The organism is Mycobacterium attenuatum (assembly GCF_900566085.1).
GTDB classification, from domain to species: Bacteria; Actinomycetota; Actinomycetes; order Mycobacteriales; family Mycobacteriaceae; genus Mycobacterium; species Mycobacterium attenuatum.
The window spans coordinates 1-41671 of the sequence record NZ_UPHT01000020.1; the positions used below are offsets into that span (position 1 = coordinate 1).

36 protein-coding genes and 2 pseudogenes are annotated in these 41671 nt (G+C 68.3%); 15 read left to right on the forward strand and 23 right to left on the reverse strand.

Annotated elements, in window-relative coordinates; all coding sequences use genetic code 11:
- On the reverse strand, positions 1-718 hold a 718-nt coding region (locus tag EET13_RS03270; protein WP_136623096.1), incomplete at its 3' end, for a PE family protein.
- 162 nt (positions 719-880) lie between these two features.
- On the opposite strand from EET13_RS03270, the gene EET13_RS03275 reads away from it, so the two are divergent.
- The 3 genes from EET13_RS03275 (at position 881) to EET13_RS03285 (ending at position 5892) form a co-directional block, all read left to right on the forward strand.
- A complete protein-coding gene (locus EET13_RS03275; protein WP_244603740.1) occupies positions 881-1558 on the forward strand; it encodes a PAS and ANTAR domain-containing protein in 678 nt (225 codons plus the stop codon).
- A 93-nt stretch (positions 1559-1651) separates the two neighbouring features.
- Positions 1652-2032, forward strand: a complete 381-nt coding sequence (locus EET13_RS03280) for an STAS domain-containing protein (RefSeq protein ID WP_122440953.1) — start codon at positions 1652-1654, stop codon at positions 2030-2032.
- Positions 2029-5892, forward strand: a complete 3864-nt coding sequence (locus EET13_RS03285) for a SpoIIE family protein phosphatase (protein WP_122440954.1) — start codon at positions 2029-2031, stop codon at positions 5890-5892. Before EET13_RS03280 ends, EET13_RS03285 begins: the two co-directional genes overlap by 4 nt.
- A 36-nt stretch (positions 5893-5928) precedes the next feature.
- Here EET13_RS03285 and EET13_RS03290 read toward each other — a convergent pair whose 3' ends face one another.
- Positions 5929-6204: a hypothetical protein gene (locus EET13_RS03290; RefSeq protein WP_089025118.1), complete on the reverse strand. Its 276-nt coding sequence runs from the start codon at positions 6202-6204 to the stop codon at positions 5929-5931.
- Positions 6205-6267: 63 nt separating this feature from the next.
- Here EET13_RS03290 and EET13_RS31150 point away from each other — a divergent pair, with 63 nt between their 5' ends.
- Positions 6268-6543 carry an Rv1535 domain-containing protein gene (locus tag EET13_RS31150; protein WP_244603741.1) on the forward strand — a complete coding sequence of 92 codons (276 nt, stop codon included), beginning with the start codon at positions 6268-6270 and terminating at the stop codon, positions 6541-6543.
- Here EET13_RS31150 and EET13_RS32540 read toward each other — a convergent pair.
- From EET13_RS32540 to EET13_RS03315, 5 genes and pseudogenes are all read right to left on the reverse strand, one after another.
- Positions 6506-10951 (reverse strand): annotated as a pseudogene (locus EET13_RS32540) (HAD-IC family P-type ATPase); the annotation flags it as partial. The gene EET13_RS31150 and the pseudogene EET13_RS32540 sit on opposite strands and share 38 nt — an antisense overlap.
- The gene (locus EET13_RS03300; protein ID WP_122440955.1) at positions 10845-11291 is read right to left on the reverse strand and encodes a hypothetical protein; all 447 of its coding nucleotides are present in this window, start codon (positions 11289-11291) and stop codon (positions 10845-10847) included. The gene EET13_RS03300 and the pseudogene EET13_RS32540, both read right to left, overlap by 107 nt.
- 126 nt (positions 11292-11417) lie before the next feature.
- The gene (locus tag EET13_RS03305) at positions 11418-12233 is read right to left on the reverse strand and encodes an exodeoxyribonuclease III (RefSeq protein WP_211189019.1); all 816 of its coding nucleotides are present in this window, start codon (positions 12231-12233) and stop codon (positions 11418-11420) included.
- A gap of 17 nt (positions 12234-12250) precedes the next feature.
- Positions 12251-13132 (reverse strand): N-acetylglutamate synthase, CG3035 family, encoded by an 882-nt coding sequence (locus tag EET13_RS03310; protein WP_122440957.1) that lies wholly within the window; start codon positions 13130-13132, stop codon positions 12251-12253.
- Positions 13132-13725 (reverse strand): peptide deformylase, encoded by a 594-nt coding sequence (locus EET13_RS03315; protein WP_122440958.1) that lies wholly within the window; start codon positions 13723-13725, stop codon positions 13132-13134. Before EET13_RS03315 ends, EET13_RS03310 begins: the two co-directional genes overlap by 1 nt.
- Before the next feature lie 361 nt (positions 13726-14086).
- On the opposite strand from EET13_RS03315, the gene EET13_RS03320 reads away from it, so the two are divergent.
- The 5 genes from EET13_RS03320 to EET13_RS03340 all read left to right on the forward strand — a co-directional run bounded on the left by EET13_RS03320 (position 14087) and on the right by EET13_RS03340 (position 17607).
- A complete protein-coding gene (locus EET13_RS03320) occupies positions 14087-14395 on the forward strand; it encodes a nucleoid-associated protein NapA (RefSeq protein WP_122440959.1) in 309 nt (102 codons plus the stop codon).
- 64 nt (positions 14396-14459) lie between these two features.
- Entirely contained in the window at positions 14460-14930 is a 471-nt protein-coding gene (locus tag EET13_RS03325; RefSeq protein ID WP_122440960.1) for a LytR C-terminal domain-containing protein, read from the forward strand.
- 118 nt (positions 14931-15048) lie between these two features.
- Positions 15049-15765 (forward strand): superoxide dismutase[Cu-Zn], encoded by a 717-nt coding sequence (gene sodC / locus EET13_RS03330; protein ID WP_122440961.1) that lies wholly within the window; start codon positions 15049-15051, stop codon positions 15763-15765.
- Positions 15746-16909: a glutamate--cysteine ligase gene (locus EET13_RS03335; RefSeq protein WP_122440962.1), complete on the forward strand. Its 1164-nt coding sequence runs from the start codon at positions 15746-15748 to the stop codon at positions 16907-16909. Before sodC ends, EET13_RS03335 begins: the two co-directional genes overlap by 20 nt.
- A 74-nt stretch (positions 16910-16983) precedes the next feature.
- Complete coding sequence (locus EET13_RS03340) at positions 16984-17607, forward strand: LON peptidase substrate-binding domain-containing protein (RefSeq protein WP_244603742.1); 624 nt, start codon at positions 16984-16986, stop codon at positions 17605-17607.
- On the opposite strand, the gene EET13_RS03345 is transcribed toward EET13_RS03340, so the two are convergent.
- The 8 genes and pseudogenes from EET13_RS03345 to EET13_RS03380 all read right to left on the reverse strand — a co-directional run bounded on the left by EET13_RS03345 (position 17604) and on the right by EET13_RS03380 (position 26842).
- Positions 17604-18812, reverse strand: a complete 1209-nt coding sequence (locus tag EET13_RS03345) for an MFS transporter (RefSeq protein ID WP_168991050.1) — start codon at positions 18810-18812, stop codon at positions 17604-17606. The two genes, EET13_RS03340 and EET13_RS03345, sit on opposite strands and share 4 nt — an antisense overlap.
- Positions 18809-19300 (reverse strand): hypothetical protein, encoded by a 492-nt coding sequence (locus EET13_RS03350; protein ID WP_425294218.1) that lies wholly within the window; start codon positions 19298-19300, stop codon positions 18809-18811. Before EET13_RS03350 ends, EET13_RS03345 begins: the two co-directional genes overlap by 4 nt.
- Positions 19301-20620: a molybdopterin-dependent oxidoreductase gene (locus EET13_RS03355; protein ID WP_122440964.1), complete on the reverse strand. Its 1320-nt coding sequence runs from the start codon at positions 20618-20620 to the stop codon at positions 19301-19303.
- A complete protein-coding gene (locus tag EET13_RS03360) occupies positions 20617-21411 on the reverse strand; it encodes an alpha/beta fold hydrolase (RefSeq protein WP_244603739.1) in 795 nt (264 codons plus the stop codon). The genes EET13_RS03355 and EET13_RS03360 overlap by 4 nt, the downstream gene beginning before the upstream one ends.
- Before the next feature lie 108 nt (positions 21412-21519).
- A pseudogene (locus EET13_RS03365) lies at positions 21520-22575 on the reverse strand (hypothetical protein); the annotation flags it as partial.
- 474 nt (positions 22576-23049) lie between these two features.
- Positions 23050-25254 carry an AAA family ATPase gene (locus EET13_RS03370; protein ID WP_425293998.1) on the reverse strand — a complete coding sequence of 735 codons (2205 nt, stop codon included), beginning with the start codon at positions 25252-25254 and terminating at the stop codon, positions 23050-23052.
- Positions 25251-26111 carry a CDP-diacylglycerol--serine O-phosphatidyltransferase gene (gene pssA, locus EET13_RS03375; protein WP_122440966.1) on the reverse strand — a complete coding sequence of 287 codons (861 nt, stop codon included), beginning with the start codon at positions 26109-26111 and terminating at the stop codon, positions 25251-25253. The genes EET13_RS03370 and pssA overlap by 4 nt, the downstream gene beginning before the upstream one ends.
- Positions 26108-26842 (reverse strand): phosphatidylserine decarboxylase, encoded by a 735-nt coding sequence (locus EET13_RS03380; RefSeq protein WP_280177658.1) that lies wholly within the window; start codon positions 26840-26842, stop codon positions 26108-26110. The genes pssA and EET13_RS03380 overlap by 4 nt, the downstream gene beginning before the upstream one ends.
- 156 nt (positions 26843-26998) lie before the next feature.
- On the opposite strand from EET13_RS03380, the gene EET13_RS03385 reads away from it, so the two are divergent.
- Positions 26999-28237, forward strand: a complete 1239-nt coding sequence (locus tag EET13_RS03385) for an MFS transporter (RefSeq protein WP_122440968.1) — start codon at positions 26999-27001, stop codon at positions 28235-28237.
- Positions 28238-28239: 2 nt separating this feature from the next.
- Here the strand turns inward: EET13_RS03385 and moeA are convergent, their stop codons facing one another.
- Both moeA and EET13_RS03395 read right to left on the reverse strand, forming a co-directional pair.
- The gene (gene moeA, locus EET13_RS03390) at positions 28240-29445 is read right to left on the reverse strand and encodes a molybdopterin molybdotransferase MoeA (protein WP_122440969.1); all 1206 of its coding nucleotides are present in this window, start codon (positions 29443-29445) and stop codon (positions 28240-28242) included.
- A 17-nt stretch (positions 29446-29462) separates the two neighbouring features.
- Entirely contained in the window at positions 29463-30413 is a 951-nt protein-coding gene (locus tag EET13_RS03395) for an SDR family NAD(P)-dependent oxidoreductase (RefSeq protein ID WP_122440970.1), read from the reverse strand.
- A gap of 68 nt (positions 30414-30481) precedes the next feature.
- Here EET13_RS03395 and EET13_RS03400 point away from each other — a divergent pair, with 68 nt between their 5' ends.
- From EET13_RS03400 to groL, 3 genes are all read left to right on the forward strand, one after another.
- Positions 30482-30961: a VOC family protein gene (locus EET13_RS03400; RefSeq protein ID WP_122440971.1), complete on the forward strand. Its 480-nt coding sequence runs from the start codon at positions 30482-30484 to the stop codon at positions 30959-30961.
- The gene (locus EET13_RS03405) at positions 30952-32391 is read left to right on the forward strand and encodes a flavin-containing monooxygenase (protein WP_122440972.1); all 1440 of its coding nucleotides are present in this window, start codon (positions 30952-30954) and stop codon (positions 32389-32391) included. The genes EET13_RS03400 and EET13_RS03405 overlap by 10 nt, the downstream gene beginning before the upstream one ends.
- 314 nt (positions 32392-32705) lie before the next feature.
- Entirely contained in the window at positions 32706-34328 is a 1623-nt protein-coding gene (gene groL / locus EET13_RS03410; protein WP_122440973.1) for a chaperonin GroEL, read from the forward strand.
- Between the two features lie 105 nt (positions 34329-34433).
- Here the strand turns inward: groL and EET13_RS03415 are convergent, their stop codons facing one another.
- The 3 genes from EET13_RS03415 to EET13_RS03425 all read right to left on the reverse strand — a co-directional run bounded on the left by EET13_RS03415 (position 34434) and on the right by EET13_RS03425 (position 38164).
- Entirely contained in the window at positions 34434-34829 is a 396-nt protein-coding gene (locus EET13_RS03415) for a pyridoxamine 5'-phosphate oxidase family protein (RefSeq protein ID WP_122440974.1), read from the reverse strand.
- A gap of 60 nt (positions 34830-34889) precedes the next feature.
- Positions 34890-36341 (reverse strand): capsule stability/integrity protein PPE10, encoded by a 1452-nt coding sequence (locus EET13_RS03420; protein WP_122440975.1) that lies wholly within the window; start codon positions 36339-36341, stop codon positions 34890-34892.
- A gap of 95 nt (positions 36342-36436) precedes the next feature.
- The gene (locus EET13_RS03425; protein WP_122440976.1) at positions 36437-38164 is read right to left on the reverse strand and encodes an N-acyl-D-amino-acid deacylase family protein; all 1728 of its coding nucleotides are present in this window, start codon (positions 38162-38164) and stop codon (positions 36437-36439) included.
- Between the two features lie 65 nt (positions 38165-38229).
- On the opposite strand from EET13_RS03425, the gene EET13_RS03430 reads away from it, so the two are divergent.
- Together EET13_RS03430 and EET13_RS03435 are read left to right on the forward strand one after the other, a co-directional pair.
- The gene (locus EET13_RS03430) at positions 38230-38772 is read left to right on the forward strand and encodes a mycothiol transferase (RefSeq protein ID WP_122440977.1); all 543 of its coding nucleotides are present in this window, start codon (positions 38230-38232) and stop codon (positions 38770-38772) included.
- A gap of 10 nt (positions 38773-38782) precedes the next feature.
- On the forward strand, positions 38783-39631 hold the full coding sequence (locus EET13_RS03435; protein ID WP_122440978.1) for a hypothetical protein: 849 nt from the start codon (positions 38783-38785) through the stop codon (positions 39629-39631).
- Positions 39632-39692: 61 nt separating this feature from the next.
- On the opposite strand, the gene EET13_RS03440 is transcribed toward EET13_RS03435, so the two are convergent.
- From EET13_RS03440 to EET13_RS03450, 3 genes are all read right to left on the reverse strand, one after another.
- Positions 39693-40391, reverse strand: a complete 699-nt coding sequence (locus tag EET13_RS03440) for an anti-sigma factor (protein WP_122440979.1) — start codon at positions 40389-40391, stop codon at positions 39693-39695.
- Positions 40388-40951 (reverse strand): sigma-70 family RNA polymerase sigma factor, encoded by a 564-nt coding sequence (locus EET13_RS03445; protein ID WP_122440985.1) that lies wholly within the window; start codon positions 40949-40951, stop codon positions 40388-40390. The genes EET13_RS03440 and EET13_RS03445 overlap by 4 nt, the downstream gene beginning before the upstream one ends.
- 44 nt (positions 40952-40995) lie before the next feature.
- Positions 40996-41671 (reverse strand): DUF1295 domain-containing protein (locus tag EET13_RS03450; protein WP_122440980.1); only part of this gene is annotated, 676 nt, incomplete at its 5' end.

Consider the following 41671-nt stretch of genomic DNA (forward strand, 5'->3'; position numbering starts at 1 on the left):
CGTCTTCGGCGCCACCCATCCCACCGACTCCGCCGGTCCCGCCGCTCCCCCAGAGTCCGGCGGCGGCGCCGCCGCTGCCCCCGGCCCCGCCGGATCCGCCTATGTTGCCGGGTCCGGCGTTGGCCACTCCGGCCCCGCCGGTTCCGCCGGCTCCACCATTGCCGAACAGCCACCCGCCGGTGCCGCCGTTACCTCCCGGTGCGCCTAAGCCTCCGGTCGCGCCGGCGCCGCCGGTGCCGATCAGCCCGGCGGGTCCGCCGTTGCCGCCCGCCTGGCCCGACGCGCCCGGCGCGCCGTTGCCGCCGTTGCCGAACAGGATGCCGCCGGCTCCGCCGTTACCGCCGGGCATCGTCGCGTTGGCTCCGTCGCCGATCAGCGGGCGGCCCAACAGCGCCCGGGTCGGCGCATTGATCGCGTCTAGCAGCATCTGCTGGACGTTGGCGGCCTCGGCGCTGGCATAGGACGCGGCTCCGGCGTTCAGTGTCTTAACAAACTCGTCGTGAAACGCGGCCATCTGGGCGCTCAGCTTTTGATACTGCTGCCCGTATGTACCGAATAGCGTCGCGACCGCGGCCGACACCTGATCGGCGCCGGCGGCCAGCACTCTGGTGGTCGGGGCGGCCGCCATCGAGTTGGCGAGACCGATTGTCGAGCCGATTTTGCTCAGATCCGTTGCTGCCGAGGCTACTTCAGCCGCCGACATGATCACAAAGGACATGATGTGCTCCCGTCAGGCCTGAATAGCCTACCGCCGCTTGATCGCCGGATTTGGCGTTTCACAGATGACGCTGGCTGCCGCGCAGCTCGGCAGCGCGATGCAGGGGCGTCTGGATCGTGCTGGCCGGTCGGCGCGCGAAGTGGGATGATTTCAAACGTGCACCTGCCCGACTGCCGTGACCATCCGACCGGTGCCGCACTGCCCGCCGCGGCCAGTAAGTACTTGAACGTCGGCAGTTTTCGATTCTGGTTTGTCGGTCAACGCTGGGAGTGGTCCGATGAGGTAGCAAGAATGCATGGCTACGAACCCGGATCGGTTGCGCCGACGACGAAGCTGCTGCTGTCGCACAAACATCCCGACGACCGCGCTCATGTCCAGGACCTGCTCGACTACGCGCTGCGCTCGGGAGGGTCCTTTTCCAGCCGCCATCGTTTCGTCGACACCGGCGGCAGGGTGCACGACGCGATCGTGGTCGCCGACCGCATGCTCGATGATTCGGGTGCGGTGCTGGGCACCGCCGGCTACTACATCGACCTCACCGACACCTTCGACGAAGCGCGGCAAGAAGTGCTCGACGAGGCACTGCCCGACCTGTTCGAAAACCGCGCGGCGATCGAACAGGCCAAGGGTGTACTGATGGCCGTGTACCGGGTCAGCCCCGAGCAGGCGTTCCGCGTCCTGCAGTGGCGGTCGCAAGAGACCAATACCAAGGTGCGCGCACTGGCAAAGCAGTTGGTCGCCGAAGTCGCCACCTTGCCGGCCCCGTCGGCGACGGTTCAAAGCCAGTTCGACCATCTGTTGCTGACGGTGCATGAACGTATCCCCACCGGAGCGGGTTAGGCTGTAGCAATCTAGGACGGCGCAGGCGTGGGTCGGGCGCCCCGCCCAGTTAGTTACCGGGATTCGACATATTTGCGGGCGGAGTAGAAGGCCATGGACCTGCTGTCGGTCGAGTGTGAGGTTCGCCAGGACGCCGTTGTCGTGCGTGCCGAGGGCGATATCGACTCGACCACCGTCGACGAACTCACCGCACACCTGACCACGGCCCTGCGGGTGGCTGCCACCCACCCGGCCCGCCTGCTCGTCATCGATTTGCAGGCGGTGACCTTCTTCGGCAGTGCGGGATTGAACGCGGTGCTGGATTGCCACGAGCAGGGCACCGCCGCCGGGACTTCGGTCCGGCTGGTCGCCGGCCACGGCCAGGTCATCCAGCCGATCGAGGTCACCGAGCTGGACCGCATTCTCGAGATCTATCCGACCCTGTCGCAGGCACTGCAGGCGGCCCGACCCAAGGATTCCGAACAGGCGCGATGAGCGAGCCGACGCCGCCCAGCACATTCGGTACGCGGGAGCTACCCGATGACCTGGCGGCCGCGGTCGCGCTGGGCGCAGAGATGGGCCGGTGTTTCGCCGAATTCAATTGGGCAGCACACCCGCTCGGGCCGCCCGCCGACTGGTCGCCCGAGATTCGGACGGCGGTGGCGGTGGCGTTGACGTCGCGGTTCCCCATCGTGTTGTGGCTGGGACCGACGGATCTGTTCTTGATGTACAACGACGCCTATGCGCACATCCTCGGCGACAAGCATCCGGCGGCACTGGGTGCGCCCGGCAAGCAGGTATGGCCCGAGATCTGGACAGCGATCGGACCGATGCTCGGCGGCGTCGTGGACACCGGCGAAGCCACCTGGTCGGATGACTTGATGTTGCCGCTGGTGACCGCGGGCAAGCCGCGGGAGCGCTACTTCACGTTCACTTACAGCCCGATCATCGGCGGCCACGGCGCCGTCACGGCCGTCTTCTGCGCCGTCATGGAAACCACCCAGCGAGTGCTCAGTGAGCGCCGCCTGCACCTGCTCAATGCCGTGGCGTCGGCGACCATGGAGACCCGCACCATCGACGACGCGGTAAGCGCAGCCGTCACCGCCAGCGCCGGCCAGCCCGAAGATCTGCCGTTCATCGCGGTCTACGTGCGCGACGAGCTCAACCCCGACCGGGATGGCGCCACGCTGCGTGGTGCCACCCCGTCGATGCGGTCGGTGCTGCCGCGCAACCTGGCGCACCTCACGAATTGGGACGCGGCATTGCCATCGCGGGAGACGGCGCACGTGGTCGACCGCCTTGACGAGCTGATGCCCGGGATCGACCGAATTTTCACCCAGGACTGCCCGAGGCAGGCGCTGGTGTTGCCGCTCAGCGAGAACGCGACCCCCGGGGCGCTGGTGGTGGGGGCGAATCCGCTGCGTCCGCTGGACCCCCTGTACCGCAGCTTTTGCCAGCTGCTCGCTGACCAGCTATCGGCGGCGTTGGCGGCCGCGCGCTCCTACGAGCAGCAGCGGCGGCGCGCTGATGCGCTGGCCGAACTGGATCGGGCGAAGACCGCCTTTTTGACCAACGTCAGCCACGAGTTCCGAACGCCACTGACGCTGCTGCTCGGCCCGATCGACGACGCGCTGTCCGACGCCGCAACCGGCACCGTCCTGACCGAACGGCTGACCACCGCACGGCGTAATGCGCGGCGGCTGCTGCGGATGGTGGACTCATTGCTGGATTTCTCCCGCATCGAAGCAGGCCGCGCGAACGCGAAGCTGGCATGCACCGACGTGGGCGCGTTGACCTCCGATATCGCCTCCTCGTTCAGCGAGCTGTGCGGGCGCGCCGGCCTTGATCTGGTGCTGGACTGTCAGCCGGTGCTGGCCGACGTCGACCCGGACATGTGGGAGACGATCGTGCTGAACCTGCTGTCCAACGCGGTCAAATACACGTTGACCGGGTCGATCACCGTCGAGGTGCGCAGCGAAGATACACATTGCCGAATTGCGGTGCGCGACACCGGAGTCGGGATTGCCGAACACGAGCTAGGCCGGTTGTTCGAGCGCTTCTACCGGGCCGAAAACGCCAGCGGGCGCAGCGCGGAGGGCACCGGCATCGGCCTGTCCCTGGTGCGCGGCCTGGTCGAACTGCACCGCGGAACGGTGCACATCGACAGCGAGGCGGATCGCGGAACCACGGTGACCATCCGGCTTCCCAGGTCGCTGGGCGAGGCAGCGGTCGACCCGTCGCCCGCCCGGCTCAAGGACGGCAGCAATCCCTACGTGGAGGAGGCCAGCCAGTGGTTGGGATCTGGCACACCGCGTGCCGAACTCACCCGTGACCAGGCCCGCCAGTTGGTGTTGATCGTCGACGACAACGCCGACATGCGTGCCTACCTGGACCGGGTGTTGTCGCCGCACTGGGAGACGGTGCTGGTCGCCGACGGCCAGGCGGCACTGAATGCCAGCCGGCAGGTGCACCCGGATGTGATCGTGACCGATGTGATGATGCCGGCCATGGACGGTTTCGAGTTCGTCGCGGCCGTTCGCAATGATCCGGTTCTGGTGGCCACGCCGGTGATCATGTTGTCGGCCAGGGCCGGCGCCGAGGCCGTCAGCGAAGGCCTTGCCGGCGGCGCCGACGACTACCTGCCCAAGCCGTTCCGCTCCCAGGAACTCGTCGAACGGGTGAAGTCTCGGCTGGCCGCCGTCGCCCGCGAGCGCAGCCGGCAGGGGCTTGCGGTGGATCTGGCCGAGCTTGACGCTGCGCTGCAGGCCACGGACTCGGTGGGCGGAATACTGGCCGCCGTGCTGGACTCCCGATTCGGCTCGGGTGCCGCGGCGGTCGGGATCGGTGTCGTCGACGGCGAATATGCCCGCTTCGAATACGCCGGGGATCTTCCCGCCGAAATTCGCGACCGCTACCACGTTGTCGCGCTGAACAGCCCCCTGGTTGGACCCGACGTCATCCGCCGCGGGGCGCCGATGGTGGTCAGTGACACCCTGGCGCTCCCGGCGCGCTACCAACATGCCGTGCAGGACACCGCGGCCAAGGTTCGCGCTTGTGTCGCCCACCCGTTGCGCGGTCGCACCGGCCGCGTCGTCGGAGCGATGATTCTGCTCTGGCCCGCGCCGCGCCAGTTCGACGCCGCCGAGCTCGACATGTTCACCCGGATAGCCGAAATCACCCAATCCGCACTGGACCGGGTCCTGCTCAGAGCCCAGGAACACCGCATTGCCGTCTCATTCCAGGAGCACCTCCTCGACCTGAACCGGGGGTCGACGGCTGCCGTGGTGGCGGCGGTGTACCAGCCGGCGGGTGAAGCGATGCGGGTCGGCGGCGACTGGTATTCGGTGTCGCCGTTGGATGGTGGCGGCTTGATCGGGATATCGGTGGGGGATGTCGTCGGGCACGGTCTACCCGCCGCGATAGTGATGAGCCGGCTGCGCGCCGCCGTGTCGGCCTTCGCGCTGACGTCGGCCGAGCCCTCCGATGTGCTGGCCGCGCTGGACAAATATGCGGCGACCGTCGCCGGGGCCCGTTGTGCCACCGTTGCCTACGCCGTCATCGACGCCAGACCAGATGCCGGACCAGATGCCCGGGGCGCCATGAGATACATGTGTGCCGGGCATCCCTATCCGCTGCTGGTCTCGGCCGACGGTCGCCCGGTCTACCTCAAGTCGGGCCGGCGTCCCCCGGTGGCCAGTTGGCCAGAAAGCTGCGCCGCGGTCACCGCACACGCCGACCTGCCCGCGGGAAGCTTGATCCTGCTCTATACCGACGGATTGATCGAACGGGCCGGGGAGACGCTCGACCAGGGATTCGCCCGGCTGCAAACCGCCGCCGCAGCGTGCAGCGGGCTGCCTGTCGACGCGGTGTGCACCGAACTGTTGCAGCGCATGTGCCCGCCCGAGGGCTACCGCGACGACGTCGTGGTGCTGGCGCTGCGTCCCAGCCACACGGGTCCGCGCAGTTTCGCCACCGTGGTGCCCGCGGTGCCGGCGGAGATCCCGGCCGCTCGGGGGCGGCTGCGGGATTGGCTGGCGACCATCGACATCGCACCGGCGGGTCGTGACAAGATCCTGCTGGCCACCGGAGAAGCGGTGACCAACGCAATCGAACACGGCAGCGGCTGCGACGCCCGCAAAACCGTCTCCATCGAGGCATTCCTGCACCGGGACCGGGTTGCCGTCACGGTCAGCGACTCCGGCCGGTGGGCGGGCGATTCCTCGGCCAGCCTGCGCAGCCACCGGCGGGGACGCGGCCTCACCTTGATGAGCGGGCTCGCTGACCGGGTCGACACCGTGCGCACCGCCGGCGGAACTCGGGTCGCGCTGCAGTTCGACAGCGCCACCGGGGCCTGACTGGACTGGGCCTACTAGGGGCCTACTAGGGGCCTACTAGGCCTCTTCCATCGCCTCGCCGAGCTCTTCCAGGAGCCGGTTGTGATGATTGCTCGCCAGGACGTGGCCCGTGGCGATCACCAACGCGACCGGCCAGTCGATGAGTTCCAGGGCAGCCAGCGCGGCCAAGCCGCCGTAGTAGGCCAGCTGCTCGGGCCGGGGCACTTCTAGTTGTCCTACCAGCGGAAGATTAACCACGAAGGTCTCGCCCTCTCTGATCTTCTTGACGGCTTCGCGCTGCGAGGTTCCGCGACGAGCCTTCTTTTCTACCATCATTTGCCTTTCAGTAACGAAGGGTTTGCCGCCGGGCAGTGTCGTAGGGTCACCGTCGGGAGTATGTCGACGACCGACGCCCTGGCCGATCCGCTGGTTTCGTCGATCGCCGCGGTGCTGAGCGTGCCGTTGCGGGAGCTTTACGCGCTGCTGTGGCGTGTTGGGGTCGTGGAGATCGTGGATCGGAAGCCGGCAGCGCGCCCGCTGGATCCGGTTCGGCATCCGTACTGTCCAGAATGCGGTTCAGAACGGCCATCGCGGCGGTCGCGGCGGCGGCCGAACCCAGGCCCTGCGCCCACCCGACCGGGCCGAGCGGGGTGCAGCCGAGCAGTTGGCTGACAAGGGGAATGCTGATCAGGGTTCCCATCGCGGCCAATGAGCCCAGCGCGGTAACCACGACCAGCCAGTCGTGCGAGTCCAGCAGGGTTTGACCCAGCTGCGCCGCGACCAGTGCGACAAGTCCCACCGTCGATGCACGCCGCGGCAGGCCGGTGAACCTCGCCATGGTCCACGCCGCGGTGGCTGCCGCAGCGGTGGTGGCCCCGCGGACCCCTACCGCCTGCCACAGCGCCCGTTGATCGGGGCCGCGGGCGTCCAGGCTGGTCTGGCCACGTGGCTTGCTGACCGCCAGCGCCGCGGCGGGCAACGCATCTGTCAGCATGTTCACCAGCAGCAACTGCCTGGTATTCAACGGCGACGTTCCGCTGATCGCGCTGCCGATGATGGCGAACGCCACCTCTCCGGCGTTGCCGCCCAGCAGCACCGACACCGCCGCCTGCACCCGCTGCCACAGTTGACGACCCTCCAGGATGGCGGGCAGCAGCGATTCGATGCGGCCGTCGATCAGCACCATGTCGGCGGCGACCCGCGCGGGGTCACTACCGTGCGAGACGACACCGATGCCCACGGTGGCGGCCCGGATCGCGGCGGCGTCGTTGGAGCCGTCGCCGACCATCGCGCAGACCCGCCCGCTGCGCTCCAGCGTCTGCACGATCTGCACCTTGTTCTCCGGGGTCATCCGGGCGAAGATGGTCCGCTCGGCCACCGCCTTTTCTTGATCCTTGCGTGACAACGCATCCCACTGCGCACCGCTGATGATCTGGTCACTGGTCACCGACATACCGAGTTCTTGGGCGATCGCGGCGGCGGTGATCGGGTGATCGCCGGTGATCAGACGCACGTCGAGCCCGTGCTCGTGCAGGTCGGCGAGCAGTTGGGCGGCCGGGCCTCGGGGCGTGTCCGACAGCCCGAGGAAGCCCACCAGAGACAAGCCGTCGTGACAGAACTGGGCGATGTCGTCGGGGTCGTCCAGAACCGAGCGAGCCTGTTGCGGGTCGAGTTGGCGGCGCGCGACGGCGATCACCCGCAACCCGTCGGCGGCCAGCCCGGAGACCATCCGGTCCATCTCGGAGCCGTCCGCGCCGCAGGCCGCCAACACCACCTCGGGCGCACCTTTGACGGTCAGCTCGGTGCCCGACACCGAGGCCGAAAACGCCCGCCCGGAGCGGAACGGCAGGTGAGCATCCGGCGGGTCCCCATTGCCGGCCAGTTCGGACGGCGCCGCCGCCACGATGGCGACATCGGTGGCGTGCACTTGCGGGCCGCCGTTGGTGGCGGGAGCGGCGTGCACGGCGCAGCGCAGCACCTCGTCGGCGCTGCACCCCCGCGCCGGCCGCACCTTGGCCACCCGCAAGCGGTTTTCGCTCAGCGTCCCGGTCTTGTCGAAGCAGACCATGTCCACCCGGCCAAGCGCCTCCACCGACCGCGGGATGCGCACCAGCGCGCCGAACTGCGTCAGCCGTCGCGCCGAGGCTTGCTGCGCCAGCGTCGCGACCAATGGCATGCCTTCCGGAACCGCGGCGACGGTGACGGCGATGCCGCTGGCCACCGCCTGGCGCAGGCCCTGACGGCGCAGCAGCCCCAGCCCGGTGACCACCGCGCCGCCGGTCATGCTGACCGGCCAGGCCCGGTTGGTGAGCTGACTCAGCTGGTGCTGCAGGCCGACAGTGGACAGGTCGCCGGACACCAGCTCGGCAGCGCGCCGTTCCTGGGTGTCGGCCCCGACGGCGGTCACCACCGCAACCGCGGTGCCCGCGACGACGGTGGTGCCGGCGTACAACATGCAGCGGCGCTCGGCCAGGTCCGCCCCAGGGGTGGCTTCGACCTGTTTGGTTACCGACAGCGACTCGCCGGTAAGCGCGGATTCGTCGACCTCGACGTCGACCTCCTCGATCACCCGGGCGTCGGCGGGGACCACCTCGTGGGTGCGGACCTCGATGACATCGCCGGGCTGCAACTGCTCGGCGATGACGTCGCGATACCCGCGTTGCCCGCCCGGACCGGTCACCACCTTCCTGGCCGGCGGAATCTGCAGTGCCAATAGACGATTCAGTCGGCTCTCGGCACGCAACCGCTGGGTCGCTGCAAGTACGGAGTTGCCGGTCAGCACCGAGCCGACCATCACCGCGTCGACGGGCGACCCCAGCACCGCGCTGGCGGTGGCGCCCAGCGCCAGCATGGGGGTCAGCGGATCGGACAGTTCCGCCCGCACCGCACCCAGGAACTGACCGACCGCCTGCGCGGGCCCCACGGTCATCCGGGCACCGCGCTTTGCCGTGTGAATGCCACCGGCGATGGCGCGGGTGGCCAGCGTCGAGTGCTCCGTTGCCGGCTGCGCGGGGTCATCCGGCGACGGCAGTAGCTTACAGACCTGCTCGGCAGACATCGCGTGCCACTCGTGGAAGGCGGCCGGGCGCGGCGCTTGCGCGCCGATAATCTTGCGCGCCAACAGATATCCCGACAGCATTCCGGCCGCCGCGCCGGTGGTCACTGGCCCGGGGCCCAGGCCGCGAACACCGGGCAGCATCAGTAAGGCGCCCAAAGCCGATGCACCGCCGGAGATTTCGATGCCACGCCGGCGCGCTTCCCGGGCCGCGGGAATGGCGCTCATCATCCGCCAGGCCGCCGCAAGGTCGGGCAGCAACACGTGGGCATGCCATGCGGGGCCGGCCGCGGCGTGCGGCGGCAAGATGCCCAGCGCCACGTCCGCCGACGAAATCGCTTGTCCATCAAGCGAAGACAACACAGCCACGGTCCTGTCGGCCGCTTGCAGATCTGCCACCGCGCCGGCCAGAGCGTCATCGATCGATCCGTTGGGCGCGCCTTTTCGCAGCGGCCGGATGTCGTCGAAGGCGGGCCGCAGCTCGCCCAACGAGCCGTCGTCCACCGAGACCAATTCTGCTCCGGTGCGATGTGCCTCGGCAACCACGGCCGCGGCAAATGGGTCGTGGGCCGGCAGAAACAGCGCTCTGATGCCGCAGTCCGTTGTGCCGGAATCCATTCCGGGCACTGGGTGCCAGCCGGGACGCAGCCCGTTGTTTTCCAGGACACGCTGGGCGCGGCTCCAGGCCGCGGACAGCTCGTCCGGGCCGGCGCCGGCGATGCGGGCCACCCGCAGCTTTTCGGTGCACAACACCCGGGGGTCGACGACGATCGCGTCGACCTTGCTGAGTCGGCGCAGTCCCTCGGGGCGCAACGGCAACACCCGATGGCGATCGGCGAGCCCCTGCCCGAGCGCCGCGGCAAACGCCTCCGGGGCGGTTCGGCTGGCCTTCGGGGTGGCCACCAGCGCGGCGGTGGCGGCCATGTCCAGATTGCGGGTGCTGGCGCCGACCAGACCGGCGCTGATCGCCTGGATGAGCGCAAAGCGAGTGTCGGCCCGCTCGGCGGCGGGCTCGGGCCGGCGCACCGGCCCGATCGGGAGCTGGTCGGCATGCAGCGCCAACCGCGGTTCGTGGTGGTTCCAGGCATGCGCCGCCGCACGGGATTCGGCTGCTTTGAATGTCTGCATCACCAGGCCCACCGACAACGACGCCGGCGCCTGCGTGATTGTCTCCGCCGCGACGACAGCCAGGGTCATGAGGGTGTCGGTCGCCGCGGCGCCGATGCGGTCTTCGAGCAGGCCGCGTAATCGCGGCTGGTAGTCGACGGCCACCACGCCCGCGAGCACGCTGATCGGCACTCGGGGCCAGCGCAGGGCACGGCCGCTGACCGCCAGGCCCAGCCCGGCAGCGTTGGCGGCCAGGGTCACCGCTCGGGTGGCCAATACCACGCCATCGCCCGGCAGGCTGGGCACGGGCGTGCGGACATACGGGTCTTGCGTTGAACGGTAATGCTTTTCGGCGTCTGCGACGACCCGGCACAGCTCCCGCAGTGAGGCCGCCGCCTCCTCGAAGCCGACGACGACACGTGATAGCGGATAGTTCAGGCGGGCCGATGTCACGGCCGGGTGGGCCCGCATCGACTCGAGCACCAGGCGGCCGAGTTCGCCGTCGTCGCCGAGGCCGCGCACCTCGATCCAGGCGCGGCTGTCACCATGCCAGCAGTGCCGGCTCAGCGTCTCCCGGGACAGCTCATCGGAAATCGCCTTGACACCGTCGCGCAACGGCGCTGTGCCGGCCGCCACGCACACCTTGGTGACTGAACCCGCGGTCTTGCCCAACGTTTCGGCAACACCCGCGGCGACCGTGACCGAGGCGGCGGTAAGTGCGGTGGTCGCCTGAATTCCAGTCGCGAGCGCGCGCAGCGGCAGGGACCGTGTTATGGACTTGGCAATGCTCAATGGGTGCTCAACACCGCCGTCAGTTGGTGCTGCGCAGCTCGGTGCTACCTGCCCGCCGGCCGGTCGCCTTCTTGGCCGGTGCCTTGCCGGTTGTCTTTTGTGGCGGGGCCTTGTCCGGCTCGGCATCGCTGGGTACGGAGGTGAGTTTCGCCTTCACCGGCGGTCCGGAGTCCCCGGGTTTCTTGTTCATCCGGCGCAACAACAGCGCACCGCCCCCGACGGCCAACAGGATCGGCCACTCGACAATTCCGGTGACGCCGAGCGCGCCGATGGCCAGTGCGGCCGCCGGCGTCGACTTGGTGCCGGTGCTGAGGCCGCGCTGAACGCCCTCCGCGGCCCCTTTTACGCCGCCGACAACGCCGTTGACCGCCGCGCCGCCGACAGCGCCCGCGGCGGCCGTGGTCACCGTGGCGGCCTGGCTGACCGTTCGACCAACGCTGCGGACCGCTCCGCCGACGATTCCCATGATGACTCCCTGGCTTGTAATCGCTTATCTACTCTGGGCCGCACACTCACAGCACGCATGTCAACTAAAAGCCTGCCACGTTACCAACGCCAGGACAACGAACAGTGACCGGCGAGTGTCTTGCCGTTATGCGGACGAGCCGGCGCGCACGTCGACGAAGACCGGCGCATGGTCGCTGGGTGCCTTGCCCTTGCGCTCCTCGCGGACGATCTGCGCGTCGATGACGCGGTGCGCCAATGCCGGCGAGCCGAGGATGAAGTCGATGCGCATCCCCTGCCGCTTCGGAAAACGCAGCTGGGTGTAATCCCAGTAGGTGTAGACCCCCGGCCCGGGGGCGAAAGGCCTTACCAAGTCCGCGAATTGGGCGTCGACAATGGCGTTGAACGCGTTGCGCTCCGGCTGCGAGACGTGCGTGGCCCCGGCATAGAACTCGGTGCTCCACACGTCGTCATCGGTCGGGGCGATGTTCCAGTCGCCGGCCAGCGCAACGGCGGCGGCGGGATCGTCACGCAACCATCCTTCAGCCGTATCCTTCAGCGCCGCAAGCCAATCCAACTTGTAGGTGTAGTGCGGATCATTCAAGGCGCGGCCATTGGGCACGTACAGGCTCCACACCCGCACACCGCCACAGGTGGCCCCGAGGGCCCGCGCCTCCGCCGTGGCCGCCACCTCCGGCTTACGGCTCCAGGTGGGTTGGCCATCGAAGCCGATCTCGACATCGTCGATACCGACACGAGATGCGATTGCAACACCGTTCCATTGATCGAAGCCGACATGTGCCACCTCATAGCCGAGTTCGAACAGCGGCAGCGCGGGAAACTGGCCGTCGGCGCACTTGGTTTCCTGCATGGCCAATACGTCGACGTCGGCGCGGGCGAGCCAGTCGAGGACACGATCCAGGCGGGTGCGAATCGAATTGACGTTCCAGGTGGCCAGCCGCAGGGTGCCCTCGGGCATGGCTAGAGGCTATCGGGTGGCCTCAGATAGCGGCGGCGATGGTGCGGCCGGAAACCCGGCAGCTCTGTCGAGCCCGCGTCCGGCAGGGTCAGGTAGGCACGGGTTGCGCCGCGTTGCGCTCCCCACGCCAGCAGCGCCTCGCACAGTGCGGCGGTTCCAGACTGGTCGCAGGCGGGTATAGCAGACAACCCCACCCATCGAGTGCCGCCCGGTGCGTCGGTCACCGACGCGCGTGCGGCGGCACCGCCGGGGTGGATGCCGAATGCCAGATCCCCCTCGACAACGGCAGTAAGGACGTCGAGGGGTATCCGGCGGCTGTCGAAGCGCAGCCAGGAGTCGTCGGGACGGGCGGACACGCTTATCGAGCGGTCGACCGGGCGGGCGAGCGTGTCGCCCAGGTCGCGAACCAGGATGCGTTCGGCGTATTCGGCGACCAGGCCGGTGGGCCGCAGCAACCGGTCGGCGAGGGCCAGCCGGGGCGTGAGGCCGCGGTCCCGGTACCACTCGACGATGTCGGGGATACTACTGGCCTGCGCCGAGATATCAAGAGGCACTGCAGAATTGGCGGCCATCGTGGTTCCGTGGCCGGCTCGTAGCCACCAGCCGCCCAGCCAGGCTTGCTCCACACCAGGCCAGGCCTTGGCCGCCGCATGCTCGATGGCCCGGATCTCCGCGGTGCGCACCGGCGCATCGGTCAGTCCTCGCACCGCCACGACATCGGCGGGTGCGATCTCGACCGTCGCACCGGTCTTCGTTCGCACCCGCACCGTCGGGTCGACCGACAGCAACCGGCCCACCGCGTCGGTCAACGGCGGGACCGACCCGGTGGGCCGGCGGTAGCGAACCGTCACGCGCGTCCCGAGGTCCGGCCACCACACCGCCATCAGTGACCGAACGGGTCGGGTCCCTCGCCGGGCAGCCACGACAGGCCCGGCACGCCCCAGCCATGTGACTTGACCGCGCGTTTCGCGCTGCGGGCATGCCGGCCGATTAGGCAGTCCAGGTACAGGAAGCCATCGAGGTGGCCGGTTTCGTGTTGCAGCATCCGCGCGAACAGGCCCGTGCCCTCGATGTCGACCCGTTTGCCGTCGGCGTCGAGGCCGGTGACCCGCGCCCACTTGGCTCGACCGGTGGGAAACGACTCCCCGGGAACCGAGAGGCAGCCCTCCTCGTCGTTATCCGGGTCGGGCATGGTTTCGGGGATTTCGGAGGTCTCCAGCACCGGGTTGATGACCACGCCCCGGCGGCGCGCGGTCTTGCCGCGGTCCTCGGCGCAGTCGTAGACGAACACCCGCAGTCCGTAGCCGATCTGGTTGGCGGCCAGGCCGACGCCGTACGCGGCGTCCATAGTGTCGTACATGTCGGCGACCAGTTGCGGCAGATCGGCCGGCAGCGATCCGTCGGCGCCCACTGGTATCGGCTTGGTTGGAGTGTGCAAGACCGGATCGCCCACGATGCGGATAGGTACGACTGCCATGGTCGGCTAGCTTAAGCGGGCCGGCCATGCGCGCCGCGCGGCGGCGGGCGCAGAACGAGGGCGGTCGCGTCGCCCAGCGCGGCCGACCGTGTATTGGTGGCTTTGAGTGTGTACCGACGGCCGGCCTGACGCCCGTGGGCCGCGCCGTATTCGCACTCTCGACGTCTCCAACGCACACTCGCATGGACTTGACGGCCGTGGGGCGATCGCCGCGCCGCGTGCAGTCAATCGGCCGACTCGCGGGTCGGGGTCACGGGGCAACAGTTCCCGGCGTGGTTCAATATTCGCCGGAACATGCCCCTTTGTAGGTCAAGTCATTCGAGCTAATTGAGCATTCGCCGGAAGGGTCCAGGGAAGCGATATGGACGGCGCCATGGCGCGGGCAAGTCGAGCGGGGGACGACTCTGACATTGCCGAAGGTCTAACCCGTCGCGAGCACGACATTTTGGCTTTCGAACGTCAATGGTGGAAGTTCGCCGGCGCCAAGGAAGAAGCGATCAAAGAGTTGTTCTCCATGTCGGCGACGCGTTACTACCAAGTGCTCAACGCGCTGGTTGACCGACCTGAGGCACTGGCCGCGGATCCCATGCTCGTGAAACGGCTGCGACGGCTGCGTGCCAGCCGCCAGAAGGCGCGGGCGGCGCGCCGCCTTGGCTTCGAAGTGACTTGACGCCCGTCCACCTTTTTGACGTGCCGTTACAGGTTTCGGGCTTCTCCTGGCTACAGTGGGCTCGATGAACGAGCGCGTCCCCGACTCCACGGGGCTTCCCCTACGAGCCATGGTGATGGTGCTGTTGTTCTTGGGCATCATCTTCCTGCTGCTGGGCTGGCAAGCCCTGGGCTCGTCCGGGAAATCCGATGAGGACTCCTCGCCGGTGACCTCCATGACGACCACCACCGCGCCTACCTCGACCGGTGCGAAAACCCCGGCAAACCAGGCCGAGGTGCGGGTGTACAACATCTCCGGCAAAGAAGGAGTCGCCGGACGCACCGCCGATCAACTCAAAGCGGCCGGCTTCAAAGTGACCGAGGTCACGAACCTTTCCGTGACGGATGTTTCCGCCACGACGGTGTATTACGGCGACGCCGAAGGGGAACGGGCCACCGCGGACGCGGTCGGCCAGAAACTCGGAGCACCCGTCGAGCGGCGCATCGCCGAACTCGCCGACCAGCCGCCCGGCGTCATCGTCCTCGTCACGGGCTGAGGCCGCAGATCACTCGGGCGGGTCGTGTCGACCCGCCCGGGCGCCAGGCCGGGTCTATTTGCCGGGCTTCCGAGCGGGTCGTGTCGACCCGCCCGGGCGCCAGGCTAGGCTCTCCGCTATGTCTATGCCCGCCGGTCACCGCCACGTCGTAGCTACCACCTTGTCCGCCTTGTCCGCAGCCGCTTGCGTCGCCCTGGTAAGCGCGTGCTCGTCGCCGCAACACGCCTCCACGACACCTGGTACCACGCCGTCTGTCTGGACCGGATCACCCGCGCCGGCAGAAGGCCGGGGCCACCAGGAGGGGGCGCCCACTGGGCAGGGCCTGACCACCCAGCTGCGGGCACCCGACGGCACCGAGGTTGCGACCGCGAAATTCGAGTTCGCCAATGGATTCGCGACCATCACCATCGTCACCACGGGCACCGGGCACCTCACCCCCGGCTTCCACGGCGTGCACATCCACCAGGCGGGCAAGTGTGAGCCCAATTCGGTCGCCCCGAGCGGCGGGGCTCCGGGCGACTTCCTGTCCGCCGGTGGACACTTCCAGGTGCCGGGGCGTGCCAAGACCGGACAGTCCAACGGTGACTTGTCGTCACTGCAGGTGCGCGGCGACGGTAGCGGCACGCTGGTTACCACCACGGACGCCTTCACCATGGACGACTTGGTGAGTGGCGAAAAAACGGCCATCATCATTCACGCCGGTGCCGACAATTTCGCCAACATCCCGGCGGACCGTTACACCCAGGCCAACGGGACACCGGGGCCAGATCAGACCACGATGAGCACCGGTGACGCCGGCAAGCGGGTGGCGTGCGGTGTCATCGGTTCCGGCTAGCTCGCCGGTCCACAGGGCGCCCCAAAAAGGTGATGTCCGTATCGATTTCGCCCCATCGCCACGGCCGACCGTCGGTGTGGAATGGGAGTTCGCGCTCGTCGACGCGCAGACCCGTGACCTGAGCAACGAAGCCACCGCCGTCATCGCCGAGATCGGCGAAAACCCGCGCGTACACAAAGAATTGCTGCGCAACACCGTCGAGGTGGTCAGCGGTATCTGTGAATCTGCCGCGGAGGCAATGGACGATCTGCGTGACACCCTGGGCTCGGCGCGCCGGATCGTCCGGGACCGCGGCATGGAGTTGTTCTGCGCCGGCACCCACCCGTTCGCGCGGTGGTCCACCCAGAAGCTCACCGACGCGCCGCGCTACGCCGAGCTGATCAAGCGCACCCAATGGTGGGGGCGCCAGATGCTGATCTGGGGCGTGCACGTCCACGTCGGGATCTCGTCGGCGAACAAGGTGATGCCGATAATCTCGTCGCTGCTCAACTACTACCCCCATCTGCTGGCGCTGTCGGCGTCCTCACCCTGGTGGGGCGGCGAAGACACCGGCTATGCCAGCAACCGGGCGATGATGTTTCAGCAGTTGCCCACCGCCGGGTTGCCGTTCCAGTTCCAAACCTGGTCCGAGTTCGAAGGCTTCGTCTACGACCAGAAGAAAACCGGCATCATCGACCACATGGACGAAATCCGCTGGGACATAAGACCTTCGCCGCATCTGGGCACGATCGAGATACGGGTGTGCGACGGCATCTCCAACTTGCGTGAGCTCGGCGCGCTGGTCGCCTTCACCCATTGCCTGGTGGTCGATCTGGACCGCCGGCTCGACGCAGGGGAGACGCTGCCGACCATGCCCCCCTGGCATGTCCAGGAAAACAAGTGGCGTGCCGCTCGCTACGGCCTGGACGCGGTGATCATCTTGGACGCTGACAGTAACGAGCGGCTGGTGACCGAGGACCTCGACGACCTGCTGACCCGGCTGCAGCCGGTCGCCAAGTCGCTGCATTGCGCCGACGAGCTGGCTGCGGTGGCAGATATCCCCCGGGTGGGTGCTTCCTACCAGCGGCAGCGACGGGTGGCCGAAGACCACGATGGTGACCTGCGCGCCGTCGTCGACGCGCTGGTTGCCGAGCTCGACATCTAGATTCACACGTGACGCGCAGAGTTGGATATCCAGTTATGGTGCCTGCCGAACAAACCGATTCCGTCGAGCTGGCGATGTTTCCCCTCGAATCGGCGTTGCTGCCCGGCGAAGACCTGCCGTTGCGCATATTCGAGCCTCGCTACAGCGCCTTGGTGCGCGATTGCCTGGACAGTGCAGAACCCCGGTTCGGTGTCGTGCTGATCTCACGCGGCCGCGAGGTCGGCGGCGGTGACATCCGCTGTGATGTCGGCACACTGGCCAGGATCAGCGAATGCCTGGATGTCGGATCGGGCCGGTATGTACTGCGCTGCCGAATCGGCGGACGGATCAAAGTCTGCGCCTGGTTGCCCGACGACCCCTACCCACGCGCCAACGTACAGGCCTGGCCCGACAAACCGGGCCCAGCGGTCACCGCGGACCAGCTGCATGACGTCGAAGACCGGGTGGTAGCCCTGTTCGAACGGATCGCCATTGCCCGTGGCACGCGGTTGCCGAGTCGCGAAGCATTGCTGGGATACCAGCGGAACATTACCGATGACGCCGAAAAAATGTTGTATACGTTAGCGTCTCGTGCTCCGATGGGCCCCGCTGATCGCTACGCCGTATTGTCTGCACCCTCAGCGGCCGACAGGTTGGCCACGCTGGTAGAGGCTGTCAACTCCGTTGCCGAGATGCTCGAGTTCCAGCTGTCCGATTAGCTGACCTGCCCACGCGTGCCGTGTTCAGGCGGGGTGTGTACCGGCACGAGCGGCAGCGCGACCAACGGGAACAAGCCACACAGGGCGAACGCCAACGGGTAGCCGGCCGTCATGATCACCACCGCGAAGACCGGCGGTGCGACCGCCACCACCAGCCGCTCGAAGGTGTTCTGTTTGCCCAGCGCCCAGCCGCTCCAGAAGGGACCGGCAATCTCGGGAATCACCGTGAACGGCAGCCCGCTATCGCCGGTGATCGCCGCCGCGACGACCATGACCGCCAACGCGATCGCCCAGTCCAGCTGGTCGGTGATCGCCAGCGCTACCATCACCCCAGTCGTGACGACGGCGATCGTCCGGACCGGCCGCATTCGCGAACCGACGCGATCCGACCAGCGTCCGGCCGCGATGCGGGCGAGCGCCCCGAGTAGTTGCGATGTGGCTACCAACGCACCCGCGCCCGCCACCGACAGGCGGCGCTCTTGGATGAACCAGACGAGCATGAACGTCAAGACGACCGGTTGCGGCACCATCAGCAGGGCCGAAGCGAAGTGGATGCGCCACAGCGCCGTCTTGCGGTACAGGTCGGCCACTTCGCGAAAGTCGACACCCGGTCGGTCGTCACGCGGGGGGTCGTGCACACCCAGTGCGCTGGCCATCGCCGCTAACGCACACAGTGCGGCGGGGAACAGCAGCGCCACCGAGAAGTTGCGCTTGGCGAGCTCGGGAATCACCAACGCCGCCACCGCGATGCCCAGCGGTTGGGCGGTTTGCCGTATCCCCATGGCAACCGCGCGCCGATGCTGCGGGAACCAGCCGGTGACCAGCCGCCCGCTGGCGCTGATACAGCTGGCGGCGGCCATGCCGCCGAGGACAAGGAGTATGCCCACGACGACCATTGAGTGCACGGCCGCGGCGGCAACCCCTGCCGCCGCGGTCAGGGCCAAACCGAAAGTGAGCACGATCCGCTCGCCGACGCGGTCCAGCAGGTGGCCCCAGGCGATCAGCGTCAACATCATCCCGAAGCTCGGCATCGACGCCAGCAGCGCGGCTTGGGCCAGGTTGGCGCCGCGGTTGGCCAGGGCGGGGATAAGGAACGCCACACCGTTGATGAAGACGTTGGCGGTCAGCGTCGCGGTTTGCGAGATTGCCAGCATCGACCAGCGTCGGGCCGTGCTGACGGCGCGGGTTGCCTCGTCCGTCGTCATCGCGTTCTGTGTTCCCCGGTGGCGAACCGGATGCTGTAGACCAGGGCGCTCACGGCGAACATCGCGGAGGTGAGCATGAGCCAGCGGCCCAGGAAGGGTTCCTGCGTCAGCCCGGTGTCTTCGAAGTACTTCTGGGCCCCTTGTTCGATGATGTTCGGCAAGAAGATGAGCAGGATCAATCCGGAGCCCAGCGCGGGCACCCGCAGGTAGTTGCGGGCGGGCACCCGAGCGGGCCGGGGTCTGGCCGCTATGCCCAGCAGCCGGTCGGCCAGGGCGTAGATCGGGAACAGCACCAGGTCGTGAAAGACGATTGCCCCGGCGAACCACACCGCCATCGACTTCCACCAGCTGCCCTCGGGTTTGAGCAGTGTGGACGGTTCGGCAGTGACAACCAGGTAGCCCAGCAGCGCGAATCCGGCCAGCATGGTCAGCAGATGGACCGGGCCCGACCCGTACAACTCGCGCAACCTTCTTGCCAGCCTGGTCACTCAGCCTGCCTCGAAGTCGATGGCGGTCACCCATTTGGTGTTGTGCACTCCGGGCAGCGCCGAGACGATGACCCGGGCGGGGTACCCGTGATCGAGCGACAGGTCCGCGCCGTTGACGCGCAGCGCCAGCATCGCGTCCGGGTGACCGATTGCGTTGGCCTGCAAGGTCGCTCGGTTGAAGTAGCCTTTGCGTCCCAGCGAGGACACCAGCGCCGAGCGCGGGCGTGAAACTCCGGCCAGCGTCGCGAGTTCGGCCAGCCGAACTCCGCTCCAGCTCTGCACGGTCGACCAGCCCTGCACGCATGCGATCGGCAGCCGCGCACGGTGCTGAGCCAGCGCCATCAGATCCTCGCGCCGCAGCACCACCGGCGTGGGGCCGCCGCGCAGGGTGAGCCGCCAGCTGTCACCGGTGGCCGCGGGCTCCACGCCAACTCCCTGCGCGGTCTTGTTGATCCGGAAGTCGTTCGGACCTGGGCCGGTCTTATCCCCGGGCGGAAGCATCAGCGGCAGATGGCGGGCCAAGCCGCCGATCGTCTGGCCCACGGTGACCAAGGCGGTCAGCAGCACCCCGCCACCGACCAGCCCGAGCGCGCCACGGCGGCTCATCGTCGGGGGTGCCGGGTCGGCGGCGACCAGCCCGTCGGCATCGGGCTCCTCTGGACGGGTGTCGGACCGGTTGGTGCGCAACACTTTTCGCAGCGACATCGACCGCAGGCCGGTCAGCATCCGCGGGAGTTTGACGGTGATGTGCATCAGGAAGCCGGCGATGAACACCCACGCGCCGTAGTAGTGGGCGGGAAAGAAGCTGAACCCGTAGACGTAGTCGTACTGGATGTAGAGCACCCCGGTGACGATCTCGAACAGGATCCCGCCAACCAGCATCGCTATCGAAAGCCGTTCCACCACTTGGGCTATCGACCGGCTGGGCGGCCAGACGAACAGCCGCGGGATCACCGACCACAGCTTGGCCAACACCACCGGGATCAGCACCAGCCCCAGCCCGACGTGCAAGCCTTGGCTGAGTCGATACAGCCACACCGGCCGGGTGGGCCAGTCGAACGTCGGCAGCTTGAGCCATCCCACATCGACGGGCAACGCCTGCCCGAACTGTGGCCCGTAGGCAATGTAGGACAACAGCCCCGTCAGGATCACGATCGGCAAGCCCACCAACAACACCAACGCGAACACCGACGTCAGCCATGGCCCACGCAGCGGGCTCCGCCACAGTCGGGCCGGGAAACCATGGTCAACGGGTGGCGTGTGTTCATTACGAGCGCGCCGGGACCGCTGGTGCAGGCTACTGGCGGCGCGAAATCTCATCGCGCGTTGCCCGCCGGGGCGGCTGTGGCGTCGAGGATCAGCCGGATCGTTTCCTCGGGCTGGTCCCAATGCGGGAAGTGTCCGCACTTGTCGAACCAGTGCATCGATGCATCCGGAAACAGCCGCTGCGCCCGGGCCGCCTGGCTGGGCGCGGTGACACGATCGTGGCGGCCCCAACCGATAACGACGGAGCCGGCCAGCGAACCAGCCGGGGCGCCTTGCTGTTTCGGGCCGTGCACCAGGGCATCGAGCGCCGCGTCCAAGTCCGGGGCGTGGCTGAAGCCGCGCAGTTCCTGCAACACCAGCTGCGGATCAAGCCGCCATGGCCGCGCCGAGAACTGCATGAGCAGTGCGGTGCGGCCCAGCTTGGTCCGGGTCAGCGCCGGCAGCAACGGCTGGATCCGACGCACCAGCGCGATCGAGGCGCCGACGGTGATACCGAAGACCCTGACCTGTGCATCGCTCCAGAAGCCGCCGGGGTTGAGCGCCACGATGTTGCCGGCGTGGCCGCGGCGGGCCAGCTCCAGCGACATGCGCGCGCCCATGGAGCTGCCGACGACGTCGACATCGCCCAAATTCTGTTCGGCGATGAACGTTTCGACGGCGTCAGTAAGCGTGGCGATGCTCACCTCGCCTACCATCGGTTGGCTGTCGCCGAAGCCGGGCAAATCCACGGCGATGACGTCGCGCTCGCGGGCCAACCCGGGGATGATCGGGTCCCAGTTGTGCAGATTCGAGATCCCGTGCACCAGCAGCAACGGCCGACCCGATCCTGCCCGCACGAACTTCACCCCAATTACCCCTCACTTGTTGGGTTGACACGCTCTGGCGTCAAGATGGTGTGTGCCGGGTACCCACTTCCGGCGCAAACTACCTCGGGCGCTCGGCCGGGCCTGCGCCTACCAGTTGGTGTAGATGACGTGGTTGAGTGCCACCGCGCCGACGATGTTCGCCGCCAGCCACCATCGGTGCGACGGAGGCGGCAGCAGCGCGGGGGCGGCGGTTAGCCAAACGGTGAACGGTAACCAGATGCGTTCCACCTCGGCCTTGCTCAACATGCTCAGGTCGGCAATGAGGATCGCCAGCACGACGGCAACGAGCAACAGATGAATACCCGGGCGTCGTCGAATGGCTCGGCGATCGAAGGCCATGCTGAGACCGACCACGCTGCCCAGCCCGATGGCGCATGCCGCCGCGGCCAGATTGGCCCAACTCCAATACTGGAACGGCCGGTCGTTGGCAATCCCTTGCCAATAGCGTTGCAGCACAAGCATATAGCCGTCGAGCCAGCAAAAGCCAAAGGATGCGAACGCGGCTGTGACCGCCGCCGCGCCGACCAGAGCCAGCGCCAGCGCGCGCAGCGCCGCGGTCCGCCCGGGCGCGGCGAGCAGCACCGCCAACGCCGGCAACGCCAGCAACGCCAGGCCATAGTTGAGAAAGATCGCCCAGCCCAGCAGCAGCCCGGCTGCCAGCGCCGGCAACGCCGGCAGCCGAACCGATCGGGTGACCGCCAGCGCCAGCAGCGCGATGCCCCAGGCCGCGGCACCCGTGAAGTAGCCGTCGGCGGACACGGCGACCCAGATTGCGGTGGGCGCCACCGCGACGAACGGTGCCGCCAAGCGTGCCGTGGACTCGCCGGACATCACCCGCACGGCGACGATGATGGCTGTGCTCGCGCTGGACCCTGCGAGCAAGCACAGCGCGCCCGCCCAGGCGCCACCACCCAAGCCGATGCGGTCCAGCCAGACGAACGTCAGCAGCGCGCCGGGCGGGTGCCCGGACACATGCGTGATCCACGAATCGGGCTGGAAATCAAGAATGCGCCGCGAGAAGCTGTGCAGCGCGTGCGGGATGTCGGTGACGGTGGGCACTTGACGCAGGTATTCGTGACGCGCCGTGAGCCGGCCGGCGAAGCCACGCTGCCATCCGTCGACCATCGCCAGCGCGAAGGCCCACGTTGGGCATCGCCCACCGAAAGCAGTTGCCAGCTAACCGGAATCACGTACCACATGCGTCGGATCGGGCAAATCAAAGCGGTGGTCCGTGTCGCGCACGCCGTTCGTCTTCGATTTCGACAAGCCGTCTGCGTGACCGGGGGCGGTTGTTGCCAGGGTTCTCCCGACCGCTAGGGGTAAATCACGGGAGACCGTGGCGACTACCGCTGCCGCGGTCACCACAATCCGGGTCAGAAGACAGACGACGCGGCGTAACGGTTGCCAGCATGGCTCAAGTTCGATCCGGCGACCTCGCCGGCCTGGTTGTGCGCAATGTGCAAGCGGCATCGGCGGTCTTTCCTCGGCTGCATGTGCGGGTTCACTGGACAAGACGTTGCAGCCGACGGCCTTTGTGTAACCCGCAGATGTGTTTCCAAACAGTGGGCAGGGTCGTCGTCGAGCAAGGCGTCAGGGCGAGCGGCCGCCAACGCGCCGCTACCGGCCCTCGGTAAAGCTGCGCAATGCCGCTACCTGCTGCGGATCCAGTGAGGGGCGCACGGTTTCGCGGGCCGCCGCCAGGTCGGCGGCGGTGACGTCGGCGGCATCGATGCAACGCCGCATCGCGGTCAGCGCGGCTTCCCGCAGCAGGGCCACGCAATCGGCGGCGCTGTACCCGTCGAGCCCGGCGGCCACCTCGTCCAGGTCGACGTCGGCGGCCAGTGGGACCGACTTGCCGGCGGTGCGCAGAATTTCGCGGCGCGCCGCCGCATCGGGGGGTTCCACGAACACCAGACGTTCCAGCCGGCCCGGGCGCAGCAGGGCCGGGTCGATGAGGTCGGGCCGGTTGGTGGCACCCAGCACGACGACGTCGCGCAGCGGGTTGATGCCGTCGAGCTCGGTCAGCAGCGCCGCCACCACCCGGTCGCTCACCCCCGAATCGAGGCTTTGGCCGCGCCGCGGTGCCAGCGCGTCGACCTCGTCGAGAAACACCAGGGACGGCGCCGAGTCGCGCGCGCGCCGAAACAACTCGCGCACCGCCTTTTCCGACGAGCCCACCCACTTGTCCATCAGCTCGGAGCCCTTGACCGCATGCACGCTCAGCTGCCCGGTACTGGCCAGCGCACGCACCACGAACGTCTTGCCGCAGCCGGGCGGGCCGTAGAGCAATACCCCGCGGGGCGGGTCGACGCCCAGCCGGGCAAAGGTGTCGGGGTGCTGCAACGGCCACAACACCGACTCGGTCAGCGCTTGCTTGGCCTCGGCCATATCGCCGACGTCGTCGAGTGTGACGCTGCCGACGGCCACCTCTTCGCTGGCCGAGCGTGACAGCGGCCGGATGACGCTCAGCGCGCCGACGAGGTCGTCCTGGTTCAGTTTCGGTGACCGACCGTCCGCGCTGGCCCGCGAGGCCGCCCGCAATGCCGCCTCACGCAGCAGCGCCGCCAGATCGGCAACCACGAAACCCGGTGTGCGGCTGGCGATTTCATCGAGGTCAAGATCCCCGGAGGGGACGTGTTTGAGCAGCGCTTCCAGCAACGCCCTTCGGGTGCCGGCGTCGGGCAGCGGCAGGCCGAGTTCTCGGTCCAGCAGCTCGGGCGCGCGCAACCGGGCATCGATCTGGTCGGGCCGGGCGGTGGTGGCGATCACGGCCACGCCGTCGGTGGCCACCGCGGTACGCAATTCGGCCAGGATCAGTGAGGCCACCGGCTCGGGGGTTGCCGGCAGTAGGGCATCGACGTCGATGATCAGCAGCACCCCGCCGCCGTCACGCACCGCCGTGACTGCCTGCACGGCAGCGGTGACAGCCTCGAGCCGGGCTTCGGCAGCCAGCGCGCCGATCTCCGGGCCGTCCAGCTCCACCACCCTGCGCCCGGCGCACACCGCGCGCACCAGCGTCACCTTGCCGACGCCGGCCGGACCCGACACCAGCACACCCAGGTTGGCGCCAGCCCCCAAAGTCTTGAGCAGGTGGGGTTCGTCGAGGGCAAGTTTGAGCCATTCGGTGAGCTTGGCCGCCTGCGGCTGGGTGCCCTTGAGCTCCTCGACCTGGATCTCCGGGGTGGCGACACTGGCCTTCTCCGCGGCCGTCGACGCCCGGTAGGGTACGCCGGCACCCCAGGTGACCAGGGAATTCGGCTGTACGCTGACCGGTCCTTCGGGATCGACGCCGGTCACCGTCAACAGCTCCGAGGTCCAGCTGATCCCGACCGACGCTGCCAACGCCCGGGTTGCCGCCGACGTCGAGGTGCCGGGACCCAGGTCGCGGGGCAGCAGCGACACCGCGTCGCCGACGGTGAGCACCTTGCCGAGCAGCGCCTGGCGCAGGGTGAGCGGCGAGATCGACTGAGAGGCCAGCGTCGAGCCGCTCAGCGTCACGGTCCGTGCGCCGTAGACGGTGACCCCGTTGACGAGCACCGCGGTGCCCTCCCGTACGCCCGCGTTGGACAGGGTGACGTCGTCCAGCAAGATGGTGCCGACCGGGACCTGCGGACCGGCCATGCCCGCCACCGCCGCGGTCGTGCGGGACCCGGTCAGTGACACCGCATCCCACTCCCGGATGCCCAGGGCGGCGATGGCGCTGGGGTGCAACCGCACCACACCGCGGCGCGAGTCGACGGCCGAGGTGTTCAGCCGGGCGGTCAGCGTCAGTTGCGGGGCACCCAGGGGGCGAGTCCGGACCGGATCACCGGGACGAGTCACAACCGCCCGCCCGGCTTGCGCAGCCCCAGCCGAGCCATCGACCGCCGGTGCGGCTGCGCTCGGCGGATCGCGCGCCGGGCGGCACGTCGTTGCTTGGGTTTTTCGCCCCACACCTCAGGATGTTCGGCAAGCCAGCGTTTGCTGCGCACCGCGAACGGGATATGGCACACGTAGGAGATGATGATGACCCAGATCAGGATGTAGGGCGCCAGGATCGCGGCGGCCGCCACAATCGCCAGCACCGCCAGCAGCGGGGCGGCCAAGTTGGGTGGCACCGCGACGGTGTGAATCTTCTTCATCGGAATCGTGCTGACCATCAGCAACGATGTGCCTGTGATCCAGAACGCCAGGAAATAAACCGACGTCCACCAGCCCTCGCCGAACTGCAGTTTGAGGCCGATCAGACCGATCATGGACACCGCCCCCGCCGGAGCCGGCATTCCGACGAAGAACTCGTGCGCGTAGGGGGGCAGGGTCCCGTCGTCCAGCTGGGCGTTGTATCTGGCCAGCCGCAACACCACACATACCGCGTACAGCAGCACCACCATCCAGCCGACCGGCCACTTGGACAGCAGCGACACGTAGACCACCAGGGCCGGTGTCACGCCGAAGTTCACGGCATCGGCCAGGGAGTCGATTTCGGCGCCCATCCGCGACTGCGCGTCCAGGATGCGGGCCACCCGGCCGTCGAGGGCGTCGAGGATGGCGGCCACGGCGATCAGCGCCATCGCCGGTATCGGCTTGTGGTCGAGGGCAAACTTGATCGAAGTCAATCCCGCGCAGATGGACAGTACCGTCATCGCGCTGGGCAACAAATGCAGGTTCACCCCTCGCCGGATCCGAGGCTTGGTCGTCATGGCAGGTCAGCCAGTACCGTCTCGCCGGCAATCGCGCGCTGGCCCACTCTGACCGCGGGTTCCGCGCCCGGCGGCAAGTAGGTGTCCAGCCGCGAGCCGAACCGGATCAGGCCGTAGGTGTCACCGATCGACAGCGTGTCCCCGACATGTGCGTCGCACACGATGCGGCGGGCCACCAATCCGGCGATCTGCACGGCCACCACCTCGGCGCCGCCGGGCGTACGGATCCGCACACTGGTGCGCTCGTTGTCGTCGCTGGCCGACGCCAGGTCGGCGGATCCGAAACGGCCGGGCCGGTGTTGCACGGCAACCACGTCGCCGCTCACCGGTGACCGCTGCACGTGGGCGTCGAAAATCGACAAGAAGATGCTGACCCGGGGCCGCGGTTCGGAGCCCATGCTGAGTTCGGCGGGCGGGGCCGCGGAGTCGATCACGCAGATGACGCCGTCGGCCGGCGCGACGATGGCTCCGGCGCGGGTGGGCGGCACCCGGGAGGGGTGCCGGAAAAACCCGGCACACGCGCCAGCGGTCAGCAGGCCGGCCCGGCGCAGCCACCTGGACCGGTAACCGGCAGCCGCAACAGCGAGGCCGGAAGCGACGAATGGCCGCCCCGCCGGGTGGATCGGCGGAACGGTCGTCCGCACCAACGCCAGCAGGTGCTGCGGGCTCAGCGTCGGTTCCGGATAGGACGGGCCTTCCTGCGCGGAAGGGCTGCGGGGGCGTCGTGCCACGGCGGTCATCTTACGGAAGGTGGGCGTGGGTTGCGCCCGAGTCGATCCGGTGCCGATCCGTACGATCCGTGGCCACGCCGGACTGGCTGCAGACAATGGTGTAATCGGGGCGTGCCGACGACCCGCCGCCGTCGGCCTGGGGGGCGAAGGTCGCTAATGTCCACGAGGGTTGCCAGACCTGTTTTGCCATCCGATCCGTTGCTGCGTCGCGCCAAGCTCGGTGTCACGGCGGCCTTCGTCGCCCACGCCGTGCTGTTCTCCTCTTGGGTGGCACATATCCCCCAGGTAAAGGCTGAGCTGGAGCTATCCAACGGCCAGTTGGGCGCCGCGCTGTTCGGGGCGCCGCTGGGGTCGGTGATTTCCATGGTGCTGAGCCACTGGGCGCTGCCCCGGTGGGGCAGCCACCGGTTGGTTCCGATCAACCTCGCCGGCTATGCCGCGTCGGGATTGACGGTCGGGCTGGCTGGATCGGGGCGCTGGCTGTTCGCCGCGCTCGCGTTGTGGGGGATGTTCCAGGGCGGCCTGGACGTGGCGATGAATACCCAGGCCGGCACGGTCGAGCGGCTCGCCGCAACTCCCCTCATGGCGCGGTTCCACGGAATGTGGAGCGTCGGCGCTTTCCTGGGCGCCCTGATTGGCACGGTATGCGTCACCGCGGGCGTTCGACTGACCACTCAGTTGGCCGTCCTGGGGGCGATCGTCTTGATCGTGGCCGCAGCGCTCAACCTCGGTGTGATTGCGGATCGGCACGCCGGTGCCGCCGCCGAGGCCACCGGCCGGCCCGGCAAGCGCGCCTGGATGACGACCACCGTGGCAATCCTCGGGGCGGTGGCGTTCATCTCCCTGCTGTGTGAGGGCGCCGCCGCCGACTGGTCGGCCAATTACCTGCAGGATGTCCTCGGCGACGGCCCGCAGGACGGCGACGGTATCGCCGGGCTTGGCTTTGCCGGGTTCACCCTGGCCATGGTCGTCACCCGGCTCGGTGGGCCGCGACTGCAGTCCCGCATCGCCAGCCGGCGGTTGCTTCCGGTGCTGGCGATGCTGGCCGCGACTGGTATGACGGTGGCACTCATCAGCGCCAATCCCGTGCTGAGCGTGCTGGGCTTCGCGACGCTGGGCGCCGGCGTGGCGTTGCTGGTTCCGACGGCCTTCAGCGCGGCCTATTCGGCCACCACGGCCGGATCAGCGATCGCCCTCGTGGCCGCGATCGGCTGGTTGGGCTACCTGATGGGACCGCCGCTGATCGGCTTCCTCGCCGATCTGATCGGTTTGCCGGGGGCACTGGTCACCATTCCGTTGATGATCTCGATCGCCGCGGTAGCGATCCACTACACCGACGCATTCGAAGCGGCCGACCAATTCCACCGCGACGCGGTGACATCACCGGCGGACTGAGGTCAGGACAGGTCCCAGACCTCGACCTCGGTTCCGGCGAACACCTCCACGACGTCCTCCGGTATGTCCAGTAGCGCGTTGGCCGAGGCCAGCCAGCGCAAATGGTGCGATGCCGGCGGCCCGTAACTGGTGACCTGCCCGCTGCCGGCATCCAGCACCGCCCGCCGGAACTGCCGTTTGCCGCGCGGCGAGCTCACCGATTCGGTGAGCATCGCGGTCCGTCGCGGCCGGAACGGCTCGGGCAGGCCCATGGCGTTGCGCAACGCCGGGCGGATGAACACCTCGAAAGACACCAGCGCGCTGACCGGGTTGCCGGGCAGCGTGACGATCGGCGTGCCCGCCACCCGCCCGACGCCCTGGGGCATTCCAGGCTGCATCGCCACCTTGACGAACTCCACGCCCTGGTCGCCGTCACGGCCGAAGGCGTCCTTGACCACCTCGTAAGCTCCAGCGCTCACACCGCCGCTGGTGATGATCAGATCGGCGTCACCGGCGCAGCGCTCGATGATCTCGGCGAACTGCGCGACGTCGTCGCCGGCGGTTTCGGTGGCCGCCACGACGGCTCCCGCGTCGCGGACCGCGGCGGCCAGCATGATCGAGTTCGACTCATAGATCTGCCCCGGTTGCAGCGGGCTGCCCGGCGGCACCAGCTCCGAGCCGGTGGAAACCACCAGCACCCGCTGGCGCGGGATCACGGTCAGCTCGGCCAGGCCCAGCGCCGCGGCCAAACCCAATGCGGCCGGCGTCACCGGTTGGCCGGCGTGCAGCACGGTGGTGCCGGCGGCGACGTCTTCGCCGGCGCGCCGGATGTGCTTACCCGGCTCGGCGGGTTGCCGGATCCCTACCGTCGGCACGCCGCCGTCGGTGGCTTCGACCGGAACGACGGCCGTGGCGCCGAACGGCATCGGCGCGCCGGTCATGATGCGGTGCGCGGTGCCGCGTGCCAGCCGCAATTCGTCGGTGCGACCGGCGGGGATGTCCTCGGCCACCGGCAGCAGCACCGGATGCTGGTCCGTCGCGCTCGCGGTGTCCTCGGCGCGAACGGCGTACCCGTCCATCGCGGAGTTGTCGAACACCGGCAGCGACAACCGCGCGACCACGTCGCCGGCCAGGACCAGGCCCTGGGCGTCGCTCAGCGCGACCGTGGCCGCCGCTCGCGGCTGGACCATCCCGGTAACGACCCGCTGGTGTTCTTCGACTGAGCGCACTCGGCCATTATGGTCCGCTACACCGGAAAGTGGACGCCGGTGAGCTCCTCGGAGACCGCCCACAGCCGGCGTTGCAGCTCCTCGTCATGCGACGCGAGGCTGGACTGCACCAGCTTCGGGTGGCCACGTTGCTCGAGGAAACCGTCGGGGCCGTAGTACTGCCCACCCGCCACCGACGGGTCGGTGGCGGCCCGCAACGTCGGCAACGCACCCATCTCCGCGCTTTGGAACAGCACCGGGGCAAGCAGGTTCGACAGCGGCCGCACCATCCGTGGCAGGTGGCGGGCCAATTCGGTGTTGGAGCCGCCGGGGTGGGCGGCCACGGCGATGGTGGCGGCGTCCGGATCTGCCGCCAGGCGGCGCTGCAGCTCGTAGGTGAACAGCAGATTGGCCAGTTTGGACTGGCCGTAGGCGGCGACCCGGTCGTACCCGCGTTCCCACTGCAGGTCGTCGAAGTGGATGGCGGCGCGAATCCGGTGGCCCAGGCTGCTGACCGTCACCACCCGCGAACCGCGCACCGGGATCAGCCGGTCGAGCAGCAGGCCGGTCAGCGCGAAGTGACCGAGGTGGTTGGTGCCGAACTGCATCTCGAAGCCGTCTTTGGTGGTCTGCCTCGGTGTCCACATCACCCCGGCGTTGTTGATCAGCAGATCGATGCGGGGGTAAGTCGAGCGCAGCGCTTCGGCGGCGGCGCGCACCGAATCCAGCGAGCTCAGGTCGAGTTCCTGCAGCGTGATGTCGGCTTGTGGTTTGGCTGCGACGATGCGCGCCAGGGCGGCGTTGCCCTTCTCGGGGCTGCGCACCGCCAGCACGACGTGCGCGCCGCGGAAGGCCAGCACCGCGGCGGTGTGGTAGCCGAGGCCGGTGTTGGCGCCGGTGACGACGACCACGCGGCCGCTCTGGTCGGGAATGTCGGCCCGCGACCACTTGCGGTTCTCAGTGGCGTTCTTCGAGACGTCAGAGGTCATGGGGCCCAAAGATACTCAAGCCGACGGCGCCCATCGCGACGCGTCGCCACCTGGGTAGAGTTGAGAACGTGATTACCGGTTTGGCTCACACCGGAGTGTGCGTACCGGACTGCGCGGCCGCAGTCGCGTTCTATCGGGACGTATTAGGCCTGGAAGTGCTCTCGCCGCCGTTCGTCATGGCCGGTAACGCCATTCGCGACGACATGGGCGAGCTGGTGTCCGACCCCGCAATGAAGGCGGCCATCGTGGGCGTCGGCGGTGACGGTGACCGAGTCATCGAGGTCATCGAATACCTCAACGTCGACGGTTGCGGTCAACGGACCGCAGCGGCGCTGAGCGATCACGGCCTGACGCACGTCGGGTTGATCTGCGACGACCTCGACGCCACCCGCGCCGAGCTGGAAAGCAAAGGGGTGCGTTTCCTGGTCGACGGCATCGCGGAGGTGGCGCGGGTGCGCACCACCTGGTTCGCCGACCCGTGGGGCGTGGTGTTCATCCTCGTGGAGAAAAGCCGGCCGGAACGACCCTATTTTGCGCAATGGGACTGAAGCCGCGGGTCGCGGTGATCGGAGCCGGAGCCGGCGGTATCGCGATGGGCATCCAGCTCGCCGACGGCGGTTACGACTTCACCATCTTCGACCGCGCCGACGGCTTCGGTGGCACCTGGCGGCACAACACGTTCCCCGGAGCCGCCTGCGATGTGCCCTCACACCTGTACTCCTATTCGTTCGCGCCCAACCCGCGCTGGAGCAAGACGTATGCCAACCAGCCGGAGATCCTGGCGTATCTGGAGAAGGTCGCCGCCGAGCACCGGCTCACCGGCCACCTGCAGCCCGGCACCGCGGTCACCACGGCCCGGTGGTCGGATAGCCGGCGGCGCTGGACGCTGCACACCGACGGCGGCCGCCAGCATGAATTCGACGTCGTGGTCAGTGCCGTCGGGATGCTCGACGTGCCCAACATTCCCGACATCCCGGGCGCCCGGCGGTTTCGCGGTCGGCAATTCCATTCGGCACGCTGGGACCACGGTAAGTCGACGGCGGGGGAGCGGGTGGCATCCATCGGCACCGGCGCCAGCGCGATCCAATACGTTCCGGCGATCGCCCCGCAGACCGCGCATTTGACGGTGTTCCAGCGGACCCCGATCTGGATTTCGCCGCGATTCGACATCCCGTTCACCGCCGAGCAGCAGGACCTCTTCGAGCGCGACCCGGCCGCCGCCCGGCAGCTGCGCGACGAGGCCTTCGATTCCTACGAGTCGTCCAGCTTCGACGTCGACGCGGCGCAGACCCGGGAGGCGACCGAACTGGCCCGCAGCTACCTGCGGCGCAAGGTGGCCGACCTCGAGCTGCGCGCCAAGCTGACACCGGATTACCCGGTCGGCTGTAAGCGGCCACTGATGTCGCGCGACTGGTACCCGACGTTTTCGCTGCCGAACGTCAGCCTGGAAACGACCGCCATCGCCGAGCTGACCGACTACGGCGTGCGCACCGTGGATGGCGTCGAGCATCGCGTCGACACCGTCATCTACGGCACTGGGTTCAGGGCCGCCGACTACCTGGCCAGCATCGACGTGTACGGCACCGGCGGCCGCCGGCTCCGCCAGGACTGGCGCGACGGCGCGGAGGCGTACCTGGGTACGCTGGTCACCGGGTATCCGAATTTCTTCACGCTGTATGGCCCCAACACCAACGGGGTCAACTCGATCATCTACATCCACGAGGCGCAGACGACCTTGGTCCGCCGCGTCCTCGACGTCATGGTTGGTCGTGGGGCGCGCACCGTCGAGGTGACGCCCGACGCGCAGCGCCGCTACAACGACGAGATCCAGGCCGCCATGGCAGGCAAGGTGTGGCTCGCGTGCGCCAACTACTTCCGCCATCCCAGCGGCAAGGTCGTCACCCAGCTGCCCTACAGCGGGCGGACGTTCTTCGAGCGCACCCGGGTCATGGTGGCCGGCGACTACTGGATCCACTAGCCGTCTTGACCGATGCAGAACGCGGCATTTTTCCACGTCGGCGAACAGCATCAGGATCGACGCCGGTTCGTGAGACTCGTCGCGGAGCTGGGACGCGGCGCGAATCGATCACCGACCCGTTCCTTGCACTCGGCAGGGGCGAGTGCTAAGAATGACGTTGGCACTCTCCACCGGCGAGTGCTAGGTCGGGACGGTGAGGTCCAGCACGCGCTGTGATCGTCCGTCGCGGGCACTGCGCCCGGCCAGCGTAAGTAACGGGGTCGTCGTCACCCGGTGACCCCAGTTCATTCCCTATCCGGAGGAATCACTTCGCAATGGCCAAGACAATTGCGTACGACGAAGAGGCCCGTCGCGGCCTCGAGCGGGGCCTGAACGCCCTCGCCGACGCGGTAAAGGTGACGTTGGGACCCAAGGGCCGCAACGTCGTCCTGGAGAAAAAGTGGGGCGCTCCCACGATCACCAACGATGGGGTGTCCATCGCCAAGGAGATCGAGCTGGAGGACCCGTACGAGAAGATCGGCGCCGAGCTGGTCAAGGAGGTCGCCAAGAAGACCGACGACGTCGCCGGCGACGGCACCACCACGGCCACCGTGCTGGCGCAGGCGCTGGTCAAAGAGGGCCTGCGCAACGTCGCAGCCGGCGCCAACCCGCTCGGCCTCAAGCGCGGCATCGAGAAGGCCGTCGAAAAGGTCACCGAGACGTTGCTCAAGGGTGCCAAGGAGGTCGAGACCAAGGAGCAGATCGCGGCCACCGCGGCCATCTCCGCCGGTGACCAGTCGATCGGCGACCTGATCGCCGAGGCGATGGACAAGGTGGGCAACGAGGGGGTCATCACCGTCGAGGAGTCCAACACCTTCGGCCTGCAGCTCGAGCTCACCGAGGGTATGCGCTTCGACAAGGGCTACATCTCCGGCTACTTCGTCACCGACGCCGAGCGTCAGGAAGCAGTGCTGGAAGACCCCTACATCCTGCTGGTCAGCTCGAAGGTGTCGACGGTCAAGGACCTGTTGCCGCTGCTGGAGAAGGTCATTCAGGCTGGCAAGCCGCTGCTGATCATCGCCGAGGACGTCGAGGGCGAGGCGCTGTCCACCCTGGTCGTCAACAAGATCCGCGGCACCTTCAAGTCGGTGGCGGTCAAGGCCCCCGGCTTCGGTGACCGCCGCAAGGCGATGCTGCAGGACATGGCCATCCTCACCGGTGGTCAGGTCATCAGCGAAGAGGTCGGCCTGACGCTGGAAAACGCCGACCTGAGCCTGCTGGGCAAGGCCCGCAAGGTGGTCATCACCAAGGACGAGACCACCATCGTCGAAGGCGCGGGCGACACCGACGCCATCGCCGGGCGGGTGAGCCAGATCCGCGCCGAGATCGAGAACAGCGACTCCGACTACGACCGCGAGAAGCTGCAGGAGCGCTTGGCCAAGCTGGCCGGCGGTGTTGCGGTGATCAAGGCCGGAGCTGCCACCGAGGTGGAGCTCAAGGAGCGCAAGCACCGCATCGAGGACGCGGTGCGCAACGCCAAGGCCGCGGTCGAGGAGGGCATCGTCGCCGGTGGCGGCGTGACCCTGCTGCAGGCTGCCCCCACGCTGGACGAGCTTAAGCTCTCCGGCGATGAGGCCACCGGTGCCAACATCGTCAAGGTGGCGCTGGAGGCTCCGCTGAAGCAGATCGCGTTCAACTCCGGTCTCGAGCCCGGCGTGGTGGCCGAGAAGGTTCGCAACCTGCCTGCGGGTCACGGCCTCAACGCCGCGACCGGCGAGTACGAGGACCTGCTCAAGGCCGGCGTTGCCGACCCGGTCAAGGTGACCCGTTCGGCGCTGCAGAACGCGGCGTCCATCGCGGGTCTGTTCCTGACCACCGAGGCCGTCGTTGCCGACAAGCCGGAGAAGGAAAAGGCTGCCATGCCCGGTGGCGGCGACATGGGAGGTATGGACTTCTAGAAGTCCACGAAAAGGCCCGGCCCGCTTTGGCGGGCCGGGCTTTTTCACGCGCCAAGACTGCATACAGCGTTTGGGTGGCCGGACACGCGCGCGGCGGGGCTAGAGCTACGGCGTCGAGAACACCACGCAGTCGTGGCGGCAGCCCTTGGCCGCCGCGGGGGAGTCGGGCTCGGCTTCGCGGTGCAGCAGCGCGCGGCTGGGCACCACCGACAGCCGGACGGTCTCCTCGTCGGCAGCTGTTACTTCGGCGCTGCCGTCGACGATCAGCGAATAGCCGCCGGACTCACGCGGGGGCCACAGCAGCGTCACGTGGCCGCGACGGGCCAGGTTCTTGCGGGTTCCACCGCCGACCAACCCCACGTCGACGACCACCCCACGCAACACCGGCTCGACGGTGACGGTGTGCGCGCGGTAGTCGTCATCGACGGTGATCAGGTAGGCGAATGGATAGTCGGCCAAGGCGGCCGCCAGCCGCAGAAGGTCTACCTTTTTGGCGCCCATGCAGTCGAGGATAGGCGCCGGCAGGGGCCGAGTGGACGTGCGCCGCCCAGCCGGTCGGGGCTACTCCGAGCGAACCGGCAGCTTGATGCCGGTGCCGGGTTCGCCAGGCTCGCGGCTGGGATAGAAGGTCGACCGCGGGATGCCCGACCCGGGAAGGACCGGAGCGCCGCTGACCGGCTCCCGAACGGTGGTGTTGCGCAAACCGGGATCGTTGTTGCCCGAGTTGTAGAAACCGGTATAGCCGCTGCCCGCGCTGCGCGGTCCGGCAGTGGCCGGGGAGCCGGTGCCGGCATTGCCAGTGTTCGCGCTGGAGTCGACTCCGGCAGGAGGGGTGATCGGCGTAGCGGCCGGGGGTGTGGCCGGGGCCGGGCTGAGCGCGTTTGCCAGACCCGGGTGCAGGCCGCCCGCCTGACCGAGGGCGGAGCTGAGGACGCCCGAGCTCAAGGTTGCCGTGCCGCCGGTTGCGTAGCTCGCGGAATTGGCCAACCCCGCGTCCAAGCCGGCCGAGCCGGGCAGATTGCTTTGCATCACCGACTGCCACAGACCCGCGCTCACGCCGCCGAAGTTGCCGAAGCCGGTGTTGATGCTCCCCGAGTTCCCCAGACCGCTATTGAGCAGGCCTGAGTTGCCGATGCCCATGTTGTTGTTGCCGGAGTTGAAGAAGCCGACGTTTCCGGTCCCGGAATTGCCGAAGCCGATGTTGCCAGTGCCGGAATTGAGGCCGCCGAAACCGAATTGGTTATTGCCCGTGAGCCCAAACCCGACGTCATGGTTGCCGGTGCTGCCGATGCCGAGATTGCTGTTGCCCAGGTTGCCCATGCCGACGTTGTTGTTGCCGGTGTTGCCGCCGCCGATGTTGCTGCTGCCGGTGTTGCCGATGCCCAGGTTGCCGCTGCCCGTGTTGCCGATACCGATGTTGCCGCTGCCGGTGTTGCCGAAGCCGAGGTTGATCGCGCCGTTCTTGCCGATGTCGATGCCGAGGTTGCGCAGCACCTGTTGCCAGGGCGCCAACAGCGAGGCGGCCGCGGAAGCGTCGGCGTGGTATGTCGCCATCGCAACGACATCCACCGCCCACATCTGCTCATAGGCGGCCTCGATGTCCATGATTGCCGGGGTATTGAACCCCAACCAGTTTGTGGCCGCCAGTACCTGCATCAGCCCGCGGTTGGCCGCGACGACCGCCGGCTGCACCGTCGCCGCGAGCGCCGACTCGAACGCGGTGGCCGTGGCGGCAGCTTGGGCGGCCACCTGTTCCGCCTGGGCCGCGGCGGCGCTCAGCCACGCCATGTATTGGGTGGCGACGGTCATCATCGCCGCCGCCGACGGACCCAGCCAGGAACCACTGGTGAGGTCGTCGAGCACCGAACTGAATGAAGACATTGACGACGCCAGTTCCTCGGCCAGGCCACCCCAGGCTCCGGCCGCGGCAAGGAGCGGTCCCGCGCCGGGACCGGCGAACATCAGTGCCGAATTGATCTCTGGCGGCAACCACGCGAAATGCGGGTTTGTCACTAGCCCAAACTACCCGCCCGAGGCCCTCGACGTGGCCATATCGACGCGGGAAAACTGCGTATCCATACGGGGCGCACAGGAACCCCCAAGACTGCTCAGGCGGGCGCCGCAGCGAACTGGCGTCCGCGGATCAGCTTTCCGGGCCGGGCTGCGGTGGGCACACCGTTTTCGGCGATCACTTCGCCCGAGACGACGGTTGCGACGTAGCCCTCGGCGGTCTGGTCCAGGCGCCGTCCACCGGCGGGCAGGTCGTATCGGATGACCGGCTTGTGCAGCCGCAGGGCGTCGTGGTCGATGACGTTGAGGTCGGCTTTGTAGCCGACGGCGATGCGCCCGCGGTCGGCCAGCCCGGCCACCCGAGCCGGAACGGAGGTGAGTTCGCGCACGGCCTCGGCCACGGTGAACCGCCCGGAGGCGCGGTCCCGGGCCCAATGCGCCAAAAAATACGTCGAGTAGCTGGCGTCGCAGATCATGCCGTAATGGGCGCCGCCGTCGCCTAGGCCCAGCACCACGTCGTTGCGATGCAACAGTTTGCCGACGGTGTCCAGCGAGTTGTTCTCCAGGTTGCTGGTCGCCACCAGCAGCATGGCGTGGCCGTCGTCGTCGAGGAGCCGATCGTAGGCCTCCTCCATCGGATGCACCCCGCGGGCACGGGCGCGGGCGCCGATGCTGTCCGACGGGTCCGGCTCGTAGTTGGGGTTGTCGCACAGCGGGAAGATCCAGTCCCAGGCCTGGGCCACATACAGGATCGGATGCCCCACGCCGGGCTTGTCGGCCAGGATGCGGGCGCGGACTTCGGGCTTGCGCAGCTCGGCTACCCGCTCGGCCAGCGGCAGGTGCATGATCTCGCGGTAGCTCGGGTACAGCACGAACGGGTTGGCCGACAGTTGCAGCCCGATGATCAGTCCGATCGGGCGGGGCAGTAGTTGCGCGGTGATATCGCCACCGTTCTTGTTGGCGTTTTCGACCATGGTGATCGCGTCCGGCCACGTCGGGTCGCCGGCGTTGGCGACCACCAGCGTGAAGGTGACTGGCAGCCCGACATCCTCGGCGACGTCGAACACCGTCTGCAATACCGGCTGATAGCCGCCGGCCGGAATGTCGGGCACGAACTGCAGCAGCCCGCCGCCGCCGTCCACCACACCCCTGGCGATCTCCTCGATCTCCTGCCGCGCGGCGTCATAGCTGGGGATCGGTGAACCGCTCTGCGTCTTGTGGATGGTCAGTCGCGACGACGCGAACCCCAGCGCGCCGGCCTCGATCGCCTCCTTGGCCAGGGCCCGCATCGCGGCCAGGTCTTGCGGGGTGGCCGGTTCGCGGTCGGCACCGCGCTGGCCCATCACGTAAACACGAAGCGGCGAATGCGGCAGGTAGACGGCCACATCGATGTCCCGCCGGCGCGCCTGTAAAGCATCCAGGTACTCGGGGAAGGTTTGCCAGGTCCACGGCAGGCCGTCGGTCATGACGACGCCGGGAATGTCCTCCACGCCGGCCATCACGTCGACGAGCACGTCGTGGTCCTCCCGGCGGCACGGCGCGAAGCCCACCCCGCAGTTGCCCATCACGACCGTGGTGACTCCGTGTGCCGACGACGGCGTCAACCGGTCGGACCAGATGGCCTGGCCATCGTAGTGGGTATGCAGGTCGACGAAACCGGGGGTGACCAGCAGGCCGGTCGCGTCGATCTCTCTGGTGGCGGTGCCACCGTTGACAACACCAACGCTTGTGATGACGCCGTCTCGCACCGCAACGTCCCCGACATACGGCTCGCCGCCCAACCCGTCGACGATGGTGCCGTTGCAGATGAGCAGGTCGTAGGTCATCTAATTAATCTACGGCCGTGACGGCCGGTGGTGCCATGGCCGTCCCCGCCCGTAAAGTCGCCGCTATGGCCAGCCCCCATGCCAACACTGCCAACCATGCCCCGGCCCGGGAGCTGCTGCGCGACGCGTTCACCCGGTTGATCGAACACGCCGACGACCTCACCGACGGCCTCGCCGACGAAGTCGCCAACTACCGGCCTACCCCCGAGGCCAACAGCATTGCGTGGCTGCTCTGGCACAGCGCCCGCGTCCAGGACGTTCAGGTGGCGCACATCGCCGGCGTGGAGCAGGTGTGGACCCGCGACGGCTGGGTCGACCGGTTCGGTCTGCCCCTGTCCCGCGACGACACCGGCTACGGGCACAGCGCCGCCGAGGTGGGCAAGGTACGCGCGCCGGGCGACCTGCTGTCCGGTTACTACCACGCGGTCCACCAGCTCACCCTGGAGTACGTGGCCGCAGTGACCGCAGCCGAGCTGTCGCGCGTGGTCGACACCAACTGGAACCCGCCGGTGACCGCCAGCATGCGCTTGGTCAGCATCATCGACGACTGCGCGCAACATCTGGGTCAGGCCGCCTACCTACGCGGCATCGTGCCGCCGGCCCAGTAGCTTGTGAGGCGTGCGATTTGCTGCGACGGCGGTGTTGTGGCTGGCCGCCACGGTCGCGCTGGCGGTAGCGGTCCCGGCGGCGTGGGCGCAGACCACGATCATCGATGAGGACGGCTACGCCGCCCTGGCCCAACGGGCCGCCGGCGATCCCGTCCTGCAGTCCGCCATGGCGGCCGAACTCAGCAGCCGGGCGACGGCCCTCATCGCCCAGCATCGGCGGTCGAGCTATCCGATCGACAGCTCGACGGTGCACGATGCGGCGGCCGCATTCACCGCCGGCCCGGCGTTTCCGCCCCTCTTCGCGCGGGCGAACCGGATCGCGCACGGCTGGCTGTTCGGGCAGCCGCGAGCCGGCCGCGCCGGTGACCAGTGGGTGGTCGATCTGGCCCCCATGCTCCAAGACAGCTCGATGCAGGAGGTGCTGAGTAGCTATCACGTCGAGGCGCCGGCCACGCTGCAGGTTCCGCTGACGGTGTCGGCGCCCCGGCCGGTGCACCCGGGACAGCTGCGGCGGCTGGCTGTGTGGGGTCCGTGGATCAGTATCGGCGCCGCAGCCTCGAGCGTCGCCTGCGCGTTGCTGATGCTGCTCACCGCGCGTCGCCGGGGCAAGGCGCTGGCCAGCCTTGGGGTGTCGGCGCTGCTCGTCGGCGGCGCCGGCTGGGCCGGAATCGAAATCGGCAGCCACTATGTCGACGACGCGCTCGACCGGACCGCCGGCGATATCCGGCGGATGGCCGACGTCATGGTTGGTACCGCGGAGAGCAGCCTGCACCTCTGGTTGAACCTGACGCTGGTCGCCGGTGTGGCACTGGTGGTGCTCGGCGTGCTGGCCGCGGTGCTGGGCAGCCTGTGGAAGTGACCGGGACTTCGTGTTTGACGCCGACATCGCCGCCGTGACGGCAAACTCGGCGAGCGCTGGTTCACCGCAGCGGCAGCTCGGCCAAAATCGCACCGGTCGGCTGCGCAGAACCGGTGCCAGGCTCGACGGTGAAGGCCAGCGCGGTTGAGTTCCCGAGGTCGGGCAGCGTGGCCTTGGTCGACGGCGCCACCGCCGCGGGCCCCATGGTCCCCGCCGAGGTGGGACCATTGGCGCCCAGCAGCCACATCTGATAAACGGTGCCCGGGGACGGCGGCGGCACGTCGTTCATCACCAGCACGCCGGCATTGCGGTCATGGGAGAACATCACTGTGGCGGTCCCGCCGCCCAGCGGGCGCGAGACGGTCTGCACGTCCGGTGCGCCCAGTACCTGGTCGGCGACCGTGGTCGGCGGCGATGGCCGCAGCACGGTGCCCAGGCCGAACGCGCCCAATCCCACCACCACGGCGGCGGCTGACGCGAAAACAGCTGTGCGCCAGCGTGGTTGGCGTCGGTCGGGGGTTGGTTTCACGGTGTCCAGCACGGCCGCGCGCAATCGTTCCGGCGGTTCGGTGGCCGTCGTCGCCGACACGATCGCCATCGTCTCGCGGACCGCGCGGACTTCTTCGTTGAAGGCCGCCGTGATCGCCGAGGGTGCCGCGGCGACCATGCGCTCGATGTCGATTCGCTCCTCGTCGGACACCGCATGCAGCGCATACGGGATTGCCAGCTCCAGCAGTCCGAAATCGGTCGGCTCACTCATGACATACCCAGGCAGTTCCGCAGACCGCGCAGCGCGTCCCGCATCCGCGATTTGATCGTCGACAAATTCGTGGCCAGCCGGTGCGACACCTCGGCGTACGTCAGGCCGCCGTAGTAGGCCAGCTCGACGCATTCCCGTTGTACATCGGTCAGCCCGCCGAGGCATTCGGCGACCCGGCGGCGTTCGTCACCGGCGATCGCGGAGTCGGCGACGACGTCGCTGGCCGGGTCGATATTGGCCACGCCGTAGCGCGATTCCCGCTGGCTGCCGGCTTGCTCGGCGCGTACCCGGTCGACGGCGCGCCGGTGTGCCATGGTCAGTAACCAGGCCAGTGGCGAGCCCTTCACGGCGTCGTACTCCGATGCCGTCCGCCACACCTCGAGATAGATCTCCTGGGTGGTTTCTTCGCTGTAGCCCGGGTCCCGCAGCACCCGTGCCACCAGCCCGTACACCCGGGTGTTGGTGTGGTCGTAGAACGTGGCGAACGCGTCACGGTCGCCCCGCGCGATCTGGTGCAACAGGGCGTTGAGGTCGCTGCTCAGCCGTGGCGGTCCCGTCATCGACGGTAGCCTATCGTCAGGTCGCACCGAAATCGCCAAACCGGTCATAACTGACGCGCCGATCGCGGTGGCCGCGGCACGAAATAAGCTGTCCGGCGCTGGTATTCGGCGAAGCCCGGACGGCCCTTCATGTACTTCTCGGTCAGCCGGGCCCCGCTCACGTCGACCAGGAAGTAGGTCATCAGCAAAGGTGAAACCACCGTGAGCAGCGGCGCCCAGCCGGTGATGGTGATCAGCCACAACCCCCACCAGACGCAGGCGTCACCGAAGTAATTGGGGTGGCGGGTCCAGGCCCACAGGCCGCGGTCCATGATGACCCCGCGGTTGGCCGGGTCGGACTTGAAGGCCCGCAACTGGCGGTCACCGAGCGCTTCGAAGACGAGCCCGACCAGCCACACCGCCACGCCCGCCGCGGTGACCACCAGCAATGGCCTCGGTGTGGGCCCGGCGACCGCGGACAGCTGCAGCGGGAAAGAGATGAACAGCGTCAGGAAGGCCTGCAGTCCGAAGACCTTGCGCACCACCTGAGCCGTCGTGGCGCCGCGCAGCAGATCGGCATAACGGGGATCCTCGCCCTTGCCGGCGGTCTTGCGGTGCATGTGCCAGCTCAGCCGCAGGCCCCACACCGTCACCAGCGCCAGCAGCAGCCACCGGCGGGCCGGGTCGCCGGTGGCTGCTGCTGGCGCTGGTGACGGTGTGGGGCCTGCGGCTGAGCTGGCA

Excerpts from the sequence above, each read along its gene's own strand:
- groL (WP_122440973.1), top strand. The coding sequence starts at position 32,706 with ATGGCCAAGACAATTGCGTACGACGAAGAGGCCCGTCGCGGCCTCGAG.
- EET13_RS03340 (WP_244603742.1), top strand. The coding sequence starts at position 16,984 with ATGTTTCCCCTCGAATCGGCGTTGCTGCCCGGCGAAGACCTGCCGTTG.
- EET13_RS03425 (WP_122440976.1), bottom strand. The coding sequence starts at position 38,164 with ATGACCTACGACCTGCTCATCTGCAACGGCACCATCGTCGACGGGTTG.
- EET13_RS03345 (WP_168991050.1), bottom strand. The coding sequence starts at position 18,812 with ATGACGACGGACGAGGCAACCCGCGCCGTCAGCACGGCCCGACGCTGG.
- EET13_RS03430 (WP_122440977.1), top strand. The coding sequence starts at position 38,230 with ATGGCCAGCCCCCATGCCAACACTGCCAACCATGCCCCGGCCCGGGAG.
- EET13_RS03285 (WP_122440954.1), top strand. The coding sequence starts at position 2,029 with ATGAGCGAGCCGACGCCGCCCAGCACATTCGGTACGCGGGAGCTACCC.
- EET13_RS03315 (WP_122440958.1), bottom strand. The coding sequence starts at position 13,725 with ATGGCAGTCGTACCTATCCGCATCGTGGGCGATCCGGTCTTGCACACT.
- EET13_RS03290 (WP_089025118.1), bottom strand. The coding sequence starts at position 6,204 with ATGGTAGAAAAGAAGGCTCGTCGCGGAACCTCGCAGCGCGAAGCCGTC.
- EET13_RS03415 (WP_122440974.1), bottom strand. The coding sequence starts at position 34,829 with ATGGGCGCCAAAAAGGTAGACCTTCTGCGGCTGGCGGCCGCCTTGGCC.
- EET13_RS03355 (WP_122440964.1), bottom strand. The coding sequence starts at position 20,620 with ATGAGATTTCGCGCCGCCAGTAGCCTGCACCAGCGGTCCCGGCGCGCT.
- EET13_RS31150 (WP_244603741.1), top strand. The coding sequence starts at position 6,268 with ATGTCGACGACCGACGCCCTGGCCGATCCGCTGGTTTCGTCGATCGCC.
- EET13_RS03405 (WP_122440972.1), top strand. The coding sequence starts at position 30,952 with ATGGGACTGAAGCCGCGGGTCGCGGTGATCGGAGCCGGAGCCGGCGGT.
- pssA (WP_122440966.1), bottom strand. The coding sequence starts at position 26,111 with ATGACGACCAAGCCTCGGATCCGGCGAGGGGTGAACCTGCATTTGTTG.
- EET13_RS03280 (WP_122440953.1), top strand. The coding sequence starts at position 1,652 with ATGGACCTGCTGTCGGTCGAGTGTGAGGTTCGCCAGGACGCCGTTGTC.
- EET13_RS03395 (WP_122440970.1), bottom strand. The coding sequence starts at position 30,413 with ATGACCTCTGACGTCTCGAAGAACGCCACTGAGAACCGCAAGTGGTCG.
- EET13_RS03325 (WP_122440960.1), top strand. The coding sequence starts at position 14,460 with ATGAACGAGCGCGTCCCCGACTCCACGGGGCTTCCCCTACGAGCCATG.
- EET13_RS03440 (WP_122440979.1), bottom strand. The coding sequence starts at position 40,391 with ATGAGTGAGCCGACCGATTTCGGACTGCTGGAGCTGGCAATCCCGTAT.
- EET13_RS03300 (WP_122440955.1), bottom strand. The coding sequence starts at position 11,291 with ATGGGAATCGTCGGCGGAGCGGTCCGCAGCGTTGGTCGAACGGTCAGC.
- EET13_RS03445 (WP_122440985.1), bottom strand. The coding sequence starts at position 40,951 with ATGACGGGACCGCCACGGCTGAGCAGCGACCTCAACGCCCTGTTGCAC.
- EET13_RS03310 (WP_122440957.1), bottom strand. The coding sequence starts at position 13,132 with ATGGCGGTGTGGTGGCCGGACCTCGGGACGCGCGTGACGGTTCGCTAC.
- EET13_RS03320 (WP_122440959.1), top strand. The coding sequence starts at position 14,087 with ATGGACGGCGCCATGGCGCGGGCAAGTCGAGCGGGGGACGACTCTGAC.
- EET13_RS03385 (WP_122440968.1), top strand. The coding sequence starts at position 26,999 with ATGTCCACGAGGGTTGCCAGACCTGTTTTGCCATCCGATCCGTTGCTG.
- sodC (WP_122440961.1), top strand. The coding sequence starts at position 15,049 with ATGTCTATGCCCGCCGGTCACCGCCACGTCGTAGCTACCACCTTGTCC.